At 63.4% G+C, this 57,671-nt stretch carries 45 protein-coding genes and 2 pseudogenes (1 of these 47 cut by a window edge); 31 read left to right on the top strand and 16 right to left on the bottom strand.

Annotated elements, in window-relative coordinates; translation table 11 throughout:
* Nucleotides 1-133: 133 nt before the first annotated feature.
* The 7 genes from AC05QJ_RS30030 (at nt 134) to AC05QJ_RS30000 (ending at nt 9,233) form a co-directional block, all read left to right on the top strand.
* The gene (locus tag AC05QJ_RS30030) at nt 134-652 is read left to right on the top strand and encodes an Hcp family type VI secretion system effector (protein WP_476744785.1); all 519 of its coding nucleotides are present in this window, start codon (nt 134-136) and stop codon (nt 650-652) included.
* 96 nt (nt 653-748) lie between these two features.
* Complete coding sequence (locus AC05QJ_RS30025) at nt 749-2,869, top strand: type VI secretion system Vgr family protein (RefSeq protein ID WP_476744784.1); 2,121 nt, start codon at nt 749-751, stop codon at nt 2,867-2,869.
* On the top strand, nt 2,869-3,792 hold the full coding sequence (locus AC05QJ_RS30020; protein WP_476744783.1) for a DUF4123 domain-containing protein: 924 nt from the start codon (nt 2,869-2,871) through the stop codon (nt 3,790-3,792). Before AC05QJ_RS30025 ends, AC05QJ_RS30020 begins: the two co-directional genes overlap by 1 nt.
* Before the next feature lie 11 nt (nt 3,793-3,803).
* A complete protein-coding gene (locus tag AC05QJ_RS30015; protein WP_476744782.1) occupies nt 3,804-6,626 on the top strand; it encodes a toxin VasX in 2,823 nt (940 codons plus the stop codon).
* Complete coding sequence (locus AC05QJ_RS30010) at nt 6,623-7,573, top strand: hypothetical protein (protein WP_476744781.1); 951 nt, start codon at nt 6,623-6,625, stop codon at nt 7,571-7,573. The genes AC05QJ_RS30015 and AC05QJ_RS30010 overlap by 4 nt, the downstream gene beginning before the upstream one ends.
* Before the next feature lie 104 nt (nt 7,574-7,677).
* A complete protein-coding gene (locus tag AC05QJ_RS30005; protein ID WP_476744780.1) occupies nt 7,678-8,619 on the top strand; it encodes a hypothetical protein in 942 nt (313 codons plus the stop codon).
* 71 nt (nt 8,620-8,690) lie between these two features.
* Nucleotides 8,691-9,233: a hypothetical protein gene (locus AC05QJ_RS30000; RefSeq protein WP_476744779.1), complete on the top strand. Its 543-nt coding sequence runs from the start codon at nt 8,691-8,693 to the stop codon at nt 9,231-9,233.
* Between the two features lie 79 nt (nt 9,234-9,312).
* Here the strand turns inward: AC05QJ_RS30000 and AC05QJ_RS29995 are convergent, their stop codons facing one another.
* Nucleotides 9,313-9,732, bottom strand: a complete 420-nt coding sequence (locus AC05QJ_RS29995; protein WP_476744778.1) for a DUF3010 family protein — start codon at nt 9,730-9,732, stop codon at nt 9,313-9,315.
* Nucleotides 9,733-9,738: 6 nt separating this feature from the next.
* A complete protein-coding gene (locus AC05QJ_RS29990; RefSeq protein ID WP_476744777.1) occupies nt 9,739-10,146 on the bottom strand; it encodes a lysozyme inhibitor LprI family protein in 408 nt (135 codons plus the stop codon).
* Between the two features lie 181 nt (nt 10,147-10,327).
* Here AC05QJ_RS29990 and AC05QJ_RS29985 point away from each other — a divergent pair, with 181 nt between their 5' ends.
* From AC05QJ_RS29985 to AC05QJ_RS29965, 5 genes are all read left to right on the top strand, one after another.
* A complete protein-coding gene (locus AC05QJ_RS29985) occupies nt 10,328-10,831 on the top strand; it encodes a sigma-70 family RNA polymerase sigma factor (protein ID WP_476748035.1) in 504 nt (167 codons plus the stop codon).
* 109 nt (nt 10,832-10,940) lie between these two features.
* Nucleotides 10,941-11,930, top strand: a complete 990-nt coding sequence (locus AC05QJ_RS29980) for a FecR family protein (RefSeq protein ID WP_476744776.1) — start codon at nt 10,941-10,943, stop codon at nt 11,928-11,930.
* Between the two features lie 145 nt (nt 11,931-12,075).
* Entirely contained in the window at nt 12,076-14,904 is a 2,829-nt protein-coding gene (locus AC05QJ_RS29975) for a TonB-dependent receptor plug domain-containing protein (RefSeq protein WP_476744775.1), read from the top strand.
* Between the two features lie 31 nt (nt 14,905-14,935).
* On the top strand, nt 14,936-17,740 hold the full coding sequence (locus AC05QJ_RS29970) for a M16 family metallopeptidase (RefSeq protein ID WP_476744774.1): 2,805 nt from the start codon (nt 14,936-14,938) through the stop codon (nt 17,738-17,740).
* Nucleotides 17,737-19,404: an ABC transporter ATP-binding protein/permease gene (locus tag AC05QJ_RS29965; RefSeq protein WP_476744773.1), complete on the top strand. Its 1,668-nt coding sequence runs from the start codon at nt 17,737-17,739 to the stop codon at nt 19,402-19,404. Before AC05QJ_RS29970 ends, AC05QJ_RS29965 begins: the two co-directional genes overlap by 4 nt.
* An 8-nt stretch (nt 19,405-19,412) precedes the next feature.
* Here AC05QJ_RS29965 and AC05QJ_RS29960 read toward each other — a convergent pair whose 3' ends face one another.
* A complete protein-coding gene (locus tag AC05QJ_RS29960; RefSeq protein ID WP_476744772.1) occupies nt 19,413-20,138 on the bottom strand; it encodes a hypothetical protein in 726 nt (241 codons plus the stop codon).
* A gap of 247 nt (nt 20,139-20,385) precedes the next feature.
* Here AC05QJ_RS29960 and AC05QJ_RS29955 point away from each other — a divergent pair, with 247 nt between their 5' ends.
* The 7 genes from AC05QJ_RS29955 (at nt 20,386) to AC05QJ_RS29925 (ending at nt 28,875) form a co-directional block, all read left to right on the top strand.
* A complete protein-coding gene (locus AC05QJ_RS29955) occupies nt 20,386-21,363 on the top strand; it encodes a dipeptidase (protein WP_009404077.1) in 978 nt (325 codons plus the stop codon).
* Between the two features lie 74 nt (nt 21,364-21,437).
* Nucleotides 21,438-21,968, top strand: a complete 531-nt coding sequence (locus AC05QJ_RS29950; RefSeq protein ID WP_476744771.1) for a DUF5943 domain-containing protein — start codon at nt 21,438-21,440, stop codon at nt 21,966-21,968.
* 17 nt (nt 21,969-21,985) lie between these two features.
* Nucleotides 21,986-24,046 carry a dimethylglycine demethylation protein DgcA gene (gene dgcA, locus AC05QJ_RS29945; RefSeq protein ID WP_476744770.1) on the top strand — a complete coding sequence of 687 codons (2,061 nt, stop codon included), beginning with the start codon at nt 21,986-21,988 and terminating at the stop codon, nt 24,044-24,046.
* Nucleotides 24,047-24,188: 142 nt separating this feature from the next.
* Nucleotides 24,189-26,138 (top strand): dimethylglycine demethylation protein DgcB, encoded by a 1,950-nt coding sequence (dgcB, locus tag AC05QJ_RS29940; RefSeq protein ID WP_476744769.1) that lies wholly within the window; start codon nt 24,189-24,191, stop codon nt 26,136-26,138.
* The gene (etfA, locus tag AC05QJ_RS29935; protein WP_476744768.1) at nt 26,138-27,361 is read left to right on the top strand and encodes an electron transfer flavoprotein subunit alpha; all 1,224 of its coding nucleotides are present in this window, start codon (nt 26,138-26,140) and stop codon (nt 27,359-27,361) included. The genes dgcB and etfA overlap by 1 nt, the downstream gene beginning before the upstream one ends.
* A gap of 15 nt (nt 27,362-27,376) precedes the next feature.
* Complete coding sequence (gene etfB, locus AC05QJ_RS29930; protein ID WP_476744767.1) at nt 27,377-28,147, top strand: electron transfer flavoprotein subunit beta; 771 nt, start codon at nt 27,377-27,379, stop codon at nt 28,145-28,147.
* 485 nt (nt 28,148-28,632) lie between these two features.
* Nucleotides 28,633-28,875, top strand: a complete 243-nt coding sequence (locus tag AC05QJ_RS29925; protein ID WP_476744766.1) for a hypothetical protein — start codon at nt 28,633-28,635, stop codon at nt 28,873-28,875.
* A 485-nt stretch (nt 28,876-29,360) separates the two neighbouring features.
* Here the strand turns inward: AC05QJ_RS29925 and gbcA are convergent, their stop codons facing one another.
* Nucleotides 29,361-30,653 carry a glycine-betaine demethylase subunit GbcA gene (gene gbcA, locus AC05QJ_RS29920; protein WP_476744765.1) on the bottom strand — a complete coding sequence of 431 codons (1,293 nt, stop codon included), beginning with the start codon at nt 30,651-30,653 and terminating at the stop codon, nt 29,361-29,363.
* 283 nt (nt 30,654-30,936) lie between these two features.
* Between gbcA and gbcB the strand changes: the two genes are divergently transcribed.
* Nucleotides 30,937-32,040: a glycine-betaine demethylase subunit GbcB gene (gene gbcB / locus AC05QJ_RS29915; RefSeq protein ID WP_476744764.1), complete on the top strand. Its 1,104-nt coding sequence runs from the start codon at nt 30,937-30,939 to the stop codon at nt 32,038-32,040.
* A gap of 3 nt (nt 32,041-32,043) precedes the next feature.
* Here the strand turns inward: gbcB and AC05QJ_RS29910 are convergent, their stop codons facing one another.
* The 3 genes and pseudogenes from AC05QJ_RS29910 to AC05QJ_RS29900 all read right to left on the bottom strand — a co-directional run.
* Nucleotides 32,044-32,898, bottom strand: coding sequence for an SLC5/6 family protein (locus tag AC05QJ_RS29910; protein WP_476744763.1), 855 nt, complete (start codon nt 32,896-32,898; stop codon nt 32,044-32,046).
* A 315-nt stretch (nt 32,899-33,213) separates the two neighbouring features.
* Nucleotides 33,214-34,077 (bottom strand): methyl-accepting chemotaxis protein, encoded by an 864-nt coding sequence (locus AC05QJ_RS29905; protein ID WP_476748034.1) that lies wholly within the window; start codon nt 34,075-34,077, stop codon nt 33,214-33,216.
* Nucleotides 34,069-34,824: pseudogene (locus tag AC05QJ_RS29900) on the bottom strand (MCP four helix bundle domain-containing protein); the annotation flags it as partial. The gene AC05QJ_RS29905 and the pseudogene AC05QJ_RS29900, both read right to left, overlap by 9 nt.
* A 293-nt stretch (nt 34,825-35,117) precedes the next feature.
* On the opposite strand from AC05QJ_RS29900, the gene AC05QJ_RS29895 reads away from it, so the two are divergent.
* The 4 genes and pseudogenes from AC05QJ_RS29895 to AC05QJ_RS29880 all read left to right on the top strand — a co-directional run bounded on the left by AC05QJ_RS29895 (nt 35,118) and on the right by AC05QJ_RS29880 (nt 37,763).
* The gene (locus tag AC05QJ_RS29895) at nt 35,118-35,348 is read left to right on the top strand and encodes a hypothetical protein (RefSeq protein WP_476744762.1); all 231 of its coding nucleotides are present in this window, start codon (nt 35,118-35,120) and stop codon (nt 35,346-35,348) included.
* On the top strand, nt 35,345-35,647 hold the full coding sequence (locus AC05QJ_RS29890; RefSeq protein WP_476744761.1) for a cell division protein ZapA: 303 nt from the start codon (nt 35,345-35,347) through the stop codon (nt 35,645-35,647). Before AC05QJ_RS29895 ends, AC05QJ_RS29890 begins: the two co-directional genes overlap by 4 nt.
* Nucleotides 35,648-35,825: 178 nt before the next feature.
* Nucleotides 35,826-36,899, top strand: a pseudogene (locus AC05QJ_RS29885) (cache domain-containing protein); the annotation flags it as partial.
* 126 nt (nt 36,900-37,025) lie between these two features.
* Nucleotides 37,026-37,763 carry a methyl-accepting chemotaxis protein gene (locus AC05QJ_RS29880; protein ID WP_476748033.1) on the top strand — a complete coding sequence of 246 codons (738 nt, stop codon included), beginning with the start codon at nt 37,026-37,028 and terminating at the stop codon, nt 37,761-37,763.
* 108 nt (nt 37,764-37,871) lie between these two features.
* Here AC05QJ_RS29880 and AC05QJ_RS29875 read toward each other — a convergent pair whose 3' ends face one another.
* On the bottom strand, nt 37,872-38,912 hold the full coding sequence (locus AC05QJ_RS29875; protein WP_476744760.1) for a threonine aldolase family protein: 1,041 nt from the start codon (nt 38,910-38,912) through the stop codon (nt 37,872-37,874).
* Nucleotides 38,913-39,254: 342 nt separating this feature from the next.
* On the opposite strand from AC05QJ_RS29875, the gene glyA reads away from it, so the two are divergent.
* From glyA to fdhA, 7 genes are all read left to right on the top strand, one after another.
* Nucleotides 39,255-40,508 (top strand): serine hydroxymethyltransferase, encoded by a 1,254-nt coding sequence (gene glyA, locus AC05QJ_RS29870; protein WP_476744759.1) that lies wholly within the window; start codon nt 39,255-39,257, stop codon nt 40,506-40,508.
* 15 nt (nt 40,509-40,523) lie between these two features.
* The gene (locus AC05QJ_RS29865; RefSeq protein ID WP_476744758.1) at nt 40,524-41,774 is read left to right on the top strand and encodes a sarcosine oxidase subunit beta family protein; all 1,251 of its coding nucleotides are present in this window, start codon (nt 40,524-40,526) and stop codon (nt 41,772-41,774) included.
* Between the two features lie 14 nt (nt 41,775-41,788).
* On the top strand, nt 41,789-42,118 hold the full coding sequence (locus AC05QJ_RS29860; RefSeq protein ID WP_476744757.1) for a sarcosine oxidase subunit delta: 330 nt from the start codon (nt 41,789-41,791) through the stop codon (nt 42,116-42,118).
* Nucleotides 42,115-45,132, top strand: coding sequence for a sarcosine oxidase subunit alpha (locus AC05QJ_RS29855; RefSeq protein ID WP_476744756.1), 3,018 nt, complete (start codon nt 42,115-42,117; stop codon nt 45,130-45,132). The genes AC05QJ_RS29860 and AC05QJ_RS29855 overlap by 4 nt, the downstream gene beginning before the upstream one ends.
* A gap of 153 nt (nt 45,133-45,285) precedes the next feature.
* A complete protein-coding gene (locus tag AC05QJ_RS29850; protein WP_476744755.1) occupies nt 45,286-45,918 on the top strand; it encodes a sarcosine oxidase subunit gamma in 633 nt (210 codons plus the stop codon).
* A 9-nt stretch (nt 45,919-45,927) separates the two neighbouring features.
* A complete protein-coding gene (purU, locus tag AC05QJ_RS29845; RefSeq protein WP_476744754.1) occupies nt 45,928-46,785 on the top strand; it encodes a formyltetrahydrofolate deformylase in 858 nt (285 codons plus the stop codon).
* A 258-nt stretch (nt 46,786-47,043) separates the two neighbouring features.
* Nucleotides 47,044-48,243 carry a formaldehyde dehydrogenase, glutathione-independent gene (gene fdhA / locus AC05QJ_RS29840; protein WP_476744753.1) on the top strand — a complete coding sequence of 400 codons (1,200 nt, stop codon included), beginning with the start codon at nt 47,044-47,046 and terminating at the stop codon, nt 48,241-48,243.
* Nucleotides 48,244-48,390: 147 nt separating this feature from the next.
* On the opposite strand, the gene AC05QJ_RS29835 is transcribed toward fdhA, so the two are convergent.
* The 8 genes from AC05QJ_RS29835 to glnE form a co-directional block, all read right to left on the bottom strand.
* Nucleotides 48,391-49,830: a lipopolysaccharide kinase InaA family protein gene (locus AC05QJ_RS29835; RefSeq protein ID WP_476744752.1), complete on the bottom strand. Its 1,440-nt coding sequence runs from the start codon at nt 49,828-49,830 to the stop codon at nt 48,391-48,393.
* Nucleotides 49,830-50,582, bottom strand: coding sequence for a lipopolysaccharide kinase InaA family protein (locus tag AC05QJ_RS29830; RefSeq protein WP_476744751.1), 753 nt, complete (start codon nt 50,580-50,582; stop codon nt 49,830-49,832). The genes AC05QJ_RS29835 and AC05QJ_RS29830 overlap by 1 nt, the downstream gene beginning before the upstream one ends.
* On the bottom strand, nt 50,579-51,313 hold the full coding sequence (locus tag AC05QJ_RS29825) for a lipopolysaccharide kinase InaA family protein (RefSeq protein WP_476744750.1): 735 nt from the start codon (nt 51,311-51,313) through the stop codon (nt 50,579-50,581). Before AC05QJ_RS29825 ends, AC05QJ_RS29830 begins: the two co-directional genes overlap by 4 nt.
* Entirely contained in the window at nt 51,313-52,119 is an 807-nt protein-coding gene (gene rfaP / locus AC05QJ_RS29820; RefSeq protein WP_476744749.1) for a lipopolysaccharide core heptose(I) kinase RfaP, read from the bottom strand. Before rfaP ends, AC05QJ_RS29825 begins: the two co-directional genes overlap by 1 nt.
* Complete coding sequence (locus tag AC05QJ_RS29815; protein WP_476744748.1) at nt 52,116-53,240, bottom strand: glycosyltransferase family 4 protein; 1,125 nt, start codon at nt 53,238-53,240, stop codon at nt 52,116-52,118. Before AC05QJ_RS29815 ends, rfaP begins: the two co-directional genes overlap by 4 nt.
* Nucleotides 53,240-54,301: a lipopolysaccharide heptosyltransferase I gene (gene waaC / locus AC05QJ_RS29810; RefSeq protein WP_476744747.1), complete on the bottom strand. Its 1,062-nt coding sequence runs from the start codon at nt 54,299-54,301 to the stop codon at nt 53,240-53,242. Before waaC ends, AC05QJ_RS29815 begins: the two co-directional genes overlap by 1 nt.
* The gene (gene waaF, locus AC05QJ_RS29805; protein WP_476744746.1) at nt 54,302-55,351 is read right to left on the bottom strand and encodes a lipopolysaccharide heptosyltransferase II; all 1,050 of its coding nucleotides are present in this window, start codon (nt 55,349-55,351) and stop codon (nt 54,302-54,304) included.
* A 141-nt stretch (nt 55,352-55,492) separates the two neighbouring features.
* Nucleotides 55,493-57,671, bottom strand: partial view of a bifunctional [glutamate--ammonia ligase]-adenylyl-L-tyrosine phosphorylase/[glutamate--ammonia-ligase] adenylyltransferase gene (gene glnE / locus AC05QJ_RS29800; protein WP_476744745.1) — the 3' portion only. It continues 755 nt past the right edge of the window; 2,179 of the gene's 2,934 nt are visible here — the last part of the coding sequence; its start codon lies beyond the right edge, outside the window; its stop codon occupies nt 55,493-55,495.

Raw genomic sequence — 57,671 nt, 5'->3', positions numbered from 1 at the left:
GCCGAATCACCGTGCCAATGGAGAGCATTAATGCCTGTCGACTCGACCTGACGCTTGCCCGCAACCCCTTGCCATCCGCGATGGCGCCATGGCCCACAAGGCCTTCACCTTATTGAAATCTAGGAAGCACTCCATGCCGACTCCTGCCTATATCAGCATTCACGGCCAGACCCAGGGCCATATCACCAAGGGCGCCTTTACCGCCGAATCCGTGGGCAACGTCTACCAGGAGGGTCATGAAGACCAGATCCTGGTCCAGGAAATCGAACACCGCATCGAGACCCCGACCGACCCGCAGAGCGGGCAGCCCGCAGGCCAGCGTGTGCACAAGCCGTTCACCTTCACCGCAGCGCTGAACAAGGCCACGCCGATGCTGTACCAGGCCCTGGCCAACGGCGAGACCCTGTCGGAAGTGGAAGTGAAGTGGTACCGCACCTCCACCGAGGGCCGCCAGGAGCACTTCTTCACCACCAAGCTCGAAGACGCCACCATCGTCAACATCAGCACCGTGCTGCCCCATGTCCAGGACCCGAATAACGCCGGGTACACCCAGTTGATCAAGGTGGCCATGGCCTACCGCAAGGTCACCTGGAGCCACGGCATTTCCGGCACCGAAGCCTCGGACGACTGGCGCAAGCCACAGGAAGCCTGATTACCGGGCGTTCCAGGCGACCGGCGCAGCCTTGCGCCGGTCACTTTCTCTTGTACCAGGAGCATTGGCCCGGTTGCGGGCTGACAAGGACTTTCCATGCCCGTCCAATCCGATCTGCGCTTTACCTTCAGCGCGGGCAGCGACGACTTCGAGGTCGTCGAATTCCGCCTGAGCGAAGGCCTGTCCGAAACCTTCCGTCTCGACATCGACCTGAGCTGCACCAACCCCGCCGTCGACTTCGCTGAAATCCTCGACCGCCCGGCGCTGTTCAGCCTCTGGCAAGGCGAGCAGCCGGTGCGTTACGTACACGGCTCGGTCAGCTCGTTCCAGCAGGGCGACACCGGCTTTCGCCGCACCCGCTACCACGCCGTGGTCGAGCCGCGCCTGGCGCGCATGAAACTCACCTCCGACTGGCGCATCTTCCAGACCCTCAACGTGCCCGACATCGCCACCGCGATGCTGAAGAAACACGCCCTCACCCTCGACTACGAGCAGCGCGTTACCAATCCCCATGAGACAAGAGAATATTGCGTCCAGGCAGGGGAATCAGACTATGAACTGACCGAGCGGATCATGAGGGAAGAGGGCTTCTTCTACGGCTTCCGGCACAGTGCCGAAGGCCACCGCCTGATCCACTGCGACCGCCTCTGGATCTTCGGCAAGCAGCCCGATCCGCCAGTGGAATATAACGCCAAGCCTGGCGGCGACCGCCCGGGCCCGGCCCTGCACCGGTTCATCTACACCGAGAACGTGCGCACCGCCCGCCAGGTGCAGCGCGACTACAGCTTCAAGAACCCCAAGTACAACCAGCAGACCCGCCGCGAGGCCAGCGACCTCGACCATCAGGAGCGCGGCTACGAGCGCTACGACTACCCCGGCCGCTACAAGGGCGAAGCCGGCGAGGCCTTCACCCGCGACCGCCTGCGCGGGCTGCGGGGCGATGCCTGCCAGGTCATCGCCGAAGGTGACGATGCGCGGCTGGTGCCAGGCATCTGCTTCGACCTCGTCGGCCATCCCCGCGAAGACCTCAACCGCGGCTGGCGCCCGATCCACCTGGAGCACCACGGCAAGCAGTACACCAGCCTTGCCGAAGACAGCGCCGATGCCCGCGAGGGCACCCACTACAACTGCATCGCCACCCTGGTGCCCGACGACACCGAGTGGCGTCCCGAAGCCCTGCCCAAACCCCGCATCGACGGCCCGCAGCCCGCCCGGGTGGTAGGCCCGCCAGGCGAGGAAATCTACTGCGACGAATACGGCCGGGTGAAGGTGCAGTTCCCCTGGGACCGCGAAGGCAAGGAAGACGAGCACAGCTCCTGCTGGATCCGCGTGTCGCAGAACATCGCCGGGGCGCTGTGGGGGCATATGGCGATACCGCGCATCGGCCAGGAAGTGATCGTGTCCAACTTCGACGGCGATCCCGATCAGCCGGTGATCACCGGCAGGGTCTACACCGCCCTGCAGCGACCGCCCTACGAACTGCCCCGACACAAGACCCGCATGACCATCAAGAGCCAGAGCCACAAGGGCAATGGCTTCAACGAGCTGCGCTTCGAGGACGAGGCGGGGCTGGAAGAGGTGTTCATCCATGCGCAGAAGGACCAGAACAACGTCGTCAAGCATGACGAAACCACCTTCGTGGGGCATGACCGCAGCGAGCAGGTGGAAAACGACGAGACCCTGACCATCGGCCACGACCGCAAGGACACCGTGGGCAATGACGAGCAGGTATTCATTGGCCGCGACCGGCGTCATGAAGCTGGCCAGGACGATGATTTGACCATTGGCCGCAATCACAGGATCAAGACGGGAAAGGACCGCACGGAAGAGGTTGGCAATGAACGATGGGACAAGACCGGTGCCAGCCACCGTATCGAGATTGGCAACCATCGCGAAGAAGTTGTGCAGGGCCATGCCTATCTGGATGCGGTGCAAGAGATCCGGCACAGGACCAGGACCTATCGAATCCAGGTAGAGGAGGCGTTCGTCGTGGAGGCGCCAGGCGGCACTTTCCAGATCGACAGGACAGGCATTTCTCTGAACGGCGTCGCCCTTGATATCAAGGGACCAGTGCAGCTCAAGAGCAACGGTAGCGGCATTGGTCACGGTGTGACAGGCATGGCGAAGGACGGCGTCGCCATGGATCAGGTGTGCGGCATGCGTGCCGACGGCAGTTGTTCCCGAGTGCCATGTCCTTGTGCCAAGGGGGTGGTGTGATGGATCAGCAGGCTATCGATTCAGGCTGGCCACGGCAGGTTGTGAAGGTAGTGGCTGAGCCTGACTGGCCTCGGCTGGAAGCCGAGGGCAAAACGTGGCTTTGGCTTGACGGAAGAAACCGTGTGGAACTGGAGGCCGAAGTAATGCCCCTGGCCGCCCCCTTCTCTGTTCAATGGCTTTGGCGTGGGACACCGAGAGAGTACGACTACCCTGGCTATCGACATGGCCCGATGCTAGTGCCGCTCAACGCTCTTCTGCTGGAGAAGTTCATCAGCAGCTGGGGGCCGGAGCAGGCAGGTCTGATCCTGATCGGTCCTGAAGACTCAGAGGTACTACAGAAGCATCTTCAAGCCCTCGAGCAACTCACTGGCCCGGATGATCAACCTCTCGCGTTCCAATTGGGCGCACTGCGAACGCTTGAGGAAATTTGCGAATCCCTCCCTGCAGAACAGCGAGCTCGTATTTTCGGGCCGATCAACAGTGCGATCTGGCATGCAGGCAAGGACTTTGGCGAATGGTTGCAGATGCCGGCGCAGATTGCCGCGCCCGGCAGGCTTGATTTCGATTCGCGGATCACCTTGACGCGCAGTGATGAGGCCGCCCTGAACCTTGCTGGCCGTGCCTGGTTCCTTCGTCATTTTTCGCAGCTCATGACTCAGCGCTTTCCCATCTTTGCCTCCGAGCACAACCAACTGCGCATGCGTCGACAACTGGTCGTGTTCCTCGAGGAGGCGGAGGGCTTCGGCTTCCTGCTGGAGCGCGACATCCGCTTCTACATGGAGCTACGCCTTCGCTATCCGCAGGACGCTTTCAGCAACGATCAGGAAATCCGTTCACTACTGGGCCAATCCGATATCCAGGGCCTGCAGCGCCTGTTCGACATCAACGACAGGCTCAACCAGATCGTCACCAGGTCTTTCTAAGGAACCCCTCAATGTCCACCGCATCGTTCAAGAAAGCCGTGCAGCCCGACCGTCCTGGCTGCAAAACCCTGAACACCATTTCTCCCCCGCCGTGTGAGCGCGGCGTGCCGCTGTATCCACTGCGCTATGGCGTATCGGAGCAACCGCTCAATGCTGTGGCCTACCCAATGCTAAGCGTGGAGGGGTATCCAGAGCTGAAGGCAGGCAAGGCGTATGGGCTACGGGTACTGAGGCCCAGCAGCTATGTCTACCTGTTCTATTTCCACAAGGGGCGCATGCGTACGCGTCACTATCAGGTCACCATGGATGTGCGCTTCGCGCCCCTCTGGTGGAGCGAGGCGGACTACAACGACGAGGCACCTGGACGGCACGTTCCCCCCGATATTGCAGGCTCGACCCTTTACCTGCTGGCGCCTGAGGCCAGCATTGCCGAGACGGTGTACGTGATGATGAGCGACACCCTCCTCACCCACGCCACCTTGTGGAAAATCGAGCGGGACACCAATGGGCTCAGGCGTCAGCTGGCAACCGAGATAAAGCCTGAGCAGGGTCCGGAGCAGAAGAATGCTTTTGATGCAGTCCTGTTGAGTTTATCCACTCCTGAACTGTTATCCCGGGGTTTGAGCCAACGGCCTCGCCACTTTTCCTGGAGTGAAGTCGAGTTGCCGGGAGATATGGCGACCTGTGACGTCATCTTTCCCACCATGCATCGGGCCCTGCTGCCGCGAAAAGACATCAAGCCATTGGCGATAGTACTGAATGACTTCCTGGGTATGGCCAGCGAACTCAACCAGATCTGTGCAGTGGATGTGGCCAAACGCGATCGCTACCAGGCCAGTAACAAGCATCGCTTGCAAAGTGCGGCGCTCATTACCAGCTACTTTAAGCATGCCGAGAAGAGTTACGTGGAAGGGGGGAAGAAACAGGAGATTTATGACGCGCTGGAACGCCAGCGCAAGCTGGTGGATCTCGAAGGTGCGCAGGGCTTCGGGGCGCTCTACGAGAAACAGGTGAAGGCGTTCAACGAAGCAATCGAACGCTCGGGGACTGCCGCTGCCGTCTGGGCCCGGTTGATGAACAAGTCCGGACTGGTGGGCAAAGCGTTGGAGTTGTTTGATCTGTCGTGTGCTGACAATGCAAGTGATTACGAACAGGCAGTGCTCAATTGCCTGGCGGTGAGTACCTATACCGACGCTGGGCTGGAGGTTTTGAGCGAGCAGATTGAAGCCAATCCGCAAGACAGTCCGCTTTGGCGTGCATTCAGCGCGGGAAGTGCCTCGTTGATGAGCAGGTTGAACGATCCCTTGACCATTGGAAAACGTGTTTACGAGGTATTCGACAAGGTAATGGATGAGCGTCCTGGGACGATCGTTACCGATATGTTGAGTCGGCTTCTGTGGCCAGCGCTCTCCAATGCACCGCCTCATATTTCCGAAGTCTATGCCCGCCGGCTCAGGCATATAGCCGAGATGCGATTCGGGGTCGTGGTGGGCCGACGTGATGTGCCGCTGGAACAGTTTAAGAAATGGTCGCTGGAACTGCAGGGCTATACGGAGCTGGGCGATATACATAAACGCTGGAATATTCGCCTGGAGGACGGCCCTGGACCGCTGCCAGGTACCAGGGAACAGTCAGTCACTCAGTATGTCGAGATCTGGGAGTGGGAGAAAGTATCGCCGAGCACAATATTGGGGAAGCCCGAGGTAATGCCGACTGAGGGGAACCCGCTATTACGTGCTTGGAAAAAAATGCAGGAGCCCGGGGGGATAGCTTTTGCAGGAATCGGGCTGGGGCTTGCGATGTGGGGGATGAAAAACTCCATTGAGGACCTAAAAAAAGAACCCAGCCTTATAAATTATCTATCAGTAGGTGGATGGGGATTCGCATTGATTGGTGCCTCAATCGAGGTGGCAGCGTTTTCGGCGTCATACATTGCAGGCGCGAAGGGTAATGTTGGTTTTGCTAAGGCCCTACGGGCATCTGGTATAAAGTTAGGGTCATTGGTTGCTGGGGCGGGTTCGCTACTTGTTATTTCATTTGCAGACCTGCTAAAAGCATATGAAGCCTGGGAGGATAATAATCCTGAACAGGCTCTAATGTATTTCGGTGCATTTGTTTTTGGTGTGGTATCGGCGTATGCAACAGCGGCATCTGGTTCCCTGGCGTTGAAGGAACTTACGGGTAAAGGTTTTGGGATCCCGCTTCTTAAGATTGGTCCAAAAGGCTGGTTGGTCATCGCATTAATAACAGTAAGTCTCGTCGTATATTTCACATATTTTGCTGGCGAGGCAGAACATGGGCCGATGGAAATTCTGTTGAAGCATTCTGCCTGGGGGAAGTCGATTCCGAAGTTTTCACTTGAAAGTGAAATTTCCGCTTGGCGTAGTATCCAATACAGTCCGCAGGTCAGTGCAACGTGGGAGAAGGTGAATAATTCCGCAGGAAAATTATGGCTAAAATGCACTTTGCCAATTCAGGATAGTGCGAGGTCTGAATTTCTTGCCGAATTCAAAGTTTTCTTGAGAGGCAAGACTCTGACCGCACTCCGCGCTGATGAGGTTATTGCATATTCCGGTGATGCAGTGGGTTTAGATAGTCATTTTTTATATTCTCCTTTGGCTGACGATGCAGGTGTGGAAAGAGGCTGGATTATAACCATGCATGAAGATGCTCAAGTAGAACTTGAATACCTTTATAGGCCAGATGTAACGGAACAACCCACCTTGGCCCTGCAGCAGCCAGATGCGCCAAAGCCTTTGGTTTTTAGATCTTCAGGATGGTTCTCGGAAACAATTGATGAGTCAATTCTGGCCCCAGTAAGGAAACCACTATGAAGTTTAAGTCCGGAGTGGAGAGGTTGCCATCATATGTACTGGATGGGGCCAAGCCGATAAGTCGATCTCGCTCAAGTACTTTCAAGATGAAGATCAATGAAGATTGTGTAACTGAATACCTTGGTGTACGGAGATTTAATGAGGGCTGCCTAGAAGTATTTCCGGGAGCTAGAAGCATAAAGAGTGCGTACAGCAGTGCTGTCGGTGTGCTTTTCTTGATGGGTGTTATTTGTAATGTAATTATTTTCAATGTGCTTCCAGGGCCGTACTCAGCAGAAATTTTGTTTTCGTTTTTTATTTTCCCAATATTTTCGGCAGCGATCGGAGGCTTGCTGTATTTGATGACCAGAGGCTCACAAGGTAGCCACGTCCGTATAAACAGGAATACAGGGAAAATATATTACGTCGTCCCTGGAGAGTTACGCTTGGTTACCTTGGATTGGCAAAAAATACAACCAATGGCTGGCAATATTATTGTTTCCGGTGGGGCTGCAGGTCACACCGTTTTCAATCCACTTTTTCTGGTTGGCGTTGACTGGACTCAGTCTCCTCCGCGAGAGGCTGCAATTTCATGCGGAAACATAGGTTGGCGTGACAATGGGAAGTCCGCCTGCGAACTTTTCGGCTATATACAGCATTTCATGGACTATGGTCCGCAAGGGCTGCCGTTGCCCGGTCCCCTGCTTCCAAAGATGTCCCGAAAAGACACCTTCCTCCATGGATATCGGCAGTGGGCAAAGAAATTCCGCGAGGATCTGTCCACCCCAAAAGGAAAACGTTGGGCGGTGTTATGGGCGCCAGCCAAGGTGTTGTGGCTGATCACCATGGTGTTCCCCGACAGTATCGGAGCCTATCTAGACTATACAGTTCCAGAAGTTCGGTTTCCTAAACAAATCGACTTGTTGTGCGGATTTGAACCAGATAGTGAAGATTCGTCGAATCGCTGAGATTGGCTAATTGTCCGTGATCTCCGCGTCACAACGATAGCTTTTGGATTGGCTACTCCAGAAGTATTTTTATAGGAGGTGTTTAGTGTTGTCGGGGAATGATAATGAAGTCGGGATTAGAAATAACTAAACTGCCATCCAACGTATTGGCAGGCGCCATTCCAATAGGTCGGCCTCGCTCAAGCATTTTCAGTGAGAAAATTAGTTCTGACTGCGTAAGCGAAGATCTTGGCGTGCGGCGGATTAATGAGGATTGTCTGGAGGTTTACTCAGGGGCAAAACTTATTAAAAGTGCATGCGGTAGTGCTATTGGGATGTTTTTTTTGGTTGGTGTTGTTGTTAATGTTATTATATCGTCAACTATTCCAGGGCCTTACTCGTTAGAGGTGCTGCTGACATTATTCCTTTCGCCGGTATTTCTCGCAGCGATCGGATTTGTATTTTATATAAGTACACGTAATTCAGGGGATGGCCATGTCCGTATAAATAGGAAAACAGGGGGAATCTATTATGTGATACCGGGTGAATGGCGCTTGGTCACCCTGGATTGGCAAGAGATACAACCCATGGTAGCCAATCTTCATGTAGGTGGCGGAGTGGGTGGAGGCACAGTTCTAAATCCCCTCTTCCTGGTCGGTGTTGACTGGACCCAATCCCCCCCGCGAGAGGCTTCTGTTTCCTGTGGAAATCTTGGCTGGCGCGATAGCGGTGAATCTGCTCGCCGGCTCTTGAATTACATACAGCATTTCATGGACTTTGGTATGGAAGGGCTGCCAATGCCTGATCCATTGCCTCCACCGATGTCCCGAAAAGACACCTTCCTCCATGGCTATCGGCAGTGGGCAAAGAAATTCCGTGAGGATTTGTCCACCCCAAAAGGCAAGCGCTGGGCGGTGCTATGGGCACCTGCCAAAGTGTTGTGGTTGATCACCATGGTGTTCCCCGAAAGTATTGCGGCCTATCTCGACTACTCCGTCCCTGAAGTCAAATTCCCTGCGGAAATCGAGGCGCTATGCGGCTTTGAGTCGAGAGAGGGTAATGCCTGAGCGTTTGAATCTTACTTTTCGGAATTATCCTAAAAGTTACCTGAAGTTAAATTTAGTTGTAGGTGTAGTTAATGAAGACCCCTAACGTCGTGATTCGCACTCGGTTTACTCACGCGATGATGACCCCCGTGTTTCTACTTCCTTTTTTCTGGATTGCTTTTATGAAAGCATTTCCATGGATGCCTTTCACGATAGAGCTCGTGGTGAGCAGCGTGATGATCAGTATGGCTCTTTTTCTGATAGCCCGTGAATTCATGTCGGAAACGGAGGTAGCGCGAGTCGAGAATGACACGATCGTGTTCAACTCCAGAGCCCCGATTCCTTTTGATGACCTGAAGAGTTTCAGTTTCGAGGACGGTTTGACCTTGAGATTAAAAGGGAAGCTATTTGCCTTGCATTTTCAGTGTCACAGCAATCCGCAGGGCTATAGCGCCCTTATTGATGAACTGAGAATGGCATTTTCAGAGCGGAGAAAAACCAGCCAGAGTAGCGGGGCCTATATGCCGCGGCAGAAGTTTTTCTACGGGACCTGGAAGACCAGGCTGATCGTTTATGGAGCGACACTTAGCTATGTGTACTCCACAGTGCTCTTTGCAAAGTACTACCTGTATTGATAGCCGTTTACGCGACACCCCCCGCCACGGTGGCGCCCCGGTCTGATGGGGCACCGCTGGCGGGTGGAATGAGCCCCTTTCAGCGCCGTACAAACATCAACGCCCCAGCACTCTTCCACGCCTCATGCTGATACTTGTTGAGCGCCGCCGGCGGGGTCAGGTCATGCTTCTTGCCCTGCGCCGTGATCGTCTGTGGCGACACCAAGTGCACCTCGCAGCCTTGCAACAGCTGCAACACGCCTTCCAGCTTGAAGGTCACCGGCCCGCCGGCGAAGTCGCCTTTCTTGCTGCGCTTCTTGATCGCCAGATGCGTGACGCCGTGCTCGTCGACAAACGCCTGCATGCGCGCAGCGAAGTCGCGGACTTGGGCCGCGTCTTCGTCGTCCTCGATGCCGATTTTCTTGATCGCCGTGGCGAGATGCACAGGCTGGCCGGCGTCCAGGGTGGCCAGGGCGAGGAGGGCTTCGCTGCCCTTGAGTTCGATACCGCAGATTTTCATGAGGGCTCAGTCGGAAGTGGGCAGGCCAAGGGACTGCAGGTATTCGGAACGGTCGTCGTTGCGCTGGGCGAAGCAGGTGTTCTGCGCCGCTTCAAAGGCTTTGCCGGCAGGGGTGTCGTAGGTCTCGACCTTGCAGTCGGCATCGCGCAGTTGCTTCCAGATGGCTTCGGCATCATTCAGGCGCTTGGTCAGCTCGCTGATCTTCGCGTTCTGCCCGGCGTACTGCTCTTTGATGCGGTCCTGCAGGTCGCTGAACGCGGCGTCGAGTTCACGCTCGGAGCTGGTGCGGCTGAATTTCGCGCACTCGTAGTTCTGCTGGTCGGTTTCGACGTTGTCGCACGGGGTGCTTTCTTCTTCGCTGGCGTGGGCGCCAACGGCCAGGGTGGCCAGCATCAGCCAGACCATCGATTTCATCTGCGGCATCCTCACGGGGAAACATGGGCTGGGATTCTCGCTCAGCGTTGCGGCAAAGAACAGGGTATCTGCATGAAGCTTGTCGATGGTTATTGATAATGATTATCGACAACCAGTAACATCCCCGGCCCATGTACTGGTCCGCCTGGCGGACGACTTCATCGACAGGCAGCCCAACACCGTGGCGGACGACAAGCTGGAGCTCTACCTCGCCCATCGCGCGGCGCTGCTGGATTACGCAGCGCCCATCGTCGGCTGCCGGGCGCGTGCCGAAGACGTGGTGCAGGAAGCCTGGTTGCGCTTCAGCCGCCAGGACGAGGAGGCGGCGATTCGTCATCCCGCCAGCTACCTGTACCGCATCGTGCGTAACCTGGCTTTGGACCTCACCCGCCGTTACGCCACGGAAAAAGCTCAGCCCGGTGGCGACGATATCCTGGCCGAACTGCCCTCCAGCAGCGCTTCGCCGGAACGTGAGGTCAGCGGCCAGAACGAGCTGGACGCCATCAGCCGCGCCCTCGACGAACTGCCCGAGCGCACCCGCCTGGCGTTCGAGATGAACCGCCTCGGTGGCTTTACCCTGCAGCAGGTGGCGGCGCACCTTGGGGTGTCCACCAGCCTGGTCCATCAGTTGGTCCACGATGCCTTGCGCCATTGCATGGAGCGGCTGGAGGTGGACGATGAGTGAGCCGCGTGACGAATTTCTGGAAAAACCGGTGTCTGCCGCGTCTTTTGCGGGAGATGGCGCCTTTGTGCGACCCTTGCCGACTTTTTCAGCCTTTGGAGAGATGCCCGACATGACGTCAGCGGACGCTGCGACCCGTCGCCGGGACCAGGCTCTGGACTGGCTGCTGCGCGTGCAACAGGCGCCGGACGACGCGCAGCTGCGCGAGGGGCTGGCGCAGTGGTGCGCGGCGGACGAGGCCAATGCCAAGGCGTTTCGCAAGGCCGAGCGTGTCTGGCAACTCAGCGCGCAACTGACGCCCAGCACCCAGGCGCAATGGCCTGCGGCGGTCGCGCCGGTGTCTGCGCCTGCTCCTGAACGGGCACCGGTCGTCCACTTGCCGGTGCGGCCGCGCCGCCGCCGCTACTGGCTGGGCGGCGCGGTGGCGGCCTGCCTGATGCTGGCACTGGCGCCGTCCCTGAACCAGCGCATGCAGGCTGATTTCCGCACCGCAGCCGGCGAAACCCGCGACGTTACCCTGGCCGATGGCAGCCTGGTGCAACTCGATAGCGACAGCTCCATCAGCGTCAATTACGCCGGTGACCGCCGTGATGTGAGGCTGCTCAGCGGGCAGGCGTTCTTCAAGGTCATGCCCGACAAGAGCAAACCCTTCCATGTCCGCGCCGAGGCGCTGGAGGTCACGGTGACCGGTACGGCGTTCAACGTCGATATCGGCGCCGGGCAGATGCGCGTGGCGGTGCAGGAAGGCTCGGTCAAGGTCGATGACTGGCGTGCCGCAAAGGCGCTGGTGGCACACCTGAAGCCTGGCGACCGTCTGGATTACCACGACGGGACCGCCCGTCTGGACCGCTTCGCTCCCGCTCAGGCGGCGGCCTGGCGCAACGGACAAGTGGTCGCCGACGACACGCCGGTCAGCGAAGTGGTGGCCGAACTGCGCCGCTACACACCGGGGCTGGTGGTCTTGCGCAACGACGAGCTCGGGCGCAAGCGAGTGACCGGCGTCTATGACCTGCACAAGCCGCTGGCGGCGCTGCGTGCGGTGCTGCAGCCCCATGGTGGCAAGGTCGAAGCGTATGGCCCTTGGGTGATCGTACTGCGCTGAATCGCCAGGGCTTTCACCCTCCGAGAAATTTTTTTCATTTTTTTCTGAAAATCCCCCGCGCTACCCCGTCTTCTGCTCCGCGCGCAGCAATGAGATCCATTCGTATTCATTTTTTCCGGGATTTCCCGGGGCGGGGGAGAGGTGTATGTCCGAGGTGTTTTGCCGGGTGCCCAACGGGCGCCGTGGCTGGCCTTTGCTGTTGAAGCGCGCGGCCTGTGGCGGTCTGCTGGGCTTGTGCCTGGCGCAGGTGTCGGTAACGGCGCTGGCCGAGCCTGCGCCAGCGCAGTTGCCGGACCAGTTGCACAGTTTCGATATCCCGGCCCAGCGCATGTCCAGCGCGCTGATCGCCTTCGGCCAGCAGAGCGGTCTGCAGGTGACGGTGGATGCGCAGTGGCTGCGCGACATGGATTCGAACCCGGTGCACGGCCAGTTCAGCAGCGCCAGTGCGCTGTCGCGGCTGCTGCAGGGCCGCGGCATCGCCTGGGACTACAACGACGGCGTCCTCACCTTCCGCCTGCTGGCCGACGCCGAGAACGGCAAGCTGGAACTGCACGAAACCCTGGTGCTGGGCAACAGCGAGGAGAACAGCTACCAGGGCGCCACGGTCATCAACCACAAGGCGGTACAGGCCTTCCCCGGCGCCAACGGCGATATCACCACGCTGCTGCAGATGCACCCGGCGGTGCAGTTCAGCAGCGCACAGAAAGCCTCGAAAAACCCCGGTGAGATCGATCCGGCGGATATCAGCATCAACGGTGCCAAGTTCTGGCAGAACAACTTCATGATCGACGGCATCTCGATCAACAACGACCTCGATCCCGGTGCCCACGGCTACAGCGAGTCGCGCCAGTTCGACTCGGCGCCGAGCCGCTCCTACGGCATCGCTTTGGACGCCGACCTGCTGGAAGAAGTGAAGGTCTACGACAGCAACGTGCCGGCCGAGTACGGCGGCTTCAACGGCGGGGTGATCGATTCCATCACCCGCCGGCCGACCCAGGACTTCCACGGCAAGATCTCCTACGCCATGAGCCGCTCCGAGTGGGCCAGCTATCACATCACCGAGGCGGAGCAGGCAAACTTCGACAACGCCTCCAACGAGCAGTACACGCCGGAATTCGAAAAGACCACCCTGCGCGGCACCCTCGAAGGTCACCTGACCGATGACTTCGGCGCCATCTTCAGCTTCTCCCAGCGTCGCTCGACCATTCCGCTGAACAAGTACGAAAACGGCTACACCAGCCCTTCCTACAGCAGTCGCGAAGACCAGACACGGCAGCTCGACAGCTACATGCTCAAGACCTACTGGACGGTGAACGACCGCCTGAGCCTGGACTTCTCGCTGATGGAGGCGCCCCAGGAGAACAAGCTGTTCCGCGAAAACTACCTCGCCTCCGACTTCACCAACATCAACGGTGGCCGTCAGGGTTCGGTCAAGGCGACCTGGGAAGGCGATCACGCCACCTGGACCCACACTCTGGCCTACTCCGACCTGTACAGCTCGCGGCGCTCCGAAGCCAACGATATCGTCCAGTGGTACTGGTCGCAGGCCAAGAACTGGGGCATCCCGACCAACAACAACTCGCGCAGCAGCGAAGGCGCCTACGGCAACCTGGACCAGACCCAGACCGGTCTCGACTACAACCTCAAGGTCGATTGGGAAACCCTGCAATGGGCCGGCACCAGCCATGCCCTGACGGCGGGCGTGCAACTGACCCGGCAGGAAGCGACCTGGGAACGGGAAAAGACCGGGCAGATCGTCAGCGGCTTTACCCGCGACACCGGCACCAGTTGCGCCAACGACGACCCCTGGTGTTCGGTCAGCCGGTTGTACAACGGCAACACCCGCCAGTGGGCGAACATCCGCACCCAGATGAATGCCGGCAAGATCGAGCTGGAAGAAAACACCTGGGCGCTGTTTGCCCAGGACGCCATCCAGATCGGCAAGCTCGGCCTGCGCCCTGGCGTGCGCTTCGAGGGCGACGATTACATGGACAAGAAGACCCTGTCGCCGCGCTTTGCCGGTGACTACGACTTCTTCGGCGATCGCAGCACGGTGCTGGTGTTCGGCGCCAACCGCTACTATGGCCGCAACCTGTTCAAGTACCGCCTGGCCGACGGCCGCGGGGCGATGAACACCCTGTACCGCCGCACCAGCCAGACCGGCGAATGGGTGCCCACGGTCAACCGCAACAGCACGCGGTTCTCCACCCTCGACATTCCCTACGACGACGAGTGGACGCTGGGTCTCGACCAGCGCTGGCTCGATACCGACTTCAGCCTCAAGTACGTGCACCGTAGCGGTCGCGACAAGATCGTCAGGGCCAACCGCCGCTACCTCGGCGAGGACACGCTGGACGGCTATGACACCTACTACCTCAAGTACACCAACGAAGGCAGCAGCGAGAGCGACAACATCAGCCTGACCATCACGCCCATCGCGCCGCTGCGTTTCCTCAACACCTACACCAGCCTGCAGTTGGCGCTGGACTGGTCGCAAAGCAAAGATGCCTATGGCAGCTATGACAGCTCCATCGACGCCGAAGAACTGGCCGACGAAGACGTGCTCTACAAGGGCTCGCGCATGAGCTACAGCGAACTGCCCGCCAGTGACTTCAACCGTCCGTGGACGGCCCGCCTGAGCACCATCACCGAGATCCCGGCGTGGAACCTCACGGTCAGCAACTTCTTCCGCTACCGCGGTGCGTACGAGCAGATCATCGACACCGAAACCACCGCCGACGTCGATGGCCAGGCCCTGGCCGTTTACGACACCGAGACCGTGGGCGCCGCGCCGACCTGGGACCTGCGGGTGAAATGGGAAATCCCCACCGGCAAGGAGCAGGCGCTGTTCATGGCGGTGGACGTGACCAACGTCACCAACCGTGCCAATGAAATCGTGTCCAGCGCCAAGAGCGCCCGCACCACCTACGAGATCGGCCGTCAGTACTGGCTAGAGGTCGGCTACCGCTTCTGACGTTTCGTCACCCAACCGTGGATATGACCTGATGAACAAGATCCTCGCGGGCCTGCTCGGCCCGCTGTTGCTCGGCGCCTGCGCGACGGCGCCCGAACCCGACAGCGCCTTGCCCTGGGACAGTGGCGTGGTGCGCGGACAGCTGCCCAACGGCCTCGAATACCGCCTGGTGCGCGACAGCAGCCAGGCCGGTCGCCTGGACCTGCGCCTGACCGTGCAGGCCGGCTCGGTGGACGAAGAGGCCGACCAGGTCGGCGTCGCCCATCTGGTGGAGCATTTGACCTTCTACAGCCGCGCCGGCGAACAACAGAACCTGCGCCAGCGCATGACCGCCCTGGGCTGGGTTCAGGGCCGGCATTTCAACGCCGTGACCAACTACGACCGCACCCAGTACCTGCTCAGCCCGCCGTCCGGGGTCAGGCAGGCGCCTGCCGCGCTGGACGCCCTGGCCGACCTGGTGTTCGCCATGGACTACGACGCCGCCGACCTCGAGCGCGAGCGCCCGGTGGTGATCGAGGAATGGCGTGGCGGCCTGGGCGTGGCCCAGCGTATGAACGAGCAGCGTATCGCATCCCAGCGCACCGGCTCGCAGTACCCGGCGCACCGGACCATCGGCAACGAAGCGGCGATCCGCAACGCCAGCCTCGATGCACTCAAGCGTTATCAGCAGCGCTGGTACGTGCCGAACAACATGGTCTTGTCGGTGGTCGGTGACTTCGAACCGACCGAGCTGGCGAAACAGATCGGCGCGGCCTTCGCCGGCCCGCCGGCGGCCCGCGTGCCGGAGCGCGAACAGCGCGAGCTGCCGCTGGACGAGCGCTTGAAGGTCTTCCGGCTGCAGGACGCCCAGTCCGGCAGCAACCAGGTGGCATTGTTGTTCCGCCTGCACGAGCCTGACAGCCGGGGCAGCACCCGCGCCGCCATGCGTGAGCGGTTGATCGATCGCATGGCGTTGTCCGCGCTGCAGACCAGTCTGCGCCAGCAGTCGCTGCCCAAGGGCGTGCGCAGCCTGACCACGCAGAAGACGCTGATCGGCGAGCATTCCACCGTGCTGGGCATCGCCGCGGGCGTCGAGGGTCAGGCTCATGCCGTGGCGCTGCGGCAGTTGCTGACGGAAATCGAACGCCTGCGCCAGTACGGCTTTTCCGAGGCCGACCTGCTCCGCGAGCGCGCCCATATCCGTCAACTGGGCGAGAAGACCCTGGCCAACGATACGCCGCGCAGCTTCGAGCAGTGGGTCGAGCAACTGAACAATTCTGCCGTCCAGGGCCAGCCGTTGCTGGCGAAGCACGCGGCGGCCGGGCGTTATCTGGAAGTGCTCGACAGCATTGGCCTGGATGACCTCAATGCCCGCCTGCGACGCTGGACCGACAGCCGCGACCAGGTGCTGCAACTCAGCGCCCCCGGTGTCACGCCGCTGGCCTTGCCGACGGTGGCGGAGGTGGAAAGCGTGCAGGCTTCGATTCGCCAGTCGTCACTGACGCCGCCACGGGTCAGTGCGCCCGAGGCCGAAAAGAAGCCGGTGGCTGCACTGGTCGTGCCGGCGCTGCCGCAGGACGGCAAGATCCTCCGTCGCCAGACCTTCGCCGCCGAGAACGTCGAGCATTGGGCGCTGGGCAATGGTGATCGACTGGTCTGGCTCAAGGCCAATGCCGAGGGCGGACGCTGGTCGCTGCAGGCCGAGTCGTCGGCGGGCTACAACCTGGCCGACGCGCCGGTGTGGCGCACCCAGATGGCCACGCAACTGGCGACCCAGAGCGCACCGGCCGGCATCGACGTGGAGGCGCTGGACGCCTGGCGCACGGCGCACAAGGTCAACCTCGGCGTCGAGCAGAAGCCGCAGCGTCTGCAATTGAACGTCAGCGTCGCGCCGGGTGACACCGCGTTGGCCGATCTGCTGCAAAGCTACCGCTTGAGCCAGACCGCCATCCACATCGATCCCTCGGCCTTCGCCGAGGCCCGCGACGACTTGCTCCAGCGCCTGGCAAACCGGCCCGACGATGTCCGCAGCCAGCAGGAGGCCGCCCTGCGCCGGCTCAAGTACGGCAGCGACGGCTGGCAGGCGCCGCACGCCGGTGACCTGCAAGCGCTGCGTGTGGACGATCTGCAACGGGACTGGCAGCGCCTGGTGGGTGCCCCGGTAACCTATTACCTGATGGCGGATATCGAGTCCGACGTGCTGGAACGCGCCGTGCTCAGCCACCTGGCGAACGTGCCGCGCCGCTCCGCGCTGGTGGCCCGCGCGCCGCTGCAACAGCCTGGCCAGCGTCGTGAAGAACTGGCCATCGCCCTCGAGCCGCGGGTGGTGTTCGAGGCCAGCAGCTACAGCGAGCACGCCTGGAGCCCGCAGGCGGCGGCGCGGGTCGCGGCCTTGCGTGATCTTGCCAGCCAGCAGCTCAAGCAGCGCCTGCGTGGCGAGGCGGCCGGGGTCTATCGGTTGACCTTCGACAGCGAACTGAACGCCGACACCGGCCGTATCGAAAGCCGTCTCAGCTTCACCTGCGATCCGGCCCGCGTCGATGAACTGTGGGCGCTGGCCCGGGACACGCTGGCCAGCCTGCCGCAGGCGGTCAGCCGTGAGTGGGTCAAAGGCGAGCGCGCCGAACTGGTCCGCCAGGAGGCCAAACGCCGCGACGATCCACCGACCCAACTGCGACGGTTGCTGCTCAGTGAACGCCACTGGGGCGATCCGCGTTACCTGAGCAGCCAGTCGCAACTGCCGGACGGCTTGCGCAGTGATGCCCTGAAAACCCTGGCCGCGCGCCTGTTCCCCAACGCCAACCAGGTGCAACTGCGCCTGCTGCCCACCCCGGCGGCGAAGGAACAGGCGCTGTGAAGGCGCTGCGGACCTTCTACCGGCTGTCGCGGCCGTTCTGGGCCAGCCGCCAGCAGTGGATGGCCTGGCTGATGCTGGGCGGGGTGATCGGCATGGGCTTGCTGGTGGTGCAGATCAACGTCTGGATCAACGCCTGGAGCAAAGCCTTCTACGACACCCTCGGCGCCTTCGACACCGACGCGCTGTATGCCCTGATGGGCCAGTACACGCTGTATATCGGCAGCTACGTGCTGATCTACGTCTACCTCGACTGGCTGCGCAAAGGGCTGGTGCTGCGCTGGCGCCGGGCGATGACGGCGAGCCTGATCGACGACTGGCTCGGCGACCAGGCCTATTACCGGCTGGGGCTGGGCGAGGAGCCGGACAACCCCGACCAGCGCATCGCCCAGGACGTGGACATGATGGTCGATCTCAGCATCGAGCTGGTCGCCTCGTTCGTCATCAACCTGGCCCAGGTTGGCGCGTTCGTGGTGATCCTCTGGGAGTTGTCCGGGGTGCAGACCTTCAGCCTGTTCGGCCTGAGCGTCACGGTCGAAGGCTATCTGGTCTGGCTGGTGCTGATCTACACGCTGCTGGGCAGCCTGATCACCCACTGGGTCGGCAAGCCGCTGCACCGGCTCAACTACGAGCGCGAGCACCGCGAAGCGGATTTTCGTGCCAGCCTGCTGCGCAAGCGTGACCACGCCGAGCAGATCGCCCTGTACCGCGGCGAAGCGGTCGAGCGCCGGCAACTGGCCGAGCGCTTTGCCGACATCGCCGACAACTGGAACCGGCTGCGCGGCAAGGAGCGCAACCTGAGCCTGTTCACCGTGGCGTTCGAGCGGGTCAGCCTGATCATTCCGGTGTTCGCCGCCTTGCCGCTGTTCCTGGCCAAGACCATCACCCTCGGCGGCCTGATGCAGATCCGCAGCGCGTTCTCGGCGGTGCAAAGTTCGTTGAACTGGTTCATCAAGTCCTATCAGAAGCTGGTGCGCTGGAGTGCTGCGCTGCAGCGGCTGGAGCAGTTCGAACAGGCCATCGCCGCCAGCCGGGCGCAGGTGCAGGGCACTTCGCAGGGGCAGTGCCTGTGTACCGATAACCTGGCGGTATGCCGTCCCGACGGCAGTGTGCTGCTCGAAGGGCTGGACCTGCGGGTAATGCCGGGCCAGTGGCTGCGCCTGGACGGGCGCAGCGGGCTTGGCAAGTCCACCCTGCTGCGCACCTTGCAAGGGCTGTGGCCGTATTGCCGGGGCCAGTGGCAACTGCCGCCGGGCCGCAGCCTGCTGTTGCCGCAGCGGCCGTACCTGGCACGTTTGCCGTTGCGCGAGCTGCTGGCCTATCCGGCGCTGGACAGGCCCAACGATGCCCGGCTGACGGGCGCGTTGCACGACGTGGGGCTCGGAGGGCTGAGCCAGCGGCTGGACGACACCTGCGAGTGGGAGCGCGTCCTCAGCGGGGGCGAGCAGCAGCGTATCAGCCTCGCCAGGGCGCTGCTGTACCGCCCGGACACCCTGTACCTCGACGAAGCCACCAACCAGCTGGACGACCACAGTGCCCGAGCCTTGCTGCAACGGCTCAAGGTGCAGTTGCCCGGGTGCACCGTGATCGGCATTACCCACCAGCGGGCGTTGGCGGAACTGTTCGAGCACACGCGGGTACTGGAGGCGCTGCCGTCACCCGCGTGACGGCCGGGTCAGAGCTTCAGATCGGCGATGAAGCGCTTGCCGTGGTTGGCCAGCTTTTCAATCACGTCTTTCCGGAGATTGCCATAGGCCTCGGTATTCAGTACTGCGCGTTGCGCCGAGCGGTAGATCTCCACTTCCGAGCGCCGATAGTTAAAAAACAGGACCTTGTAGTTCACATGGTTGGTCTTGAAGCCTATGCAGTCCATCAGCATCGACACTTCGCCTGTCGGTGACTGCATGCACGGCAGGATCTGGAACATGCCGCCAGTTCCGTTATCGGCATTCGATTCGAGCACCCGCAGGGTGTTCTCGTGGGTGCGCAGCGCGGCGAGGGACTTTTTCACGATAGGGGCGAAGGAGGAGTTTCCAGTGGTTTCGCCGAGGAGTTCCAGGGCGATCCCCTCGAGCGTGAACGACTGTTGTTTGGGCGCATAGGATTCGAACACCTCACTGGAAATATCCCAGCCCACGCTTTTCAGGCCACTGGTGTACTCCTTGAACCATTCCTTGCGCTGGGTGGCCTGGTCGAACCTGGCGCTGGCCTGGAGTTGCATCAGTAGCGTGCTGTCGAGGACGTCCTTGCGGTTTTGCTCGCTCAGTCCCGAAACGAAACACATCACGCTGTGGCCCGCGACGACGGCGCTGTCACCGGAGGCGGGCGTGGCTGCCCCGGGCGAAGGTTCGCCGGCGGGGGCGATGGCGGTGCGGGTGTCGGTCGTGGTCGGACGGTTCATGGGTAACTCCTGTCAGTGAATGAACAGTGTCGATCCTGCGACAGGCCACAACGTCGCGGCAGACGGACACTTTTCATGCCCGGCAGCCCTTTCCTTGCCTGCGCGCGTCGCTTTGTCGCGCTTTGACGCTTTCGGCAATTCCCCTGTCGTTTTTGCATCGGGGCGACACGGCCCCGAGGCATATGCTGGCTCCCAATAGCGCCGGCAGACGATTCGGCGCGGGAATGCCAGAAAAGGGGACCGCCTGATGAGCCCGGCCGAATTACACGCAGACAGCATCGTTATCGACGGGCTGATCATCGCCAAATGGAACCGCGAACTGTTCGAAGACATGCGCAAGGGCGGCCTGACCGCAGCCAACTGCACCGTGTCGGTATGGGAAGGCTTCAAGGCCACCGTCGACCAGATCGCCGCGAGCCAGAAGCTCATCCGTGAAAACAGCGACCTGGTGATGCCGGTGCGCACCACCGCCGACATCCGCAAGGCCAAGGAGCTGGGCAAGACCGGCATCCTCTTCGGCTTCCAGAACGCCCATGCCTTCGAAGACCAGATCGCCTACGTCGACGTGTTCAAGCAGCTGGGCGTGGGCATCGTGCAGATGTGCTACAACACCCAGAACCTGGTCGGTACCGGCTGCTACGAGCGCGACGGCGGGCTGTCGGGCTTCGGTCGCGAGATCGTCGCCGAGATGAACCGCGTCGGCATCATGTGCGACCTGTCCCACGTCGGCTCCAAGACCAGCGAAGAGGTCATCCTCGAGTCGAAGAAGCCGGTCTGCTACTCCCACTGCCTGCCTTCGGGCCTCAAGGAACACCCGCGCAACAAGTCCGACGAAGAACTGAAGTTCATCGCCGACCACGGCGGTTTCGTCGGCGTGACCATGTTCGCGCCGTTCCTGGCCAAGGGCATCGACTCGACCATCGACGACTACGCCGAAGCCATCGAGTACACCATGAACATCGTCGGTGAAGACGCCATCGGTATCGGTACCGACTTCACCCAGGGCCACGGCCAGGACTTCTTCGAATACCTGACCCACGACAAGGGCTACGCCCGTCGCCTGACCAACTTCGGCAAGATCATCAACCCGCTGGGCATCCGCACCGTGGGCGAGTTCCCCAACCTCACCGAGACCCTGCTCAAGCGCGGCCATTCCGAACGCGTGGTACGCAAGATCATGGGGGAAAACTGGGTGAACGTCCTCAAGGATGTCTGGGGCGAATAAGCCTCCGAAGCACGTCTTCCAACCCCCGCATCAGGGCGGGGGCAGCCAACCAAATTTTCTGGAGTTGAGTTTCCATGGCCAAGATCGCCCCGCAATTGCCAATCGAAGTCGACAGCGAGACCGGTGTCTGGACCAGCGACGCCCTGCCGATGCTCTACGTGCCACGGCATTTCTTCGTCAATAACCACATCGGCATCGAGGAAGTGCTGGGCGCCGACGCCTACGCCGAGATCCTCTACAAAGCCGGCTACAAGTCCGCCTGGCACTGGTGCGAGAAAGAAGCCGAATGCCACGGCCTGGAAGGCGTGGCGGTGTTCGAGCACTACATGAAGCGCCTGTCCCAGCGCGGCTGGGGCCTGTTCAAGATCCAGGACATCGACCTGGAAAAAGGCACCGCCAGCGTCAAGCTCGAGCACTCCGCCTTCGTCTACGTGTACGGCAAGGTTGGCCGCAAGGTCGACTACATGTTCACCGGCTGGTTCGCCGGCGCCATGGACCAGATCCTGGCTGCCCGCGGCAGTTCCATCCGCACGGTCGCCGAGCAGGTCTACGGCGGTTCTGAAGAAGGCCACGACGACGGCCTGTTCATCGTCAAGCCGCTGTAAGCCGAGGAGCCCGCGCCATGGCGTTCGAAGCTATGTTCCAGCCGATCCAGATCGGCAAACTCACCGTCCGCAACCGTGTGCTCAGTACCGCTCACGCCGAGGTCTACGCCACCGACGGCGGCATGACCACCGACCGGTACGTGAAGTATTACGAAGAGAAAGCCAAGGGCGGCATCGGCATGGCGATCTGCGGCGGTTCGTCCGTGGTCGCCATCGACAGCCCGCAGGAGTGGTGGTCGTCGGTGAACCTGTCCACCGACCGCATCATCCCGCACTTCCAGAATCTGGCCGACGCCATGCACAAGCATGGCGCCAAGATCATGATCCAGATTACCCACATGGGCCGTCGCTCGCGCTGGGACGGCTTCAACTGGCCGACCCTGATGTCGCCGTCGGGCATCCGCGAACCCGTGCACCGCGCCACCTGCAAGACCATCGAGCCGGAAGAGATCTGGCGGGTGATCGGCAACTACGCGCAAGCGGCCCGTCGGGCGAAAGAAGGCGGCCTGGACGGCGTCGAGCTGTCGGCGGTGCACCAGCACATGATCGACCAGTTCTGGAGCCCGCGGGTCAACAAGCGTACCGACGAATGGGGCGGCAGCTTCGAAGGTCGCATGAAGTTCGGCCTGGAAGTGCTCAAGGCCGTGCGCGCCGAAGTCGGCCCCGACTTCTGCGTCGGCATGCGTATCTGCGGTGACGAGTTCCACCCCGATGGCCTCAGCCATGAAGACATGAAGGAAATCGCCAGGTACTACGATGCCACCGGCATGGTCGACTTCTTCGGCGTGATCGGCTCGGGTTGCGACACCCACAACACCCTGGCCAACGTTATCCCCAACATGAGTTATCCACCGGAGCCGTTCCTGCACCTGGCGGCCGGTATCAAGGAAGTGGTCAAGGTTCCGGTGCTGCACGCGCAGAACATCAAGGACCCGAACCAGGCCACGCGCATCCTCGAAGGCGGTTACGTCGACATGGTCGGCATGACCCGTGCGCACATCGCCGACCCGCACCTGATCGCCAAGATCAAGATGGGCCAGGTGGACCAGATCAAGCAGTGCGTCGGCGCCAACTACTGCATCGACCGCCAGTACCAGGGGCTGGATGTGCTGTGCATCCAGAACGCCGCGACCTCCCGTGAATACATGGGCGTGCCGCACATCATCGAGAAATCCACCGGGCCGAAACGCAAGGTGGTGATCGTCGGTGCCGGCCCGGCCGGCATGGAAGCGGCGCGAGTCGCCGCCGAGCGGGGCCACGACGTGACCCTGTTCGAGAAGAAGGAACAGATCGGCGGGCAGATCACCATCGCCGCCAAGGCGCCGCAGCGCGACCAGATCGCCGGTATCACCCGCTGGTACCAACTGGAACTGGCGCGGCTGAAAGTCGACCTGCGCCTGGGCACGGCGGCCGATGCCGACACCATCATGGACCTGCGTCCGGACATCGTCGTGCTGGCGGTGGGCGGCCATCCGTTCATGGAGCAGAACGAGCACTGGGGCGCCGCCGAAGGGCTGGTGGTCAGCAGCTGGGACGTGCTCGACGGCAAGGTCGCGCCGGGCAAGAACGTGCTGGTGTACGACACCATCTGCGAGTTCACCGGCATGTCCGTGGCCGACTTCATTGCCGACAAGGGCAGCCAGGTCGAGATCGTCACCGACGACATCAAGCCTGGGGTTGCGATTGGCGGGACCTCGTTCCCTACCTACTACCGCAGCATGTACCCCAAGGAAGTGATCATGACCGGCGACCTGATGCTGGAAAAGGTCTACCGCGAGGGCGACAAGCTGGTGGCGGTGCTGGAGAACGAATACACCGGGGCCAAGGAAGAGCGGGTGGTGGACCAGGTAGTGATCGAGAACGGCGTGCGGCCGGACGAAGCGCTGTACTACGCGCTCAAGGACGGTTCGCGCAACAAGGGCCAGATCGACGTCGAAGCCCTGTTCGCCATCCAGCCGCAGCCGATCCTCGGCCAGCAAGGCTCGGGTTACCTGCTGTACCGCATCGGCGACTGCGTGGCGCAGCGCAACACCCATGCGGCGATCTATGACGCCTTGCGGCTGTGCAAGGACTTCTGATCGGACCTTGATCGAGAGATCGGCACGGACCCTGTGGGAGCTGGCTTGCCAGCGATTGCAATGGTGAATTCACTACCGCTATCGCTGGCAAGGCCAGCTCCCACAGGGTACGCGCCAACTCAAACCCGAGTGGGAGCTTCCCATGCTGAACCTTATTCTTCCCATCCTGCTGTTCACCGCCCTCGGCCTGGCCGTGCTCGGCGCTGTGCGGCGGGTGCGCATGTGGCGCCAGGGGCGACCGTCGAAGGTCAACCTGCTGGCCGGCCTGCTGGCCATGCCACGGCGCTACCTGGTCGATCTGCACCATGTGGTGGAGCGCGACAAGTACATGTCGAAAACCCACGTGGCCACCGCCGGCGGCTTCGTGCTCTCGGCCGTCCTGGCGATCATCGTCCATGGCTTCGGCCTGCGCAGCCAGATCCTCGGCTACGCCCTGCTGGCCGCCACGGTGCTGATGTTCTGTGGCGCGCTGTTCGTCTTCAAGCGCCGTCTCGACCCGCCTTCGCGGCTGTCGAAAGGCCCGTGGATGCGCCTGCCGAAAAGCCTGCTGGTGTTCTCCGCCACCTTCTTCATCGCCACGCTGCCGGTCGCCGGCATCCTGCCGGAAGGCTTCGGCGGCTGGCTGCTGGTGGCGTTGCTTGGCCTTGGCGTGGTCTGGGGCGTGTCCGAGCTGTTCTTCGGCATGACCTGGGGCGGCCCGATGAAGCACGCCTTCGCCGGTGCCCTGCACCTGGCCTGGCACCGCCGCGCCGAACGCTTCGGCGGCGGCCGCTCCACCGGCCTCAAGCCGCTGGACCTGGAAGACCGCAGCGCGCCCCTGGGTGTGGAAAAGCCCAAGGACTTCACCTGGAACCAGTTGCTCGGTTTCGATGCCTGCGTGCAGTGCGGCAAGTGCGAGGCCATGTGCCCCGCGTTCGCTGCTGGTCAGCCGCTCAATCCGAAAAAACTGATTCAGGACATGGTCATCGGTCTGGCCGGTGGCACCGATGCCCAGTTCGCCGGCAGCCCGTATCCGGGCAAGCCGATCGGCGAGCACGGCGGCAACCCGCACCAGCCGATCGTCAACGGCCTGGTGGACGCCGAGACCCTGTGGTCGTGCACCACGTGCCGCGCCTGCGTCGAGGAATGCCCGATGATGATCGAGCACGTCGATGCCATCGTCGACATGCGTCGCCACCTGACCCTGGAAAAAGGCGCCACCCCGAACAAGGGCGCCGAGGTGCTGGACAACCTGATCGCCACCGACAACCCCGGCGGCTTCAACCCCGGCGGGCGGATGAACTGGGCTGCCGACCTCAATCTGAAGGTGCTGTCGGAAGTGAAGTCCACCGAGGTGCTGTTCTGGGTCGGCGACGGTGCATTCGACATGCGCAACCAGCGCACCCTGCGCTCGCTGGTCAAGGTGCTCAAGGCCGCCAATGTCGACTTCGCCGTGCTCGGCCTGGAAGAACGCGACAGTGGTGATGTGGCGCGCCGCCTGGGCGACGAAGCCACCTTCCAGCAACTGGCCAAGCGCAATATCCAGACCCTGTCCAGATACCGCTTCCAGCGTATCGTCACCTGCGACCCGCACAGTTTCCATGTGCTGAAAAACGAATACGGCGCCTTCGGCGGCGACTACCTGGTGCAGCACCACAGCACCTACATCGCCGAGCTGCTGGATGCCGGCAAGCTGAACCTCGACGCCCACAAGGGCGGCAGCGTGACCTATCACGACCCATGCTACCTGGGCCGCTACAACGGCGAGTACGAGGCGCCGCGCCAGGTGCTGCGTGCCCTCGGCATCGAGGTCAAGGAAATGGAACGCTCCGGCTTCCGCTCGCGCTGCTGCGGCGGTGGCGGCGGCGCGCCGATCACTGACATTCCCGGCAAGCAGCGCATTCCCGACATGCGCATGGAAGACATCCGCCAGACCGGCGCCGAAGTGGTGGCGGTGGGTTGTCCACAGTGCACCGCGATGCTCGAAGGTGTGGTCGAGCCGCGTCCGCTGATCAAGGACCTGGCCGAACTGGTGGCCGATGCCCTGGTGGAAGGCGAAGCGCCAGGCAAGCCGGCTGCTGCCAGCAAACGTGAACCTGCGGAGGTGCACTGATGAGCGACATAATCCGCCGCGACCCGCGCGCCGAGTGGATCGCCCGTAACCGCCTGCACCCGCTGCACGCGGCCATGCAGGTGCAACAAGCATCGTGGATGGGGCCTGCCGGCGTCATCCGCAAGAACCCCCACGCGGTGGGCTTCATCGGCCCCAACGGCATCAAGCGTATCGACCGTAGCGGCGCCCAGCAGGGCGGCGGCAGCGGCAAGCGCAGCGCTGCGGTGGAAGTGCAGTTGCCGCTGCACCAGGTGCCGGCGCCGGCGTTCTACATCGCCGTGGTCCCGGACATGGTCGGCGGCCGCCTGAGCAGCCACGACCGCGACCTGCTGGGCCTTGCCCACAGCCTGGCCGGCAGCGACGGCGCCGTGCTGGCGGTGGTGTTCGGCGAGCACAAGGAAAGCAACTTCGCTGGCAACGGCGTCGATCGGCTGCTGCTGATCGACGGCGACGAATTCCAGGGTTATGCACCGGAGCAACGGATCCAGGGCCTGCGGGCTGTGGATAACCAGTTCGGGCCGCGTCACTGGCTGCTGCCCGACAGCCGCAGCGGGGGTGGCGAACTGGGCCGGCGTTTTGCCGCGGCCCTGGGCGAACGCCCGGCGACACGGGTCTGGGCGGTCAAGGACGGCGTGTGCAGCGGCCGCGCCGGCGCAGGCCAGCAGGACCTGGTGCGCAACCTGCCACGGCTGGTCCTGGCCAGCGCCGAATGCGCCGAGCCGGTCAGCGAAACCCGTCACGAAGCCCTGCCGGTGGAGTTGTCCACAGGCGTGGCGCGCAGCCTGTCGCGCATCGAAGATCTCGGCCCGGTGGCCGTGGACCCGGCAGCCATCGCCATGGCCGAGGCCGAGTTCATCGTCTCCGGCGGCAATGGCGTCAAGGACTGGGACCTGTTCCACCGCGCCACCGCTGCGCTGGGCGCCACCGAAGGCGCCTCGCGGGTGGCGGTGGACGATGGCTTCATGCCGCGCAACCGCCAGGTGGGCGCCACCGGTACCTGGGTGACCGCACGGGTCTACGTGGCGGTGGGGATTTCCGGAGCGATCCAGCACCTGCAGGGCATCGGCGCCTGCGACAAGGTGGTGGCGATCAACATGGATCCGGGCTGCGACATGATCAAGCGCGCCGACCTGTCGGTGATCGGCGACAGCGCGGCCATCCTCCAGGCCCTCATCGAGGCTGTGGACAACTTCCGCAACGGCGCCCGGCGCGACGCGGCATAAGGGCAGGGGATACACATGAACAGCAAAGTCATCAGCCTGGTCTCGGTCGGCGCCCACCCTACCTCGGGGCGCAGCCGCCGCGCCGAACAGGACGCCCGCGCCGTCGAGCTCGGTTTGCAATTGGCTGGGGATAACTTGCAGGTGCTGCATGCCGGCGACCCTCACGAAGAAGCGCTGCGTGCCTACCTGGGCATGGGCCTGGCGCAGATTGACGTACTGGAACAGCCTGCTGGCGCCGACGTGCTCGGCGTGCTGGGCGATTATCTGCGCGATGCCGGGGCGCAACTGGTGCTGACCGGCAGCCAGGCCGAAACCGGCGAAGGCTCGGGAATGCTCCCGTACCTGTTGGCCGAACGCCTGGGCTGGCCGCTGGTGGTGGGGTTGGCCGAGGTGGAATCCATCGACAACGGCAGCGCCCAGGTGCTGCAGGCGTTGCCGCGAGGCCAGCGGCGCCGGCTCAAGGTGCGCCTGCCATTCCTGGCGTCTGTGGATAACGCCGCGCCCAAGCCGCGCCAGAGTGCATTCGGCCCGGCACGGCGGGGTGTGCTGGCTGCGCGGGAGGTGGAGATTGTCGAAGACGACCTGTTCGCCAGCGCTGAACTGCAACCGGCGCGGCCGCGGCCCAAGCGGCTCAAGGTGATCAAGGCCAAGAGCGGTGCGGATCGCATGAAAGCGGCCACGGCCAAGGCCAGTGGCGGCGGTGGGCAGGTGCTCAAGGACGTCAGCCCACAGGCGGGGGCAGAGGCCATCATCAAGTTGCTGGTGGAAGAAGGCGTGTTGCGCTGAGCCTCTGCGTCGTGCGAGCGGCTTGAGCCGCGAATGGGCGCGAAGCGGCCACCAACCCGGCATCTCCGGTGGGCCAGTCACACCGGGGACTCAGGTTTACGTCGGCTTCGCCGCCGATCGCGGCTGAAGCCGCTCCACCGGTCAGGTGGCCAGACCTGCTGACAGATCTCACAAGATGTTTCAAATAGCCTCAATACTTCACCGATCTCCGACTTTCTTGTAGGCAAATTCCCAAGCATACTTCCGCGCCCTCCCAGCAGTTGCGTCCCGTGGAATCGCTGCCTAGTCTGCGACGGTCGTTGCTCATCAACGACCGGCTTTGACAGGCCGACTTACTAGACGCCACGGCTGTTATGGCAGCTGTGCGCGTGGGCATCTTCGGGTGCGCCGGTTTGTCTAGTTGCCGGTCTGTCAACCCGCGTACAGCTGCCACCATCTGTTTGACAGCCGGTCGTGGTAGCTCCACCTCAGACTGGACATCACCCATGAAGAAAATCGTTCCCGACCCGCCTCGTGCGCTTTTTATCAAGCCCGGTGTCACCCACGCCGATGCCGTACGCAACGCGGCCGATTACCTCGACAAAGCCATCGCCACCGTCGAACTGCTCCCGCCATTGATCCGCCAGAAAGACCAGGACCTGCTGCAGCAGGCCATCGTCCAGATGGAGGTCAGCCGCGCCATGCTGAAGATCGCCCTGGCGCCGTCCACCGAGCGGGTGCGCATCTGAAGGGCATTTGCCCACAATCCTTGTTGGCGGCTCTGTGGATAAACTGTTCGCCCTGTGCCGAAGGCCTTTATTCACGGGGCTTCCAGAGGTTTGTTCAAAAAATGATCAAAACGCCGATCCAAGCATCTCAACACCCTCGAAAGCCAGGCTTGTCAGTGCCTTGACGGCTTATCCACATGGCATTTCCAGCGCCCTGAAGATTCCCACATTCTCTGTTGGCCCCTTTGTGGATAAGGTGTTCGCCAAGCGCTGGGAGCCCTGAATTCAGTGGCTTACAGAAATAAGATCAAAAAATGATCAATCACGGGCTGTGCACAGATTTGGTTGCCGGGGGAGTTTTCCACAGCGGTTGCCCACAATTGCTGTGGGCCGAGCTGTGGATAAAGTGTTGGTCAGCGGCTGTCGGCCCCGCGTTTGCGGGGCCGATCTGCTATTGATCGAAAAATGATCAGGCTGGAGTGAAAGACAATCGCGGGGTGGCGCGTTTACTGCGCCGACACATCCTTCAGGTAAGGCGCGGGCTCCGCGCCGAGGTTGGCCAGCACGCGCTGGCTGTACCAGTCGATGAAGTTGACCACGCCGAACTCGTAGGTTTTCGAATACGGCCCTGGCTGGTAAGCGGTGGAGTTGATGCCGCGCTGGTTCTCTTCGGCCAGGCGACGGTCCTGGTCGTTGGTGGCGTCCCACACTTCGCGCATGCGCTGCGGGTCGTAGTCGACGCCTTCGACGGCGTCCTTGCGCACCAGCCACTTGGTGGTGACCTTGGTTTCCTGGGCGCTGATCGGCCACACGGTGAAGACGATCATGTGGTCGCCCATGCAGTGGTTCCACGAATGCGGCAGGTGCAGGATGCGCATCGAGCCCAGGTCGGGGTTCTGGATGCGGCCCATGAGCTTCTGGCAGGCCTGCTTGCCGTCCATGGTCATCGACACGGTGCCCTTGAGCAGCGGCATGCGCACGATGCGGTTACGCAGGCCATGGCTCTTGTGCAGGTACGGGATCTTCTCGGCTTCCCAAGCGGCGGCGGAGGCGGCCACATGGTCCTTGAACGACTGGGTGGCACGCGGATCGTTGGTGTCGTCCCATTCCAGCAGGGTGTTGAGCAGTTCAGGGTGCGAGCCGCTGCAGTGGTAGCACTCGCGGTTGTTTTCCAGCACCAGTTTCCAGTTGGCCTTTTCCATCAGGGTGGTCTGCACGGCCACCTTGGTGTTTTCCATGTCGTACGGTTCCATGTAGTGCGCCAGGGTGGCGAGGAACTCGTCGATGGCCGGCGGGTTCTGCGCCAGGCTGATGAAGATGTAGCCGCCGGCGACCTTCACATGGACCGGCTTGAGGCCGTACTGCTTCATGTCGAAGTCGGCGCCCATCTCGGTGCCGGCGAACAGCAGGCGGCCGTCCAGTTCGTAGGTCCACTGGTGGTACGGGCAGACCAGTTTCGCCACCTTGCCCTTGTCGCTGGTGCACAGGCGCGAGCCGCGGTGACGGCAGACGTTGTGGAAGGCATGCACCTGGCCCTCGGCACCGCGCACCACCATGATCGGGTTCTTGCCGATCTCCAGGGTGAGGAAGTTGCCCTTGGCCGGGATCTCGCAGGTCATGCCGGCGATCAGCCATTCCTTGTGGAAGATCTCCTCCATGTCGATCTGGAACAGACGCTCGTCGGTGTAGAACGGTTGCGGCAGCGAGAAGGTGCGTTCGCGGTTCTGCAGCATCTCGGCGGTGGCCTTGCGTGCGGGTTCCAGCGGGTCGCCCAGGCTCAGGGTTGCGGTGACGTCCATCGTGTAGGTCCTCATGGCCTGTTCGGCCGGCGAAAGTGGCTAATCGTTGTTATGCGACGCAAGGCAAATGCAGCGGGATCATTTGCGACGGAGTGTGCGTCCGGGCACGACGACAACCATATCCATGGGCGACATGGCCGAATCCGTTTCCGACGACCCAGCCCTTGCCGCTGGGGGCTGGTCGCGATAAGCACGCCGATGTCGTGAATGGGTAAGTGTGGCGCTCGCGGCTTGAGCATTATCGTCGCCATGAGGGCCGCAGTCGGCCGTGGAGAAGAACAACATGTCCAATGCCTTTCTCAATCCGGTGACCACCCAGACCTGGGCCAACGGTCGTCACGTCGTCCGTTGCGTCAAGGTCATCCAGGAAACCTGGGATGTACGCACTTTCTGCTTCATGGCCGACCAGCCGATCATGTTCTTCTTCAAGCCGGGGCAGTTCGTCACCCTGGAGCTGGAGATCGACGGCCAGCAGGTGATGCGGTCGTACACCATTTCCAGTTCTCCGTCGGTGCCCTACAGCTTCTCGGTGACCATCAAGCGCGTCCCCGGCGGCAAGGTGTCCAACTACCTGCACGACACCCTGCACGAAGGCCAGGAGCTGGCGGTGCACGGGCCGGTGGGGCTGTTCAACGCGATGGACTTCCCCAGCCCGAAAGTGCTGTACCTCAGCGGCGGCGTCGGCATCACGCCAGTCATGTCCATGGCCCGCTGGTTCTACGACACCAACGGCAATGTCGACATGGTGTTCGTGCACAGTGCCCGCTCGCCGAAAGACATCATCTATCACCGCGAGCTGGAGCACATGGCCTCGCGGATCCCCAACTTCAGCCTGCACATCATTTGCGAGAAGCACGGGCTGGGTGAGCCCTGGGCCGGTTATCGCGGCTACCTGAACCACAAGCTGCTGGAGCTGATGGCCCCGGACTTCATGGATCGGGAGATCTTCTGCTGCGGCCCGACGCCGTACATGACGGCGGTCAAGCGCCTGCTCGAAGCCGCCGGCTACGACATGAGCCGCTATCACGAGGAGTCGTTCGGCGCGACGCCACCGGAGGCCAAGGCCGACGCGGTGGAACATGCCGAGCAGGCTGCGGAAGCGGCCGAGGAAATCACCCCTGGCGACCTGCACCTGGTGGAGTTCACCGCCACCGGCAAGAGCAGCCGCATCGCCCCCGGCGAGACGGTGCACGCGGCGGCGGCGAAGGTCGGGCTGATGATCCCCAAGGCCTGCGGCATGGGCATCTGCGGCACCTGCAAGGTCCTCAAGCTGGGTGGCGAAGTGGAGATGGAGCACAACGGCGGCATCACCGACGAGGACGTGGCCGAGGGCTACATCCTGTCGTGCTGCAGCGTGCCGAAAGGGGACGTGCGAATCGAGTATTGAGGTTCAGTACAGCGACAGGTGGGCGCTGTTGAACAGCATGACCCACACCATCAAGCCCGCGAGCGCCAGCACGCGGGCTTTTGTTTTCAAGGGGGTGGCCGACACCGCGCACAGCTGGCCATGAGCATGGACGGCCATGGCGCTCACCATGGCCAGCGCGAACAGCAGCACCGCGGTGGTGCCGAGCCCGGTGAAGACGCGCTCGCCCACCAGCCGCAGGCTCACCACGCTGTCCACCGCCGGAATCGCTGAAGCCATGAGAGCGCCCAGCGACATCAGCCACAGCGCCGGCAGTGCGATGCCGGCATAGCTCGGCGCGCCCTTGCTGGCCAGCGGCGTGAGGCTGATCTGCCACAGCGCCGCCAGCGCGGCCAGCAGCCCGAAGGACGCCCAGGAAAACCCCGGCCGGCGTTGTGCGGTATCCACTTCAAGAAGCAGCAGTGCGCCTAACGTCAGCACGCCGAAGGTGATCGCGAGCAGCGGGGCGAGCAGGCGCTGCAGGCGATGCAGCAAGGGCTGGCCGATCAGCGCGAGCAGGAGGGCGAGCATCAGTGCCACGACCTGCCAGCTGGCGGAATCGCCTGGCAGCAGGTGCGTGGCAACCCGGCCGAGCATGTCCAGGTGCAGCACGTAGATCACGATGGCGACCGGCAACAGCAAGGTCCCGGCCGACAGCGACCGGTGGCGGGCCGGCACCAGGCTGGCCAGGAGCACGGCCGGGACGATGGCCAGCAATGATTGCCAGAGGCTCAGCCCTTGCAGCGGACCGACGAAGCCGATCGCCAGCGGTGCGGGCAGGAAGTTGCTGGTAAACCAGAACGCGCCGGTCTGGCGGTTCGAGGTGGGGGCCGTGTTCATGGGCGGTCTGGCCTCTGCGGGCAATGGCGAGGCCGCGAGGTTAGGGACTGGCCGGAATCTTTACAGAGGGAAATTGCTTCAAATCATGCGTGGGAAACAGGGCCGGATTACCGGTAAATGGGCGGTTTCCGGGGGATTTTGGCGGGGGTTGTAGGACGGTGGTGTGGCGGGTCTGCTGATGATGGAATGTTTCTGTAGGGATGGTCGGGGATGGCGGGATTCTGTAGGGCGATTCCTGGCCTTGCTGTCGTGTTTTTTGGTGGCTCAGATGGCCTGATCGCTGGCTTGCCAGCGATCAGGCCCTCAGGGATTCGCTCAGATCCTGAATTTGTTCACCAGGTTGTTCAGGTCCACCGCCAGCCGCGACAGCTCGGCGCTGGCCGCGCTGGTCTGATGCGCGCCGGTCGCTGATTGCACCGACAGGTCGTTGATGTTGACCAGGTTGCGGTCCACTTCCCGCGCCACCTGGGCCTGTTCTTCCGCGGCGCTGGCGATCACCAGGTTGCGCTCGTTGATCTGCGCCACCGCGCCGGTGATGGTTTCCAGCGCCGAGCCTGCGCCACGGGCGATGCTCAGGGTCGATTCGGCGCGCTCAGTGCTGTTGCGCATGGAGCTTACGGCCTGCTCGGTGCCGCCCTGGATGCTGCTGACCATGCGCTCGATTTCCGAGGTGGACTGCTGGGTGCGGTGGGCGAGGGCGCGGACTTCGTCGGCGACCACGGCAAAGCCACGTCCGGCTTCGCCGGCACGGGCCGCTTCGATGGCGGCGTTGAGGGCCAGCAGGTTGGTCTGGTCGGCCAGGCCGCGGATCACGTCGAGCACCTTACCGATATCGCGGGACTGTTCGGCCAGGTTGCCCACCAGCACCGAGGTGCTCTGGACGTCGGTGCTCATGCGTTCGATGGCGGTGACGGTTTCCATCACCAGGTCACGGCCATCACCGGCCGAGCGGGTGGCTTCCTGGGATGCCTCGGAGGTGCTGACCGCATTGCGTGCCACTTCTTCCACGGCGCTGGTCATCTCGGTAACGGCGGTGGCGGCCTGTTCGATTTCGTTGTTCTGCTGTTGCAGGCCGCGGGCGCTTTCTTCGGTGACGCTGTTCAGCTCTTCGGCTGCCGAGGCCAGTTGGGTGGCGGAGCCGGAGATCTGCTGCAGGGTGTCGCGCAGCTGTTCCTGCATCTTCGCCACGGCCCGTTGCAGGCGCGCCGGCTCGTCGTTGCCTTCGGGGCGAACGGTGTGGGTCAGGTCGCCGGCGGCGATCTGCTCGGCCACGCCAAGCACTTCCTCGATGGGTTTGACGATGCTGCGGGTCAGGAGGATGGCGCAGAGGAAGGTGAGCACGGTCGCTGCCACCAGCAGGGCAATGACCAGGGTGAAGGCGGTGGCGTACTGATCGGCGGCGGCCTGGTTGATGTCGCGGGTCTGCTCGGTGTTGATCTTCACCAGCTTGTCCAGCACCACGGTGATCTGCTCAAGGTTCTGCAGCAGGTCGCGGTTGATCATGTCGCGCAGGGCGGGCAGGTCGTTGCTTTGCGACAACTGGCGCATGCGGCTTTCGAGCTGGCGGTACTGGCCGAGCAGCTGCACGTACTGGTTGTAGGTGGCGCGCTCTTCGTCGGCGGCGATCAGCGGTTCGTAGATCTTGCGCTGGGTGTCGATCTGTTCGTTGCGCTGGTCGAGCTGGGTGAAGGTGTTTTGCTGCACGTCTGCTTCACGGTTCATCAGCAGGCGGTAGGACAGCGTGCGCAGGCGCAGGGTCTGCAGGTTGATCTGGTCCAGGCTCTTGATGCTCGGCACGGTGATCTGTTCGATGTCTTCACCGGCTTCGCGGATCTTGCTCATCTGGTTCAGGGCGAAGATGCCCAGGGTAAGCATCAGCGCGCCGATCAGCGCAAACCCCAGGAGTGCACGCGGGGCAATATTCATGTTGCGAAGGGACATGGGTCGGTTCCGAAACAAGGGGACGCGATCCATGCGACGGTTGGCAGTGTTTCATTGCCTATCGGCACGTCTGCAACGGGACTTGAGTGGTTGTCCTACAAAAAAATGGCCGTTCATCGGCAAGCGTTGCCGGCCTGACCCGACCAACTGCGGGAACAAGATGCCCCTCTTCGGGTCAATCTGCACCAACGCGGGGCTCTAGCCCCGATATTTCTGGCGGGCATGTCGAGATTTCTTTATCGTGTGCGCCCCCTGCAACCACCCCCGAGAAGGCCATCATGCTGGACAACACCCTGAGTCAACTGGAACAACTGGTCGGCGAGCTGCTGCAGAAAAACCAGCAACTGACCGAGCGCAACGAACAACTGAACAGCGAACTGGCCCAGGCCCGTGACGAGAACGAAAGCCTGCAACTGAACCTGATGGAACAGGAAGAGAAGCACGGTGCCACCGCCGCCCGTATCCAGGCGCTGATCGACCGTGCCAGCGCGGGTGCCGTTAGCGCATGAACGAGAACGCGCAGACGATCAACGTCGTCTCGATCATGGGCAACGACTACTCGATCAAGGCCCCGGCGGGCCAGGAGCATGTGCTCAACGAGGCAGTCCGGATGCTCAAGGCGTCCCTGGCCGATACCAAGCGCAGCTACCCGTCGCTGATCGGTGACAAGCTGCTGGTGCTCGCGGCGCTGAACCTGTGCTCGCGGCAGATCGAGCAACAGCAGGCGCATCAGCGCACCCTCGACCGTTATCAAGAGCAAGTCAGCGCCACGGTCGATGCCATCTCCCAGGCCATCGACAACAGTTGATCGCCCCGTGTGGGAGCTTTTCCGGCTCCCGCACACCTGTCCCATTCCCTTCGATACGCTCATGACCCTGGTTTTTTCAGGGATATCGTCGTGCCCGTCTGGAAATATCGTATACCTATGATGTATACAATTGGCCTGTCATTTGCAGTACAGGTTTTTATTTCTCAGAGGGAACCCCATGCATTTCTGGCGGCGCAGTATCCAGTGGCAACTCATTGCAAGCATGGGCGCAGCCCTGTTGGTGAGCATTTTGATCGTGGTCGGGATCTACGCCGTGGCGGTGAATCGGCTGACCGAGCGTTACCTGGTGAACACGGCGCTGCCGGCAAGCATTGAGGCCATTCGTAACGATGTCGAACGGATGCTGGCGCGGCCGCTGACCGCCGCCGCCGACATCGCCAACAACACCCTGCTGCGCGACTGGCTCGCCGCCGGCGAAGACCCGGCCCTGGCGCCGGCAGTGGTCGAGTACCTGGAGGCCATGCGCCTGCACAACAAGGCCTTCACCTCGGTGTATGCCTCGACCCTGACCAACCACTACTACAACGAGAAGGGCCTGGATCGGACACTGAGCCGCAGCAATCCTGTAGACAAATGGTTCTACGGTTTCATCGACAGCGGCGACCCGCGCATGCTCAACATCGATACCGACACCAGCACCGGCGAGCTGGCGTTGTTCATCGATTACCGGGTGGAGAAGGACGGCAAGCTGGTGGGTGTTGGCGGGCTGGGCCTGCGCATGACCGAAATGTCCGAGCTGATCCACAACTTCAGCTTCGGCGAGCATGGCCGGGTGATGCTGGTACGCGGCGATGGCCTGATCCAGGTGCATCCGCAGAGCGAACACGGCGGCAAGCGGCAATTGGCCGAACAGATCGGCGAAGCGGCGACCCAGACCATCCTGCTCAATCATGACGGTTTCGAGAGCGTGAGCTTCGAGCGTGATGGCGAACGCTGGCTGGCCCTGAGCCTGCCGCTGCGCGACCTGAACTGGCGACTGGTGGCCGAGGTGCCGGAGTCGCAGATCTATGCCCAGGCGAAGGAAACCGTATGGCTGACCAGCCTGATCGGTGGCGCCGTGGCGTTGCTGTCGCTGCTGCTGGTAGTGCTGCTGGCCCGCGGCATCGTGCGGCCGCTGCGCCAGGTGACCGCTGCGCTGGGGGCCATCGGCGATGGCGGCGGAGACCTCAGCCACCGTCTCGACGAAAGCCGCCGCGACGAGCTGGGCGACCTGGCCCGCGGCTTCAACCGCTTCCTCGACAGCCAGCGCAGCCTGATCGGCCAGGTGCTGCGCACCAGCGAACACCTGCGCAAGGAAGTGGGCCAGGTCATCCAGGTGGTGGTGAGTACCGCCGACCGCTCGGTGAAGCAGCAGGAGATGACCGAGATGGTCGCCACTGCGGTGCACCAGATGGGCCTGACCGTGCAGGAAATCGCGCAGAATGCTGGCGAAGCGGCCCACGCCTCGCAGACCGCACGGGACGAAGCCCTGCAGGCGCGGGATGTGGTGCAGCGTTCCATTGCCCATATCGAAGGTATGTCGGGCGAGATCGGTACGGCGGCCGACGCCGTGAGCGAGCTGGCCGAGGAAGTAGCGTCCATCGACAAGGTGTTGGCGGTGATCCGCAGCATTTCCGAGCAGACCAACCTGCTGGCGCTCAATGCCGCGATCGAAGCGGCGCGGGCGGGCGAGATGGGGCGCGGGTTCGCGGTGGTGGCCGATGAAGTGCGTACGTTGGCGCAGCGCACCCAGGTGTCCACCGGCGAGATCCAGCAGATGATCCAGCGCCTGAAGCAGGGCACCGGTGTGGCGGTGGAGTCGATGCATGCCGGGCAGGCGGCGACGGGGACGGGCGTGGAGTCGAGCCAGTTGACCGGTGACTCGCTGACCACCATCACCGGGCAGGTGGAGCGCATCAGCGACATGAACCTGCAGGTGGCGACGGCCACCGAGGAACAGTCGGCGGTGACCGAAGAGATCAACCGCAATGTGCAGGGCATCTCCGACCTGGCGCGCCGGACGGCGGCGGAGGTGGAAGCGTGCAGGAAGGATTGCGAGGCGTTGCAGACGCTGGCCGATGACCTGGCCAGGCAGATGGGCGGGTTCCGACTCTAGATCTTCAGGGATCCCATCGCCGGCAACGCCGGCTCCCACAAGGTGAACACCACCGAACCTTGTGGGAGCTGGCATTGCCAGCGATTGGCCCCGGAGGGCAATGGAAGATCAGGCGCCCATCACCGCCCGGATATCCGCCGCCAGTTCCCGCACCCGCGCTTCCTCGGTGTCCCAGGAACACATGAACCGCGCCCCACCACTGCCGATGAAGGTATAGAAGCGCCAGCCTTTATTACGCAGCATTTCCAGCGCCGCTTCCGGCATCTGCAGGAACACGCCGTTGGCTTCCACCGGGAACATCAGTTCGACCCCCGGCACATCCGCCACCAGACTGCTCAGCAACTGCGCACAGTGGTTGGCGTGGGCCCCATGGCGCAGCCAGGCACCGCTCTCCAGCAGCCCGACCCAGGGCGCCGACAGGAAGCGCATCTTCGACGCCAGTTGCCCGGCCTGCTTGCAGCGGTAGTCGAAGTCTTCGGCCAGCTTGCGGTTGAAGAACAGGATGGCTTCACCCACCGCCATGCCGTTCTTGGTGCCGCCGAAGCAGAGCACGTCGATCCCGGCTTTCCAGGTCAGTTCCGCCGGCGAGCAGCCGAGGAAGGCGCAGGCGTTGGTGAAGCGTGCGCCGTCCATGTGCAGGTTCAGGCCCAGTTCCTTGCAGGTGTCGCTGATGGCCTTGAGTTCGTCGGGGCGGTAGACGCTGCCGACTTCGGTGGCCTGGGTGATGGTCACCACGCGAGGCTTGGGGTAGTGGATGTCCTGGCGCTTGAGCGCCACTTCGCGGATCGACTCGGGGGTCAGCTTGCCGTTCACGCTGCGGGCGGTGAGCAGCTTGGAGCCGTTGGAGAAGAATTCCGGCGCGCCGCATTCGTCGGTCTCGACGTGGGCGGTCTCGGAGCAGATCACGCTGTGGTAGCTCTGGCACAGCGACGACAGGGCCAGGGAGTTGGCCGCCGTGCCGTTGAAGGCGAAGAACACCTCGCAGTCGGTTTCGAACAGCTTGCGGAAATGATCGGCGGCGCGGGCCGTCCACTGGTCGTCGCCGTAGGCGCGTTCGTGGCCGTGGTTGGCCTTTTCCATGGCGGCCCAGGCCTCGGGGCAGATGCCGGAATAGTTGTCGCTGGCGAATTGCTGGCTTTGTTCTGTCATGGCGCGTGTCCTGTGAGCGAGGCAGGAGAGCACTCTAAATCATCGCTTGCGAGGTTGCCTATACAACCTGGTTGCGATGTCGTTTTTGCGGGCCAATCGCCGGCAACGCCGGCTCCCACAAGGTGTGATCGCCGCCGAACCCTGTGGGAGCTGGCGTTGCCAGCGATGAAGCCCGAAAGAGCGACTATCGCAAACAAGACAAAACAATGTCGTAAACGCACCTTTGCGTGGCGTGCGCAGGCATCTGAAAGGCCCGGTCCAGTCATACCATCGCTGCAAAGGACACCCGTCCACGCCACGGGTTCCACTTAACAAGACCCACGCCGCTGCCGGAGAAATGCGATGTTCAGCAAGCAAGACCAGATTCAGGGTTACGACGATGCACTGCTGGCGGCGATGAATGCCGAAGAGCAACGTCAGGAAGATCACATCGAGCTGATCGCTTCCGAAAACTACACCAGCAAGCGCGTCATGCAGGCCCAGGGCAGCGGCCTGACCAACAAGTACGCCGAAGGCTATCCGGGCAAGCGCTACTACGGTGGCTGCGAGCACGTCGACAAGGTCGAGGCGCTGGCCATCGAACGCGCCAAGCAACTGTTCGGCGCCGACTACGCCAACGTCCAGCCGCACTCCGGTTCGTCCGCCAACAGCGCGGTGTACCTGGCCCTGCTGCAGGCCGGCGACACCATCCTGGGCATGAGCCTGGCCCACGGCGGCCACCTGACCCACGGCGCCAAGGTGTCGTCCTCGGGCAAGCTGTACAACGCCGTCCAGTACGGCATCGACACCAACACTGGCCTGATCGACTACGACGAAGTCGAGCGCCTGGCCGTCGAGCACAAGCCGAAGATGATCGTCGCCGGCTTCTCCGCCTACTCCAAGACCCTCGACTTCCCGCGCTTCCGCCAGATCGCCGACAAGGTCGGTGCCCTGCTGTTCGTCGACATGGCCCACGTCGCCGGCCTGGTGGCCGCTGGCCTGTACCCGAACCCGATTCCGTTCGCCGACGTGGTCACCACCACCACCCACAAGACCCTGCGCGGTCCACGCGGTGGCCTGATCCTGGCCAAGGCCAACGAAGAGATCGAGAAGAAACTCAACGCTGCAGTCTTCCCTGGCGCCCAGGGCGGCCCGCTGATGCATGTGATCGCCGCCAAGGCCGTGTGCTTCAAGGAAGCGCTGGAGCCCGGCTTCAAGGCCTACCAGCAACAAGTCATCGAGAACGCCCAGGCCATGGCTGGCGTGTTCATCGAGCGCGGCTACGATGTAGTGTCCGGCGGCACCGACAACCACCTGTTCCTGGTCAGCCTGATCCGTCAGGGCCTGACCGGCAAAGAGGCCGACGCTGCCCTGGGTCGCGCCCACATCACCGTCAACAAGAACGCCGTGCCGAACGACCCGCAATCGCCGTTCGTGACCTCGGGCCTGCGTATCGGCACCCCGGCCGTCACCACCCGCGGCTTCAAGGTCGCCCAGTGCGTGGCGCTGGCCGGCTGGATCTGCGACATCCTCGACAACCTCGGCGATGCCGATGTGGAAGCCGATGTGGCGCGCAACGTGTCGGCACTGTGTGCGGACTTCCCGGTTTACCGCTGAGTGGAGTAACAGACCATGCAACGCTATTCGGGCTTCGGCCTCTTCAAACACTCCCTCAGCCACCACGAGAACTGGCAGCGCATGTGGCGCACGCCGACCCCTAAAAAGGTCTATGACGTGGTTATCGTCGGCGGTGGCGGCCACGGCCTGGCCACGGCCTACTACCTGGCCAAGGAACACGGCATCACCAACGTCGCGGTAGTGGAAAAGGGCTGGCTGGGCGGCGGCAACACTGCCCGCAACACCACCATCGTGCGTTCCAACTACCTGTGGGACGAGTCGGCGCACCTCTACGAGCACGCCATGAAACTCTGGGAAGGCCTGTCCCAGGACATCAACTACAACGTGATGTTCTCCCAGCGCGGCGTCTACAACCTTTGCCACACCCTGCAGGACATGCGTGACTCCGAGCGCCGGGTCAACGCCAACCGCCTCAACGGCGTGGACGGCGAACTGCTCAACGCCAAGCAGGTGGCCGACGAGATTCCGTACCTGGACTGCTCGAAGAACACCCGTTACCCGATCATCGGCGCCACCGTGCAGCGTCGCGGCGGCGTGGCCCGTCACGACGCCGTGGCCTGGGGCTTCGCCCGTGCCGCCGACGCCCTGGGCGTGGACCTGATCCAGCAGACCGAAGTGATCGGCTTCCGCAAGGAAAACAACACCGTGATCGGCGTGGAGACCAACAAGGGCTTCATCGGCGCCAAGCGCGTCGGCGTGGTCACCGCCGGTAACTCCGGGCACATGGCGCGCCTGGCCGGCTTCCGCCTGCCGCTCGAATCCCACCCGCTGCAGGCGCTGGTGTCCGAGCCGATCAAGCCGATCATCGACAGCGTGATCATGTCCAACGCCGTGCACGGCTACATCAGCCAGTCGGACAAGGGCGACCTGGTCATCGGCGCCGGTATCGACGGCTGGGTCGGCTACGGCCAGCGCGGTTCGTACCCGGTGATCGAGCACACCCTGCAGGCCATCGTCGAGATGTTCCCGATCCTCTCCCGCGTGCGCATGAACCGCCAGTGGGGCGGCATCGTCGACACCTCGCCGGACGCCTGCCCGATCATCTCCAAGACCCCGGTCAAGAACATGTTCTTCAACTGCGGCTGGGGTACTGGCGGCTTCAAGGCCACCCCAGGTTCGGGCAACGTCTTTGCCGCGAGCCTGGCCAAGGGCGAAATGCACCCGCTGGCCAAACCGTTTTCCATCGACCGTTTCCACAACGGCGCCCTGATCGACGAACACGGCGCAGCCGCCGTCGCCCACTAACAGGAGAATTCCTCATGTTGCACATCTTCTGTCCACACTGCGGCGAACTGCGGTCCGAGGAAGAGTTCCATTCGTCCGGCCAGGCCCACATCCCGCGTCCACTGGACCCGAACGCCTGCACCGATGTGGAGTGGGGCGACTACATGTTCTTCCGCGACAACCCGCGCGGCCTGCACCACGAGCTGTGGATCCACGCCGCCGGTTGCCGGCAGTATTTCAACGCCACCCGTGACACCGTGACCTACGAGATCCTGGAAACCTACAAGATCGGCAGCAAGCCTCAGGTCACCGGCAAGAGCAGCGCCCCGCAGTTGGTCGCCAATGGCCAGGGAGAAAAGGTATGAGCCAGGTTTATCGCCTCTCCAGCGGCGGTCGCATCGACCGCAGCAAAGTCTTGAACTTCACCTTCAACGGCCAGAGCTACCAGGGCTACGCCGGTGACAGCCTGGCCGCTGCGTTGCTGGCCAACGGCGTCGACATCGTCGGCCGCAGCTTCAAGTACTCGCGTCCCCGCGGCATCATCGCCGCCGGTGCCGAAGAGCCGAACGCGATCCTGCAGATCGGTGCCAGCGAAGCCACCCAGATTCCCAACGTGCGGGCTACCCAGCAGGCGCTGTATTCGGGCCTGGTCGCCACCAGCACCAACGGCTGGCCGAGCGTGAACAACGACGTCATGGGCATCATCGGCAAGGTCGGCGGCAAGATGATGCCGCCGGGCTTCTACTACAAGACGTTCATGTACCCGCAGTCGTTCTGGATGACCTACGAGAAGTACATCCGCAAGGCTGCAGGCCTCGGCCGTGCACCGCTGCAGAACGACCCGGATACCTACGACTACATGAACCAGCACTGCGACGTGCTGGTGGTCGGCGCCGGTCCTGCCGGTCTGGCCGCTGCCCTAGCGGCCGCCCGTAGCGGTGCACGGGTGATCCTCGCCGACGAACAGGAAGAGTTTGGCGGCAGCCTGCTGGACAGCCGCGAGACCCTCGATGGCAAGCCGGCGGCCGAATGGGTCGCGACCGTCGTGGCCGAGCTGAAGAGCCTGCCGGAAGTCACCCTGCTGCCGCGCTCGACCGTCAACGGTTACCACGATCACAACTTCCTGACCATTCACGAGCGCCTGACCGATCACCTCGGCGATCACGCGCCGATCGGCCAGGTTCGCCAGCGCATGCACCGTGTCCGCGCCAAGCGCGTGGTGCTGGCCACCGGTGCCCACGAGCGTCCGCTGGTGTACGGCAACAACGATGTGCCGGGCAACATGCTGGCCGGTGCCGTTTCGGTCTATGTGCGCCGCTATGGCGTGGCGCCGGGCCGCAAGCTGGTGCTGTCGACCAACAACGACCATGCCTACCGCGTGGCCCTCGACTGGCACGACGCCGGCCTGCAAGTGGTCGCCATCGCCGACGCCCGCCACAACCCACGGGGTTCGCTGGTGGAAGAAGCTCGCGCCAAGGGCATCCGCATCCTGACCTCCAGCGCCGTCATCGAGGCCCGTGGCAGCAAGCGCGTCACCGGCGCCCGTGTCGCCGCGATCGACGTCAAGGCGCACAAGGTCACCAGCCCCGGCGAGTGGCTGGACTGCGATCTGGTGGCCAGCTCCGGCGGCTACAGCCCGGTGGTTCACCTGGCTTCGCACCTGGGCGGCAAGCCGGTCTGGCGTGAAGACATCCTCGGCTTCGTGCCGGGCGACGCACCGCAGAAGCGTGTGTGTGTCGGCGGTATCAATGGCGTGTTCGGCCTGGGCGAGAGCATCGCCGACGGCTTCGAAGGCGGCGCCCTGGCCGTGACCGAAGCCGGCTTCAAGGCCGGCGCCGCGACCCAGCCCAAGACCCTGGCACGCCAGGAAGAGGCCACCGTCGCGCTGTTCCAGGTACCTCACGACAAGAGCACTGCCCGGGCGCCGAAGCAATTCGTCGACCAGCAGAACGACGTCACCGCCGCCGCCATCGAACTGGCGACCCGCGAGGGCTTCGAGTCGGTCGAGCACGTCAAGCGCTACACCGCGCTGGGCTTTGGCACCGACCAGGGCAAGCTCGGCAACATCAACGGCCTGGCCATCGCCGCCCGTTCGATGGGCATCACCATCCCGGAAATGGGCACCACCATGTTCCGCCCGAACTACACGCCGATCACCTTCGGTGCGGTAGCCGGCCGGCACTGCGGCCACCTGTTCGAACCTGTGCGCTTCACCGCCCTGCATGCCTGGCATGTGAAGAACGGTGCCGAGTTCGAAGACGTCGGCCAGTGGAAGCGTCCGTGGTACTTCCCGCGTGCCGGCGAAGACATCCACGCCGCCGTGGCCCGCGAATGCAAGGCCGTGCGTGACAGCGTGGGCCTGCTGGACGCCTCGACCCTGGGCAAGATCGACATCCAGGGGCCGGACGCCCGCGAGTTCCTCAACCGCATCTACACCAACGCCTGGACCAAGCTCGACGTGGGCAAGGCCCGCTACGGCCTGATGTGCAAGGAAGACGGCATGGTCTTCGACGACGGCGTGACCGCCTGCGTCGGTGACAACCACTTCATCATGACCACCACCACTGGCGGCGCGGCCCGCGTGCTGCAGTGGCTGGAGATCTACCAGCAGACCGAATGGCCTGACCTGAAGGTGTACTTCACCTCGGTCACCGACCACTGGGCGACCCTGACCCTGTCGGGCCCCAACAGCCGCAAGCTGCTCAGCGAAGTCAGCGACATCGACCTGGACAAGGACGCCTTCCCGTTCATGAGCTGGAAGGAAGGCCTGGTGGGCGGCGTGCCGGCCCGGGTGTTCCGTATTTCCTTCACTGGCGAGCTGTCGTACGAAGTGAACATCCAGGCCAACTACGCCATGGGCGTCCTGGAAAAGATCGTCGAGGCCGGCAAGAAGTACAACCTGACCCCGTACGGCACCGAGACCATGCACGTTCTGCGGGCCGAGAAGGGCTTCATCATCGTCGGCCAGGACACCGACGGCTCGATGACCCCGGACGACCTCAACATGAGCTGGTGCGTGGGCCGCAACAAGCCGTTCTCCTGGATCGGCCTGCGGGGCATGAACCGCGAGGACTGCGTGCGCGAGAACCGCAAGCAACTGGTGGGCCTCAAGCCGGTCGATCCGACCAAGTGGCTGCCGGAAGGCGCGCAACTGGTGTTCGATCCGAAGCAGCCGATCCCGATGGACATGGTGGGCCACGTCACCTCCAGCTACGCCGCCAACTCGCTGGGTTATTCCTTCGCGATGGGCGTGGTCAAGGGCGGTCTCAAGCGCATCGGCGAGCGGGTGTACTCGCCCCAGGCCGACGGCAGCGTGATCGAGGCGGAAATCTGTTCCTCGGTGTTCTTCGATCCGAAGGGTGAGCGGCAGAACGTTTGACGGGCGACCTGTGGGGCTGGTGATGGCCCCATCGCTGGCAAAGCCAGCTCCCACAGGTACTGCATGCACCGTCCTTGTGGGAGCTGGCCTTGCCAGCGATGAGGCCATCAAGGGCGACACAGGTCCAACAGAATTCAAGGCAGGTATAAAAAGATGAGCGCCATCAACGTCTACGAACAACGCCCTGGCGGCGACGCCAAGGCCGAATCGCCACTGCACCACGCCGACCTGCCCAGCCTGGTCGGCAAGGGCCGCAAGAACGCCGGGGTTACCCTGCGCGAGAAGAAATTCCTCGGTCACCTGACCATTCGCGGCGACGGCCATGACCCGGCCTTCGCCAGCGGCGTGTTCAAGGCCATCGGCCTGGAACTGCCGGTGGCCCTGACCGTGGTCGCCAACGGCGACATGTCGCTGCAATGGCTCGGCCCGGACGAGTGGCTGCTGATCGTTCCCGGTGGCCAGGAAGTGCCGGTTGAAAACGCCCTGCGCGACGCCCTGGCCGGCCAGCATATCCAGGTGGTCAACGTCAGCGGCGGCCAGACCCTGCTGGAGCTGAACGGCCCGAACGTGCGCGACGTGCTGATGAAGTCCACCAGCTACGACGTGCACCCCAACAACTTCCCGGTGGGCAAGGCGGTGGGTACCGTCTTCGCCAAGTCGCAACTGGTGATTCGCCGCACCGGCGAGGAAACCTGGGAACTGCTGATCCGTCGCAGCTTCTCCGACTACTGGTGGCTGTGGCTTCAGGACGCGTCCGCCGAGTACGGCCTGGCCATCGAGAAATAGGAGCGCGACATGAGCCGAGCCCCGGACACCTGGATTCTCACCGCCGACTGCCCGAGCGTGCTCGGGACCGTCGATGCGGTCACTCGCTTTCTCTACGAGCAGCAGTGCTACGTCACCGAGCACCATTCGTTCGATGACCGGCTGTCCGGGCGCTTCTTCATTCGCGTCGAGTTCCGCCAGCCGGAAGACTTCGACGAGAACGCCTTCCGTGCCGGCCTGGCCGAGCGCGGCGAGGCGTTCGGCATGCTTTTCGAGCTGACCGCGCCGAACCACCGGCCGAAGGTGGTGATCATGGTCTCCAAGGCCGATCACTGCCTCAACGACCTGCTCTATCGCCAGCGCATCGGCCAACTGGGAATGGACGTGGTGGCGGTGATCTCCAACCACCCGGACCTGGAACCGCTGGCCGAGTGGCACCATATTCCGTATCACCATTTCCCCCTCGATCCCCACGACAAACCGGCGCAGGAGCGCAAGGTGCTGCAGGTGATCGAGGAATCCGGCGCGGAACTGGTGATTCTCGCCCGCTACATGCAGGTGCTGTCGCCCGAGCTGTGCCGGCGCCTGGATGGCTGGGCGATCAATATTCACCACTCGCTGCTGCCCGGCTTCAAGGGCGCCAAGCCGTATCACCAGGCCTACAACAAGGGCGTGAAGATGGTCGGTGCCACCGCGCACTACATCAACAACGACCTCGACGAAGGCCCGATCATCGCCCAGGGCGTGGAAGTGGTGGACCATAGCCACTACCCCGAGGACCTGATTGCCAAGGGGCGGGATATCGAGTGCCTGACGTTGGCGCGGGCTGTTGGGTATCACATTGAGCGTCGGGTGTTCCTGAACGCGAATCGTACTGTAGTGCTCTGAAGGGCCTCATCGCCGGCAATGCCGGCTCCCACAGGTTTTGCGAACGCCGCCGAACCCTGTGGGAGCCGGCGTTGCCGGCGATTTGCATTTCAGAAAACGACAAAAAACCTGCCGCCCACAGATAACCCACTGTCGCAATCAGTCACTGCATTTCCGCCAACCCGGCCCACAATTCCCCCATTCCAGTAACACATGCCGCCCATGGACGGTGGCGCTTCAACCAACGCTGCATAACTACAAATCAAGCGAGGTAAGAGCATGTCTGGCAATCGTGGAGTGGTGTATCTCGGCGCCGGAAAGGTCGAGGTGCAGAAGATCGACTACCCGAAAATGCAAGACCCGCGCGGTCGCAAGATCGAGCACGGCGTCATCCTCAAGGTGGTTTCCACCAACATCTGCGGCTCCGACCAGCACATGGTCCGTGGCCGCACCACGGCTCAGGTCGGCCTGGTCCTGGGTCATGAAATCACTGGCGAAGTGGTCGAGAAGGGCAGCGACGTCGAGAACCTGAAGATCGGCGACCTGGTCTCGGTGCCGTTCAACGTTGCCTGCGGCCGCTGCCGGTCGTGCAAGGAGCAACACACCGGCGTCTGCCTGACCGTCAACCCGGCCCGCGCCGGTGGCGCCTACGGCTACGTCGACATGGGCGACTGGACCGGTGGCCAGGCCGAATACGTGCTGGTGCCTTATGCCGACTTCAACCTGCTGAAACTGCCGGACCGCGACAAGGCCATGGAGAAGATCCGTGACCTGACCTGCCTGTCCGACATTCTGCCGACCGGCTACCACGGCGCGGTGACGGCGGGCGTTGGCCCGGGCAGCACGGTGTATGTGGCCGGTGCCGGCCCTGTCGGTCTGGCGGCCGCTGCCTCGGCCCGCCTGCTGGGGGCGGCGGTGGTGATCGTCGGTGACGTGAACCCGGTGCGCCTGGTGCACGCCAAGGCCCAGGGCTTCGAAGTGGTGGACCTGTCCAAGGACACCCCGCTGCACGAGCAGATCATCGACATCCTCGGCGAGCCGGAAGTGGACTGCGCGGTGGATGCGGTGGGCTTCGAAGCCCGTGGTCATGGCCATTCCGGAGCCCAGCACGAGGCGCCGGCCACCGTGCTCAACTCGCTGATGCAGGTCACCCGCGTGGCGGGCAAGATCGGTATTCCGGGCCTGTACGTGACCGAAGACCCGGGTGCGGTGGACGCGGCGGCGAAGATCGGCAGCCTGAGCATCCGCTTTGGCCTGGGCTGGGCCAAGTCCCACAGCTTCCACACCGGCCAGACCCCGGTGATGAAGTACAACCGTGCGCTGATGCAGGCGATCATGTGGGACCGCATCAACATCGCCGAAGTGGTGGGCGTGCAGGTCATCAGCCTCGACCAGGCGCCAGAAGGCTATGGCGAGTTCGATGCCGGTGTGCCGAAGAAATTCGTGATCGATCCGCACAAGACCTTTAGCGCGGCATAAGCGCAAATGAACAAGGGGCCGATTACGGCCCCTTGTTCATTTGCATGCGGTGATGGCCTTATCGCCGGCAACGCCGGCTCCCACAGGGTCCTGATTGTTCAATGAAACCGTGGGAGCTGGCGTTGCCAGCGATGAGGGCCGCAAGTCCTATTCGATTTTGGGCAACGCCTCATCCAGCCGCTTGTACAGGGCACTCTCCACCGGCCAGTTGCGCAGCAACCGCGCCCGGTCCTTGGCGAACGCCGGGGCGAAACTCAGTTGGGTCGCGTGCTGGGTCATGGCATCCAGGTCGATCAGCGCCCAGTCTCCGTCCTTCCAGAACAGATTGTAGGCCTTGAGGTCGCCATGGCTGATGCGTTCACGGATCAGTTGCGCCAACAGCCGTTGCAGCGCTTCCAGTTGCTCCGCCGGCACCTCGCCGCTGTCCACATAGGGCGCGAACGCGGCCATCAGGTCCGGGCCGTCCAGCAACTCGGTCACCAGGTACGCCTTGCCCCGCAGCCCCAGCCAGCGCGTTTCCAGCACCGCCAGCGGCCTGGGCGTGGCGAAGCCGAGAAATTCAAGGCGATGCCCTTCGATCCACGAATGCCAGGCCCGGCTCGGGCGCCAGAAGCGCTTGAACCAGTGGGCGGTGTCCTTGATGTTGTAGCGCTTGATCACCAGCGGCCGGCCCTGTACCTCGACCCGCGCCACGCTGGCAGCACCGCCGGTCTTGTACAGGTGGCCGCCGTCGATCAGCGTGTCGGCGCTGTCGAGCACCGGCAGCATGGCCGTCAGTTCGTCGCGGACGATGGCGCGCAATCCGGAAGCGCCGCGCTCGACGGCAAACAATGTGCAGTCGCGGCCGGCTTTTTCCAGGTAGTCCTTCAGTCGCCAATGACGGACCTTGTCGATCTGTTTCTGCAAGGCTTCCAGCGGCAGGGCGTGCTCGCTGTTGGCCAGCAGGTAATGCACCAGCAGTTCTTCGATGAAGGGCTCCAGGCGCTTGGGCAACTGGGCGAACAGCACGCCGAGGTTCTGCAGCACCTGCTGGCGCGACAACGGCTGGCCTGGCGTTTCGGCCTTGATACCGCCACCGTCGATCACGAACAGCTGGCCGTCGTGGCGCAGCAGGTTGTCCAGGTGCAGATCGTCCTGCCACAGGCCTTTGGCGTGCATCCCGGCCACGGCTTCGAGGGCTTCACCGAGCACCAGGCTCTGCGCATCGCTCAACGGCGCCTCGGCTTGCACGCCGGCCCAGACGTCGCCGAGGCTGGTGGAGCCTTCGAGGAATTCGAACAGCAGCCAGCCACCTTCGCCTTCCTTCAGACCGTCGGCCAGCAGCAGGGGCGTGGTGACGCCGTTGTCCGCCAGCAGGCGCACGCCGGACAGTTCACGCTGGAAGTGCCGGGCGGCGTTGCCACCGACCAGCAGCTTGGCCAGCACCGGCCTGCCGCGCCACACGCCGGCCCCGACATAACGCTGACCGGGCAATACCCGCAGCAGGCTCAGCAGTTGCAGTTCGGCGCTACCCGCGGCGTCGGCCAGGGTGACGCTCAGCGGCAGTTGCGGGGCGCGCCCGGCTTCCTTGAGTTCGGACAAACGCATCAGCGGGTCTCTTTGTGACGGCGGCGGCGCACCAGGCGCTGCAGCCAGGTTTGCACCAGGGCGCTATCGGCGGGTTGATCCAGATACGCGGCGAGCAGCAGGCGAACGTCGGCGTCGCTCCAGGCACCGGAACGGCGCAGCAGGGGCTCCAGGTCCTTGAGCCGGTCACGCTGACCGAACAGCAGGGGCCGGGTCTTTTCCAGGTCGATCAGTTGCGCCTGCCAACGGCCGCCGCGCTCGCGCAGGAAGATGTGCTTGGGATAGAAGCAGCCATGCACCTGGCCGGCGGCGTGCAGGGTGCGGGCCAGCTCGCCGCATGCGCGAAGGATGCCCTGGCGTTGCGGCAGGTCCAGTTGCGGCCATTGGGCCAGCAGGCTGTCGAGGTCGTTCCAGTCGTCGAGGGCGCGGGTCATGAGGATGGCCCGGCGCTGGCCGTCTACCTTGCGCTCGCCGTAGTACACGGCCTGTAGCGCAGGGATGTGCAGTTTCTGGTAGCGGCTGATATTGCGGAATTCACGGGCGAAGGTCGGCTCGCCGAAAGGGCTGTGCAGGGTGTGGGTCAGGTAGTTGGCCTGACGCTTGAGGTAGTAGCCCTTGCCCTCCAGCTCCAGGCGGAACACGCTGCTCCAGCCGCCGCGCCCGGTGTTGGGTTCGTCCACCGCGTCGAGCTGCACCGCCCACAGCTGGTCGAAACCGTTCAGGCCGTGGCGCTCGAGCAGCGCCAGGTCGGCACTGGCCAGGAAATCACTCATTCGCGTCCCTCGAAAAACTTCACGATGTGGCGGATGCGCTTCTTGTCCGAGGCATTCAACCGGTTGCGGTTGCGATAGCGCAGGTAGAAACGCAGGCGCTGGGTGGCCGACAGGTGATACTTGGCCACTTTGTCCAGGCACGCCAGGTCCTTGGTGATGCGGTAGCGCAGCATGAAGCCCCACCAGAAATCGCCGGTGGGGCAGTCGATGAAGAACAGCGTGCCCTGGTCATCGACCAGCAGATTGCGCCATTTCAGGTCGTTGTGGGTGAAATGGTGGTCATGCATGACCCGGGTGTGCCGGGCCAGCTGGCGGCTGAGGTGATCGATCCAGCGAGGGTCCTTGAGGCGCGGGTCATTGCGCTCGGCAAGGGCGTTCAGGTCTTCGGTCTTCGGCAACTCGCGGGTGATCATCGCCCCGCGGCCAAAGCTCAGGCCGTTGCGTTCCAGGCCGCAGGCCACCACTTCGGCGGTGGGAATGTCCCACTTGGCGAACTGCTTGAGGTTCTGCCATTCGGCCTTGATCCGCGGGCGCCCGAGGTAGCGGCGCAGGTGTTTGCCGGCGCCGGTGTAGCGCTTGACGTAGTAGTTGACCCCGTCGCGCTGCACGCGAATCACTTCGCTGAGCGGGTCGCGGGTCAGGCGCTCGCCCTGCAGGGCAAACACCGCGTCGATACTGCCGAACTCGTCGGCCAGGGCCGCGTATTTCGGCTCCAGTGTCCAGCCTGCCATCAGAGCGCGTCCCCGTACCGTTGCTTGCGCTCGTAGAGCTTCCGGGCCTTGCCGTCCAGCCAGGCCAGCAGGCCCGCGTGTTCGGCGAGGACCTGCCGCAGTGGCTGCTGGAAGTAACCGCGCAGGAAGCGCAGCTTGTCGCGCCGCGTCAGGCCGATGTCCAGCGCCGAGAAATACAGCGCGGCAAGGTCCTTGTCGCGCCAGCGGCGGCTGATCTTCTCGCGGGTCTGGGCGCGGTGCAGGTCGATCACCGACAGGCGGAAATCATCTGCCGTCACCGGGCGGTCGGTGTGCAGCAGGAAGTGGCAGATATAGCAGTCGCGGTGGTTGACCCCGGCGCGGTGCATGCCGCCGGTCATCTTCGCCACTTCGGCGATCAGCGCGCGCTTGAGGCGCGGCTCGGGCGGCTGTTTGACCCAGTCGAGGCTGAAGTCTTCCAGGCTGACGGTGGGCGCCAGTTCCTCGGTGACGATGAAGGAGTGCTGTTGCGCCGGGTTGCTGCCGCGCTCGCCGTAGGCCACGGCGGTCATGGTCGGCACGCCGACCTCGTGCAGGCGCTGGATGGCTTTCCATTCCTGGCCGGCACCGAGCACCGGCAGCTTGGCGGTGAGCAGGTTCTTGACGATCTCGCCCCAGCCGATGCCACGGTGAATCTTGACGAAGTAACCGCGGCCCTCGACTTCGGTGCGCAGGGTGCGGCGGCCTTCCAGCTCGCGGTACACCTCGCCTTGCAGCGCCTCGACGGCGTCGAAGGCGTCGCGTCCGGCCCACAGGCGCTTGAAGGGTTCAGCCAGTATCAGCTTCATGCGCGCTCCTGGGCCAGGATCACGTCGGCAGCGTGCTCGGGCATGCTGTACAGATCGGCGGTGTCGGCGAAGGCCAGGCCGTTGCGGGCCCAGTCGGCACGAGCGGCGTCGTCTTCGAGCATGCGTTGCAGGGTGCTGTTGAGCTGCTCCTGCTCGAACGGCTCGTCCAGTACCCGGCCGCTGTCGGCCTCGGCAATGTAGTGGGCGTAGCCGCACACCGCCGAGACCAGCACCGGCAGCCCGGCCACCAGGGCTTCGAGCAGCACGGTCCCGGTGTTTTCGTTGTAGGCGGGGTGGATCAGCAGGTCGGCACCGAGCAGGAAGCGCGGGATATCGCTGCGGCCCTTGAGGAACTGCACCTGGTCGTTCAGGCCCAGGGTGGTGCTCTGCAACTGGAACACCTTGGGATCGTCCTGGCCGATGACCATCAGCCGGGTGCGCTTGCGCAAGGCCGAGGGCAGGGCGGCGAGGGCCTTGAGGCTGCGGTCCACGCCCTTGGTCTTGAAGCCCGAGCCGATCTGCACCAGCAGCAGGTCGTCGTCCTTCAGATTGAACTCGCGGCGGAACTCGGCGCGGATTTCGCTGGCGTTGGCCGGCGCCCGGCGGTCCTGGGAAATGCCTGGCGGCAGCAGGTGGAAGCGTTCGACCGGCGTGCCGTAGTGCTTGATGAACAGCGGCTGCTGGACTTCGGAGATCATCAGGATCTCGGTGCGGGCGTTCTTGTCGAACACTGCCCGCTCGTACTCGGCGAAATGACGGTAGCGCCCCCAGCGCTTGTACAGACTGCCGCGCAGGGTCTGCGCCTTGTCTTCGAAACAGCCGTCGGCGGCGTAGTAGACGTCCAGGCCGGGCATCTTGTTGAAGCCGATCAGGCGGTCCACCGGGCGCTTGGCCAGGTCTGCTTCCATCCAGGCGCTGAGTTTCTCGTTGCGGCGATGGTTGAACAGCGCCTTGACCGGCGCCACCAGCACTTCGAATCCGGGCGGCACGTCGCCTTCCCAGATCAGGGTGTAGACGCGGATCTGGTGCCCACGGCGCTGGCACTCCAGGGCGATGCGCATGAAGTCACGCTGCAGGCCACCGAAGGGAAAATACTTGTAGAGCACAAAAGCCAGTTGCATCAACGAACATCCTCGGCCCGCAGCAGCTCGCCCAACTGGCGGGCTACACGTTCGGGATTCAGGCGAGTGAAGCACAGCGGCCACTCACGTTTGAGATCGAACCGGCGCAGTTCCTCGGCGCTCGGCTTGTAGGTGCACTTCTTGCGCAGGCAGGGCGCGCACGGGAAGTCGCTGGCGACATGGACCTGGGATTTCCCGTAGGCCCCGGTCAGGCCCGGGTTGGTCGGGCCGAAGAGCGAAAGGGTCGGCACATCCAGTGCCGCCGCGAGGTGACCGAGGCCGGTATCGACGGCCACGCAGGCCTTGGCCGAGGCCAGTACCCGGCCAACGCCGGCAAGGTTCAATTTGGGGAGCACCCGGGCATTCTTCAAGCCTTGAGCGATGCGCTCGGCCCGGGCCTTCTCCGCCGGGTTGCCCCAGGGCAGGCATACGTGCATGCCGGCGCGGCCCAGGCGCTCGGTCAGTTGCCGCCAGTAGAGTTCGGGCCAGTGCTTGGTGTCCCAGGTGGTGCCATGCAGCAGTACCACGTAGGGCGCGACGCCCACTTCCTCCAGGCGGCTGCGGTCCAGGCCGTAATTACCGATGCCGTCGGGCAGGTCGTAGCCCAGGGCCAGGGCGAACAGCTGACGTACCCGCTCCACCGCATGCTGGCCGGTGGCGACCGACAGGCGGCGGTCGTAGAAGCGGCTGGAGAAGCCTTCGCGAGCCGAATAACGGTCCAGGCCGGCCACCGGGGTCTTCTTCACGTAGCGGGTCAGCCAGGCGCTCTTGACCAGCCCCTGGGCGTCGATCACCAGGTCGTACTTGCGCTCGCGCACACGCTTCTTGAACTGGCGCCATTCGCCGCTCTTGAAGGTCTGCCAGAGGTTCTTGCGCCAGCGGCGGATCGCCACCGGGATCACCTGGTCCACCGCTGGGTGCCAGGTGGGAATCTCGGCGAAGCCTTCTTCCACCACCCAATCGAATTTGATGCCTGGGATGGCGTGGGCGGCGTCGGTGAGGGCCGGCAGGGCGTGGATCACGTCGCCCAGGGAAGATGTCTTGATCAGCAGGACCCGCACTTAATCGACCTCTGGGCTGATGTCGACCAGCGACGGACCGTTGAGCCGCTGCAGCGCCGCGGCAACCGCATCGGGTTCCAGTTGGCGCAGGCAGTTGTAGTGGCCATAGCGGCAGGTGCGGTCGAAGCAGGGGCTGCATTCCAGGCCCAGGCGCACCACTTCCACCTGGTCGGCCAGGGGCGGGGTGAAGCCCGGCGACGTGGAACCGTAGACCGCCACCAGCGGGCGGTTCAGCGCGGCGGCGACGTGCATCAGGCCAGAGTCGTTGGACACCACGGCGTCGGCGCAGGACAGCAGGTCGATGGCCTCGGCCAGCGAGGTTTCGCCCGCCAGGTTGTAGGACTCTTCACGCAAGCCGGGAATCAGCCGGTCGCGGATCTGCTCGCCCACCGGATGGTCGTTCTTTGAACCGAACAGCCAGACCTGCCAGCCTTCGCGGATCTTCAGCTCGGCGATTTTGGCGTAGTGGTCCGAGGGCCATTTCTTCGCCTCGCCAAACTCGGCGCCTGGACACAGGGCGAGCACCGGGCGGTCCAGCTCCAGGCCGAACTTGGCCAGGGCGGCATCGCGGCTGGCGGCCTCGATCTGCAGGGACGGGCGCGGGTAAGGTTGCGGCAGGTCGCTGCCATCGGGGACGGCGAGGGCCATGAAGCGCTCGATCATCAGCGGATAGCGGGCCTTGTCGAGACGACGTACGTCGTTGAGCAGGCCGTAGCGGAATTCGCCACGCCAGCCGGTGCGCTTGGGAATGCCGGCAAAGAACGGCACCAGCGCCGATTTCAGCGAGTTTGGCAGCAGGATCGCCTGGTCGTACTGGCCGGCCAGGGACTTGCCGATGCGCCGGCGGGTGGCCAGGTCGAGGACGCCGTGGCCGAGCGGGAAGCTCAAGGCCTGGCGGACTTCGGGCATGCGCTCGAGGATCGGCCGGCTCCACTCGGGGGCCAGCACGTCGATCACGCAATCGGCGTGACGCTGCTTCAGGACCTGGAACAGCGTCTGCGCCATCACCATGTCGCCCACCCAACTGGGCCCGATTATCAAAATTCTCATGCGGTATCCGGAAACGATCAGGGAGGCTACAGCCTGTCTTGCAACAGCCTGGCCTCCCTTCTTTTATATAGTCAGGCTAGGTCCATCAGTGTATGCCACTGGTTCCAGGCGTGCGTCCTGCCGCCCGAATCAGATCACGCCTCAGCTCAGCCCCAGTTCACCCCAGATACGCCGTACTTGCTGGCGTTCGCTGACGAACTGTCCCGCGTCGATCACCCCGGCCTGTTTCTGCAAGGCCTGGCGGTGGGCGGCGGAACGGAACGCCTTGTACACCTCGCGCAGCAGCACCGCATCGCTGGCGGGCATCAGCCCGGCTTCCTCGAGGCCTTCGAGAATGCGGATGTTGTCGGTGTAGCGCAGCAGGGCCGGATGGCTGTGGGACCAGGCGAGCGCGGCGTATTGCACCATAAATTCAATATCGACGATACCACCGGCATCCTGCTTGATATCGAAGGGAACGCCGGTGTCATAGGCATTGGCCGCGGTGCCGGCAGCCGTGGATTTGGTGCCCAGGTTGTCGCGCATCTTGGCGCGCATCTCGCTCACTTCGGTGCGCAGGCCGGCCAGGTCACGCGGCTTGCCGAGCACGCGGGCGCGCACGTCCTCGAACGCCGCGCCCACCTGCGGGCAGCCCACCAGCACGCGGGCGCGGACCAGGGCCTGGTGTTCCCAGGTCCAGGCTTCGTTCTGCTGGTAGCGCTCGAAAGCCCCCACCGAGCTGACCAGCAGCCCCGAAGCGCCGGAGGGCCGCAGGCGCATATCGACGTCGTAGAGCTGGCCGGAGTTGGTCTGGGTGGTCAGCAGGTGAATGATGCGCTGGCCCAGGCGGGTGAAGAACTGCGCGCTGTCGATGGGCTTGGCACCGTCGGTTTCGGCCTGGGGGTCGCCGTCGTGGATGAACACCAGGTCCAGGTCCGAACCGTGGCCCAGTTCCAGGCCGCCGACCTTGCCGTAGCCGACAATGATGAAGCCCGGATCGCAAGGGCTGCCGTCGCTGCGGTGTGGGCGGCCATGGCGCGCCACGGTCTGGCGCCAGGCCAGGGCCAGCACCTGGTTGAGAATGGCTTCGGCCAGCCAGGTCAGGTAGTCGCTGACTTTCATCAGCGGCAGGCTGCCGGCGATTTCCGAAGCGGCGACCCGCAGGCTGTGGGCCAGCTTGAAGTGGCGCAGCGCTTCCATCTGCTGTTCCAGGTCGTCCTCGGGGATGCGGGTCAGGCGCTCGCGCAGTTCGGCGGCCAGTTCCGGTGCCTGGGGCGGGCTGAACAGCCGGCCTTCGTTGAGCAGTTCGTCCAGCAGCAGCGGGTAGCGGGCGATCTGTTCGGCGATCCACGGGCTGGCGGCGCAGAGGGTCAGCAGGCGACGCAGGGCGCCGGGGTTTTCGGTGAGCAGCACCAGGTAGGCGGACCGACGGGCCACCGCTTCGACCAGCGGCAGCACCCGTTCCAGCACCAGGTCCGGGTCATCGTGTTCCACGGCCTGAGCCAGCAGACGCGGAATAAAGGAGTCGAGACGCTCGCGGCCCAGGCGCTGCATGGAGCGCAGTTGCGGGCTGGCGCGCAGGCCGGCGAGTAGTTGCAGGGCGCGGGCGGCATCGCGGAAGCCGGCATCCTGCAGTTGGCGGCAGGCGGCTTCTTCATCCTGGGCTTCTTCCCAGAGCGGTAGCCATTCGCCGCCAACCACCACTTCGCCTTCGCCGTCTTCATCGTCCGGGTCGGAGATCACCTGGCGGAAATGCCAGTCGATCCGTCCGCGCCAATGCATCAATTGGGCATGGAACGCCTCCCAGTCGGGGAAGCCGAGCATGAAGGCAATGCGCGCACGGTCGAGATCACCGTCGGGCAGCATCTGGGTCTGGCGGTCGCCGATGGCCTGGATGGCGTGCTCGGTGTAGCGCAGGAACAGATAGCCCTCGCGCAGTTCGGCCACCACCGCCGGCGGCAGGTAGCCCTGGCCTTCGAGGGTCGCCAGCACCTTGAGCAGCGGGCGCTGTTGCAGGCTCAGGTCGCGGCCGCCGTGGATCAACTGGAAGGCCTGGGCGATGAACTCCACTTCGCGGATACCGCCGGCGCCCAGCTTGATGTTCTCCGACATGCCCTTGCGCCGTACCTCCTGCTGGATCAGCTGCTTCATGGTGCGCAGCGCTTCGATCGCCGAGAAGTCGAGGTAACGCCGGTAGACGAAGGGTCGGAGCATTTCCTGCAACTGATTGCCGGCGACCTGATCGCCGGCCACGACCCGCGCCTTGATCATGGCGTAGCGTTCCCAGTCGCGGCCCTGGTCCTGGTAGTACTGCTCCAGCGCGTTGAAGCTCAGCACCAGG

The organism is Pseudomonas sp. TUM25319 (assembly GCF_056388475.1).
Note: the sequence above shows the minus strand (reverse complement) of the source record. Positions and strands in the feature narration are given on the sequence as shown.

Coding starts and splice junctions, on each gene's coding strand:
- AC05QJ_RS29895 (WP_476744762.1), top strand. CDS start 35,118: ATGCTGGACAACACCCTGAGTCAACTGGAACAACTGGTCGGCGAGCTG.
- AC05QJ_RS29905 (WP_476748034.1), bottom strand. CDS start 34,077: ATGCAGGAACAGCTGCGCGACACCCTGCAGCAGATCTCCGGCTCCGCC.
- AC05QJ_RS30015 (WP_476744782.1), top strand. CDS start 3,804: ATGTCCACCGCATCGTTCAAGAAAGCCGTGCAGCCCGACCGTCCTGGC.
- AC05QJ_RS29825 (WP_476744750.1), bottom strand. CDS start 51,313: ATGGCAGGCTGGACACTGGAGCCGAAATACGCGGCCCTGGCCGACGAG.
- AC05QJ_RS29975 (WP_476744775.1), top strand. CDS start 12,076: ATGTCCGAGGTGTTTTGCCGGGTGCCCAACGGGCGCCGTGGCTGGCCT.
- fdhA (WP_476744753.1), top strand. CDS start 47,044: ATGTCTGGCAATCGTGGAGTGGTGTATCTCGGCGCCGGAAAGGTCGAG.
- gbcB (WP_476744764.1), top strand. CDS start 30,937: ATGTCCAATGCCTTTCTCAATCCGGTGACCACCCAGACCTGGGCCAAC.
- AC05QJ_RS30000 (WP_476744779.1), top strand. CDS start 8,691: ATGAAGACCCCTAACGTCGTGATTCGCACTCGGTTTACTCACGCGATG.
- AC05QJ_RS29875 (WP_476744760.1), bottom strand. CDS start 38,912: ATGACAGAACAAAGCCAGCAATTCGCCAGCGACAACTATTCCGGCATC.
- etfA (WP_476744768.1), top strand. CDS start 26,138: ATGAGCGACATAATCCGCCGCGACCCGCGCGCCGAGTGGATCGCCCGT.
- waaF (WP_476744746.1), bottom strand. CDS start 55,351: ATGAGAATTTTGATAATCGGGCCCAGTTGGGTGGGCGACATGGTGATG.
- AC05QJ_RS29955 (WP_009404077.1), top strand. CDS start 20,386: ATGAGCCCGGCCGAATTACACGCAGACAGCATCGTTATCGACGGGCTG.
- AC05QJ_RS29890 (WP_476744761.1), top strand. CDS start 35,345: ATGAACGAGAACGCGCAGACGATCAACGTCGTCTCGATCATGGGCAAC.
- AC05QJ_RS29835 (WP_476744752.1), bottom strand. CDS start 49,830: ATGCGTTTGTCCGAACTCAAGGAAGCCGGGCGCGCCCCGCAACTGCCG.
- dgcB (WP_476744769.1), top strand. CDS start 24,189: ATGCTGAACCTTATTCTTCCCATCCTGCTGTTCACCGCCCTCGGCCTG.
- purU (WP_476744754.1), top strand. CDS start 45,928: ATGAGCCGAGCCCCGGACACCTGGATTCTCACCGCCGACTGCCCGAGC.
- AC05QJ_RS29995 (WP_476744778.1), bottom strand. CDS start 9,732: ATGAAAATCTGCGGTATCGAACTCAAGGGCAGCGAAGCCCTCCTCGCC.
- AC05QJ_RS29990 (WP_476744777.1), bottom strand. CDS start 10,146: ATGAAATCGATGGTCTGGCTGATGCTGGCCACCCTGGCCGTTGGCGCC.
- AC05QJ_RS29950 (WP_476744771.1), top strand. CDS start 21,438: ATGGCCAAGATCGCCCCGCAATTGCCAATCGAAGTCGACAGCGAGACC.
- glyA (WP_476744759.1), top strand. CDS start 39,255: ATGTTCAGCAAGCAAGACCAGATTCAGGGTTACGACGATGCACTGCTG.
- AC05QJ_RS29980 (WP_476744776.1), top strand. CDS start 10,941: ATGACGTCAGCGGACGCTGCGACCCGTCGCCGGGACCAGGCTCTGGAC.
- AC05QJ_RS29880 (WP_476748033.1), top strand. CDS start 37,026: ATGACCGAGATGGTCGCCACTGCGGTGCACCAGATGGGCCTGACCGTG.
- AC05QJ_RS30010 (WP_476744781.1), top strand. CDS start 6,623: ATGAAGTTTAAGTCCGGAGTGGAGAGGTTGCCATCATATGTACTGGAT.
- AC05QJ_RS30030 (WP_476744785.1), top strand. CDS start 134: ATGCCGACTCCTGCCTATATCAGCATTCACGGCCAGACCCAGGGCCAT.
- gbcA (WP_476744765.1), bottom strand. CDS start 30,653: ATGGACGTCACCGCAACCCTGAGCCTGGGCGACCCGCTGGAACCCGCA.
- AC05QJ_RS30025 (WP_476744784.1), top strand. CDS start 749: ATGCCCGTCCAATCCGATCTGCGCTTTACCTTCAGCGCGGGCAGCGAC.
- AC05QJ_RS29860 (WP_476744757.1), top strand. CDS start 41,789: ATGTTGCACATCTTCTGTCCACACTGCGGCGAACTGCGGTCCGAGGAA.
- AC05QJ_RS29830 (WP_476744751.1), bottom strand. CDS start 50,582: ATGAGTGATTTCCTGGCCAGTGCCGACCTGGCGCTGCTCGAGCGCCAC.
- AC05QJ_RS29815 (WP_476744748.1), bottom strand. CDS start 53,240: ATGCAACTGGCTTTTGTGCTCTACAAGTATTTTCCCTTCGGTGGCCTG.
- AC05QJ_RS30005 (WP_476744780.1), top strand. CDS start 7,678: ATGAAGTCGGGATTAGAAATAACTAAACTGCCATCCAACGTATTGGCA.
- AC05QJ_RS29865 (WP_476744758.1), top strand. CDS start 40,524: ATGCAACGCTATTCGGGCTTCGGCCTCTTCAAACACTCCCTCAGCCAC.
- etfB (WP_476744767.1), top strand. CDS start 27,377: ATGAACAGCAAAGTCATCAGCCTGGTCTCGGTCGGCGCCCACCCTACC.
- AC05QJ_RS29960 (WP_476744772.1), bottom strand. CDS start 20,138: ATGAACCGTCCGACCACGACCGACACCCGCACCGCCATCGCCCCCGCC.
- AC05QJ_RS29910 (WP_476744763.1), bottom strand. CDS start 32,898: ATGAACACGGCCCCCACCTCGAACCGCCAGACCGGCGCGTTCTGGTTT.
- AC05QJ_RS29970 (WP_476744774.1), top strand. CDS start 14,936: ATGAACAAGATCCTCGCGGGCCTGCTCGGCCCGCTGTTGCTCGGCGCC.
- AC05QJ_RS29925 (WP_476744766.1), top strand. CDS start 28,633: ATGAAGAAAATCGTTCCCGACCCGCCTCGTGCGCTTTTTATCAAGCCC.
- AC05QJ_RS29855 (WP_476744756.1), top strand. CDS start 42,115: ATGAGCCAGGTTTATCGCCTCTCCAGCGGCGGTCGCATCGACCGCAGC.
- AC05QJ_RS29850 (WP_476744755.1), top strand. CDS start 45,286: ATGAGCGCCATCAACGTCTACGAACAACGCCCTGGCGGCGACGCCAAG.
- dgcA (WP_476744770.1), top strand. CDS start 21,986: ATGGCGTTCGAAGCTATGTTCCAGCCGATCCAGATCGGCAAACTCACC.
- AC05QJ_RS30020 (WP_476744783.1), top strand. CDS start 2,869: ATGGATCAGCAGGCTATCGATTCAGGCTGGCCACGGCAGGTTGTGAAG.
- rfaP (WP_476744749.1), bottom strand. CDS start 52,119: ATGAAGCTGATACTGGCTGAACCCTTCAAGCGCCTGTGGGCCGGACGC.